At 45.4% G+C, this 57,671-nt stretch carries 48 protein-coding genes and 1 riboswitch (2 of these 49 only partly in view); of the genes, 26 read left to right on the forward strand and 22 right to left on the reverse strand.

Annotated features, from left to right (window positions below; translation table 11 throughout):
• The 12 genes from ACN0W5_RS11620 to ACN0W5_RS11675 all read left to right on the forward strand — a co-directional run.
• Positions 1-210, forward strand: the end of a protein-coding gene (locus ACN0W5_RS11620; protein ID WP_417454269.1) for a flagellar hook protein FlgE. It extends 1,422 nt beyond the left edge of the window; 210 of the gene's 1,632 nt are visible here — the last part of the coding sequence; its start codon lies beyond the left edge, outside the window; the stop codon is at positions 208-210.
• 204 nt (positions 211-414) lie between these two features.
• Complete coding sequence (locus ACN0W5_RS11625; RefSeq protein ID WP_299380030.1) at positions 415-720, forward strand: DUF1153 domain-containing protein; 306 nt, start codon at positions 415-417, stop codon at positions 718-720.
• A gap of 256 nt (positions 721-976) precedes the next feature.
• On the forward strand, positions 977-2,734 hold the full coding sequence (gene fliF / locus ACN0W5_RS11630) for a flagellar basal-body MS-ring/collar protein FliF (protein WP_417454270.1): 1,758 nt from the start codon (positions 977-979) through the stop codon (positions 2,732-2,734).
• A 42-nt stretch (positions 2,735-2,776) separates the two neighbouring features.
• A complete protein-coding gene (gene fliG, locus ACN0W5_RS11635; RefSeq protein ID WP_299380034.1) occupies positions 2,777-3,787 on the forward strand; it encodes a flagellar motor switch protein FliG in 1,011 nt (336 codons plus the stop codon).
• Between the two features lie 12 nt (positions 3,788-3,799).
• Positions 3,800-4,612 (forward strand): hypothetical protein, encoded by an 813-nt coding sequence (locus tag ACN0W5_RS11640; RefSeq protein ID WP_417454271.1) that lies wholly within the window; start codon positions 3,800-3,802, stop codon positions 4,610-4,612.
• A gap of 53 nt (positions 4,613-4,665) precedes the next feature.
• Positions 4,666-4,962 carry a flagellar motor switch protein FliN gene (gene fliN, locus ACN0W5_RS11645; RefSeq protein WP_299380048.1) on the forward strand — a complete coding sequence of 99 codons (297 nt, stop codon included), beginning with the start codon at positions 4,666-4,668 and terminating at the stop codon, positions 4,960-4,962.
• A 24-nt stretch (positions 4,963-4,986) separates the two neighbouring features.
• Entirely contained in the window at positions 4,987-5,826 is an 840-nt protein-coding gene (locus tag ACN0W5_RS11650; RefSeq protein ID WP_417454272.1) for a motility protein A, read from the forward strand.
• 39 nt (positions 5,827-5,865) lie between these two features.
• The gene (locus ACN0W5_RS11655) at positions 5,866-7,314 is read left to right on the forward strand and encodes a sigma-54-dependent transcriptional regulator (protein WP_417454273.1); all 1,449 of its coding nucleotides are present in this window, start codon (positions 5,866-5,868) and stop codon (positions 7,312-7,314) included.
• A 27-nt stretch (positions 7,315-7,341) separates the two neighbouring features.
• The gene (gene flhA, locus ACN0W5_RS11660; RefSeq protein ID WP_417454274.1) at positions 7,342-9,459 is read left to right on the forward strand and encodes a flagellar biosynthesis protein FlhA; all 2,118 of its coding nucleotides are present in this window, start codon (positions 7,342-7,344) and stop codon (positions 9,457-9,459) included.
• Between the two features lie 58 nt (positions 9,460-9,517).
• Complete coding sequence (locus tag ACN0W5_RS11665) at positions 9,518-10,495, forward strand: GTP-binding protein (protein WP_299379387.1); 978 nt, start codon at positions 9,518-9,520, stop codon at positions 10,493-10,495.
• Positions 10,495-11,292: a MinD/ParA family protein gene (locus ACN0W5_RS11670; RefSeq protein ID WP_417454275.1), complete on the forward strand. Its 798-nt coding sequence runs from the start codon at positions 10,495-10,497 to the stop codon at positions 11,290-11,292. The genes ACN0W5_RS11665 and ACN0W5_RS11670 overlap by 1 nt, the downstream gene beginning before the upstream one ends.
• Positions 11,285-12,736, forward strand: coding sequence for a hypothetical protein (locus ACN0W5_RS11675; protein ID WP_417454276.1), 1,452 nt, complete (start codon positions 11,285-11,287; stop codon positions 12,734-12,736). The genes ACN0W5_RS11670 and ACN0W5_RS11675 overlap by 8 nt, the downstream gene beginning before the upstream one ends.
• A gap of 111 nt (positions 12,737-12,847) precedes the next feature.
• Here ACN0W5_RS11675 and ACN0W5_RS11680 read toward each other — a convergent pair whose 3' ends face one another.
• Both ACN0W5_RS11680 and ACN0W5_RS11685 read right to left on the reverse strand, forming a co-directional pair.
• Positions 12,848-15,280: a GcvT family protein gene (locus ACN0W5_RS11680; protein WP_417454277.1), complete on the reverse strand. Its 2,433-nt coding sequence runs from the start codon at positions 15,278-15,280 to the stop codon at positions 12,848-12,850.
• An 86-nt stretch (positions 15,281-15,366) separates the two neighbouring features.
• Entirely contained in the window at positions 15,367-16,929 is a 1,563-nt protein-coding gene (locus tag ACN0W5_RS11685; protein WP_417454278.1) for a trimethylamine methyltransferase family protein, read from the reverse strand.
• A gap of 180 nt (positions 16,930-17,109) precedes the next feature.
• Here ACN0W5_RS11685 and ACN0W5_RS11690 point away from each other — a divergent pair, with 180 nt between their 5' ends.
• The gene (locus ACN0W5_RS11690) at positions 17,110-18,009 is read left to right on the forward strand and encodes a LysR family transcriptional regulator (protein WP_417454279.1); all 900 of its coding nucleotides are present in this window, start codon (positions 17,110-17,112) and stop codon (positions 18,007-18,009) included.
• Between the two features lie 41 nt (positions 18,010-18,050).
• Here ACN0W5_RS11690 and ACN0W5_RS11695 read toward each other — a convergent pair whose 3' ends face one another.
• Together ACN0W5_RS11695 and fliI are read right to left on the reverse strand one after the other, a co-directional pair.
• A complete protein-coding gene (locus ACN0W5_RS11695; RefSeq protein WP_417454280.1) occupies positions 18,051-18,482 on the reverse strand; it encodes a hypothetical protein in 432 nt (143 codons plus the stop codon).
• Positions 18,479-19,921 (reverse strand): flagellar protein export ATPase FliI, encoded by a 1,443-nt coding sequence (gene fliI, locus ACN0W5_RS11700; RefSeq protein ID WP_299379407.1) that lies wholly within the window; start codon positions 19,919-19,921, stop codon positions 18,479-18,481. The genes ACN0W5_RS11695 and fliI overlap by 4 nt, the downstream gene beginning before the upstream one ends.
• Before the next feature lie 312 nt (positions 19,922-20,233).
• Between fliI and ctrA the strand changes: the two genes are divergently transcribed.
• Positions 20,234-20,947 carry a response regulator transcription factor CtrA gene (ctrA, locus tag ACN0W5_RS11705; RefSeq protein ID WP_417454281.1) on the forward strand — a complete coding sequence of 238 codons (714 nt, stop codon included), beginning with the start codon at positions 20,234-20,236 and terminating at the stop codon, positions 20,945-20,947.
• 120 nt (positions 20,948-21,067) lie between these two features.
• Here ctrA and ACN0W5_RS11710 read toward each other — a convergent pair whose 3' ends face one another.
• From ACN0W5_RS11710 to ACN0W5_RS11730, 5 genes are all read right to left on the reverse strand, one after another.
• Positions 21,068-21,910 (reverse strand): CheR family methyltransferase, encoded by an 843-nt coding sequence (locus tag ACN0W5_RS11710; RefSeq protein WP_417454282.1) that lies wholly within the window; start codon positions 21,908-21,910, stop codon positions 21,068-21,070.
• Positions 21,907-23,079: a protein-glutamate methylesterase/protein-glutamine glutaminase gene (locus ACN0W5_RS11715; protein ID WP_417454383.1), complete on the reverse strand. Its 1,173-nt coding sequence runs from the start codon at positions 23,077-23,079 to the stop codon at positions 21,907-21,909. The genes ACN0W5_RS11710 and ACN0W5_RS11715 overlap by 4 nt, the downstream gene beginning before the upstream one ends.
• An 11-nt stretch (positions 23,080-23,090) precedes the next feature.
• A complete protein-coding gene (locus tag ACN0W5_RS11720; protein ID WP_299379420.1) occupies positions 23,091-23,456 on the reverse strand; it encodes a response regulator in 366 nt (121 codons plus the stop codon).
• 66 nt (positions 23,457-23,522) lie between these two features.
• Positions 23,523-23,978 (reverse strand): chemotaxis protein CheW, encoded by a 456-nt coding sequence (locus ACN0W5_RS11725; protein ID WP_053006163.1) that lies wholly within the window; start codon positions 23,976-23,978, stop codon positions 23,523-23,525.
• A gap of 26 nt (positions 23,979-24,004) precedes the next feature.
• Positions 24,005-26,743: a chemotaxis protein CheW gene (locus tag ACN0W5_RS11730; RefSeq protein ID WP_417454283.1), complete on the reverse strand. Its 2,739-nt coding sequence runs from the start codon at positions 26,741-26,743 to the stop codon at positions 24,005-24,007.
• A 291-nt stretch (positions 26,744-27,034) separates the two neighbouring features.
• On the opposite strand from ACN0W5_RS11730, the gene ACN0W5_RS11735 reads away from it, so the two are divergent.
• Positions 27,035-28,723, forward strand: a complete 1,689-nt coding sequence (locus tag ACN0W5_RS11735; protein WP_417454284.1) for an ABC transporter permease — start codon at positions 27,035-27,037, stop codon at positions 28,721-28,723.
• A gap of 118 nt (positions 28,724-28,841) precedes the next feature.
• On the opposite strand, the gene ACN0W5_RS11740 is transcribed toward ACN0W5_RS11735, so the two are convergent.
• Complete coding sequence (locus ACN0W5_RS11740) at positions 28,842-29,867, reverse strand: Fe(3+) ABC transporter substrate-binding protein (protein ID WP_417454285.1); 1,026 nt, start codon at positions 29,865-29,867, stop codon at positions 28,842-28,844.
• A gap of 272 nt (positions 29,868-30,139) precedes the next feature.
• On the reverse strand, positions 30,140-30,775 hold the full coding sequence (locus ACN0W5_RS11745) for a histidine phosphotransferase family protein (protein WP_417454286.1): 636 nt from the start codon (positions 30,773-30,775) through the stop codon (positions 30,140-30,142).
• Between the two features lie 410 nt (positions 30,776-31,185).
• On the opposite strand from ACN0W5_RS11745, the gene ACN0W5_RS11750 reads away from it, so the two are divergent.
• The 3 genes from ACN0W5_RS11750 (at position 31,186) to ACN0W5_RS11760 (ending at position 36,506) form a co-directional block, all read left to right on the forward strand.
• A complete protein-coding gene (locus tag ACN0W5_RS11750) occupies positions 31,186-32,916 on the forward strand; it encodes an NAD(P)H-dependent oxidoreductase subunit E (RefSeq protein WP_417454287.1) in 1,731 nt (576 codons plus the stop codon).
• Positions 32,916-35,696, forward strand: a complete 2,781-nt coding sequence (fdhF, locus tag ACN0W5_RS11755) for a formate dehydrogenase subunit alpha (protein WP_417454288.1) — start codon at positions 32,916-32,918, stop codon at positions 35,694-35,696. The genes ACN0W5_RS11750 and fdhF overlap by 1 nt, the downstream gene beginning before the upstream one ends.
• Before the next feature lie 216 nt (positions 35,697-35,912).
• The gene (locus ACN0W5_RS11760; protein WP_417454289.1) at positions 35,913-36,506 is read left to right on the forward strand and encodes a cytochrome P460 family protein; all 594 of its coding nucleotides are present in this window, start codon (positions 35,913-35,915) and stop codon (positions 36,504-36,506) included.
• 45 nt (positions 36,507-36,551) lie between these two features.
• On the opposite strand, the gene ACN0W5_RS11765 is transcribed toward ACN0W5_RS11760, so the two are convergent.
• Together ACN0W5_RS11765 and ACN0W5_RS11770 are read right to left on the reverse strand one after the other, a co-directional pair.
• Positions 36,552-38,186, reverse strand: coding sequence for a PAS domain-containing sensor histidine kinase (locus ACN0W5_RS11765; protein WP_417454290.1), 1,635 nt, complete (start codon positions 38,184-38,186; stop codon positions 36,552-36,554).
• Positions 38,187-38,515: 329 nt separating this feature from the next.
• Positions 38,516-39,973, reverse strand: coding sequence for a catalase (locus tag ACN0W5_RS11770; RefSeq protein ID WP_417454291.1), 1,458 nt, complete (start codon positions 39,971-39,973; stop codon positions 38,516-38,518).
• 183 nt (positions 39,974-40,156) lie between these two features.
• Between ACN0W5_RS11770 and ACN0W5_RS11775 the strand changes: the two genes are divergently transcribed.
• Both ACN0W5_RS11775 and ACN0W5_RS11780 read left to right on the forward strand, forming a co-directional pair.
• Positions 40,157-41,137: a hydrogen peroxide-inducible genes activator gene (locus ACN0W5_RS11775; RefSeq protein WP_417454292.1), complete on the forward strand. Its 981-nt coding sequence runs from the start codon at positions 40,157-40,159 to the stop codon at positions 41,135-41,137.
• A gap of 59 nt (positions 41,138-41,196) precedes the next feature.
• A complete protein-coding gene (locus ACN0W5_RS11780) occupies positions 41,197-42,630 on the forward strand; it encodes an amidase (RefSeq protein ID WP_417454293.1) in 1,434 nt (477 codons plus the stop codon).
• A 65-nt stretch (positions 42,631-42,695) separates the two neighbouring features.
• Here the strand turns inward: ACN0W5_RS11780 and ACN0W5_RS11785 are convergent, their stop codons facing one another.
• The 6 genes from ACN0W5_RS11785 to ACN0W5_RS11810 all read right to left on the reverse strand — a co-directional run bounded on the left by ACN0W5_RS11785 (position 42,696) and on the right by ACN0W5_RS11810 (position 48,872).
• Positions 42,696-43,685, reverse strand: a complete 990-nt coding sequence (locus ACN0W5_RS11785) for an ABC transporter ATP-binding protein (RefSeq protein WP_417454294.1) — start codon at positions 43,683-43,685, stop codon at positions 42,696-42,698.
• On the reverse strand, positions 43,682-44,659 hold the full coding sequence (locus tag ACN0W5_RS11790; RefSeq protein ID WP_417454295.1) for an oligopeptide/dipeptide ABC transporter ATP-binding protein: 978 nt from the start codon (positions 44,657-44,659) through the stop codon (positions 43,682-43,684). Before ACN0W5_RS11790 ends, ACN0W5_RS11785 begins: the two co-directional genes overlap by 4 nt.
• Before the next feature lie 12 nt (positions 44,660-44,671).
• Complete coding sequence (locus tag ACN0W5_RS11795; protein ID WP_417454296.1) at positions 44,672-45,571, reverse strand: ABC transporter permease subunit; 900 nt, start codon at positions 45,569-45,571, stop codon at positions 44,672-44,674.
• The gene (gene oppB, locus ACN0W5_RS11800; RefSeq protein ID WP_417454297.1) at positions 45,571-46,491 is read right to left on the reverse strand and encodes an oligopeptide ABC transporter permease OppB; all 921 of its coding nucleotides are present in this window, start codon (positions 46,489-46,491) and stop codon (positions 45,571-45,573) included. Before oppB ends, ACN0W5_RS11795 begins: the two co-directional genes overlap by 1 nt.
• A gap of 81 nt (positions 46,492-46,572) precedes the next feature.
• A complete protein-coding gene (locus ACN0W5_RS11805) occupies positions 46,573-48,219 on the reverse strand; it encodes a peptide ABC transporter substrate-binding protein (protein WP_417454298.1) in 1,647 nt (548 codons plus the stop codon).
• Positions 48,220-48,524: 305 nt separating this feature from the next.
• Positions 48,525-48,872, reverse strand: a complete 348-nt coding sequence (locus ACN0W5_RS11810; RefSeq protein ID WP_299373143.1) for a RidA family protein — start codon at positions 48,870-48,872, stop codon at positions 48,525-48,527.
• Between the two features lie 155 nt (positions 48,873-49,027).
• Positions 49,028-49,141, forward strand: a riboswitch (TPP riboswitch).
• Between the two features lie 74 nt (positions 49,142-49,215).
• Here ACN0W5_RS11810 and thiD point away from each other — a divergent pair.
• The 4 genes from thiD to ACN0W5_RS11830 are packed head-to-tail and all read left to right on the forward strand — an operon-like array spanning position 49,216 to position 52,550.
• Positions 49,216-50,022, forward strand: coding sequence for a bifunctional hydroxymethylpyrimidine kinase/phosphomethylpyrimidine kinase (gene thiD / locus ACN0W5_RS11815; protein ID WP_417454299.1), 807 nt, complete (start codon positions 49,216-49,218; stop codon positions 50,020-50,022).
• A gap of 39 nt (positions 50,023-50,061) precedes the next feature.
• Positions 50,062-50,823: an ABC transporter ATP-binding protein gene (locus ACN0W5_RS11820; RefSeq protein ID WP_417454300.1), complete on the forward strand. Its 762-nt coding sequence runs from the start codon at positions 50,062-50,064 to the stop codon at positions 50,821-50,823.
• Positions 50,820-51,578: an ABC transporter permease gene (locus tag ACN0W5_RS11825; RefSeq protein WP_417454301.1), complete on the forward strand. Its 759-nt coding sequence runs from the start codon at positions 50,820-50,822 to the stop codon at positions 51,576-51,578. The genes ACN0W5_RS11820 and ACN0W5_RS11825 overlap by 4 nt, the downstream gene beginning before the upstream one ends.
• A 24-nt stretch (positions 51,579-51,602) precedes the next feature.
• A complete protein-coding gene (locus tag ACN0W5_RS11830) occupies positions 51,603-52,550 on the forward strand; it encodes an ABC transporter substrate-binding protein (protein ID WP_417454302.1) in 948 nt (315 codons plus the stop codon).
• A 64-nt stretch (positions 52,551-52,614) separates the two neighbouring features.
• On the opposite strand, the gene ACN0W5_RS11835 is transcribed toward ACN0W5_RS11830, so the two are convergent.
• The 3 genes from ACN0W5_RS11835 to fdhD all read right to left on the reverse strand — a co-directional run bounded on the left by ACN0W5_RS11835 (position 52,615) and on the right by fdhD (position 55,816).
• The gene (locus ACN0W5_RS11835; RefSeq protein ID WP_417454303.1) at positions 52,615-53,925 is read right to left on the reverse strand and encodes an MFS transporter; all 1,311 of its coding nucleotides are present in this window, start codon (positions 53,923-53,925) and stop codon (positions 52,615-52,617) included.
• A 330-nt stretch (positions 53,926-54,255) separates the two neighbouring features.
• Positions 54,256-54,879, reverse strand: coding sequence for a molybdenum cofactor guanylyltransferase MobA (mobA, locus tag ACN0W5_RS11840; RefSeq protein WP_417454304.1), 624 nt, complete (start codon positions 54,877-54,879; stop codon positions 54,256-54,258).
• Positions 54,872-55,816, reverse strand: coding sequence for a formate dehydrogenase accessory sulfurtransferase FdhD (gene fdhD, locus ACN0W5_RS11845; protein WP_417454384.1), 945 nt, complete (start codon positions 55,814-55,816; stop codon positions 54,872-54,874). The genes mobA and fdhD overlap by 8 nt, the downstream gene beginning before the upstream one ends.
• Before the next feature lie 370 nt (positions 55,817-56,186).
• Between fdhD and ACN0W5_RS11850 the strand changes: the two genes are divergently transcribed.
• Together ACN0W5_RS11850 and ACN0W5_RS11855 are read left to right on the forward strand one after the other, a co-directional pair.
• A complete protein-coding gene (locus ACN0W5_RS11850) occupies positions 56,187-57,161 on the forward strand; it encodes an ABC transporter substrate-binding protein (RefSeq protein WP_417454305.1) in 975 nt (324 codons plus the stop codon).
• 161 nt (positions 57,162-57,322) lie between these two features.
• Positions 57,323-57,671: the 5' portion of an ABC transporter permease gene (locus ACN0W5_RS11855; RefSeq protein WP_417454306.1), read on the forward strand. It continues 548 nt past the right edge of the window; only the first 349 of its 897 coding nucleotides appear in the window; its start codon is at positions 57,323-57,325; its stop codon lies beyond the right edge, outside the window.

Here is a 57,671-nt window from a genome sequence, read left to right on the forward strand (position 1 = left end):
GCGACAGCAGAATCAGGAAACTTCTTGCTCAACCGCCCGAAGGTGGGTGGTGCAGGTCTGATTGCCTCTTCTTCACTAGAAGCTTCCAACGTTGATCTTGCCGAAGAGTTCACAAAAATGATTGTGACCCAACAGGCTTATTCCGCAAGCTCGAAAATCATTACGACAGCGGATGAAATGCTTGATGAGCTCATAAGAATCGCTCGATAAGCAATATTAACGAAAACAAAAAATTATTTTTACAGCCATTCATGTTTGAATGGCTGTTTTTTTATCCCTAAAAGACTGTTTAAAAAGACAAATTAAATAATACATAAAATTTAAGATAAATTGTCTAAATTATTGATATTAATAGTTTTTCAATAACCTCCCCCTATAAAAGCAATTCTTATTTAAATTGCTGGAGTAGAAACCATGCCGTCTCGCAATTTAGGCCGACGGACGAGTGATGCGGATATAAATGCACATCCTCTTTCTCTTGACGATCTACCGCCACCGGAAACGAAAAGGTGGGTCATACGACGTAAAGCACAAGTTGTTGCCGGTGTTAGAAATGGCGTCATAAGCCTCGATGATGCCTGCAAGCGATATAAGTTATCATTAGAAGAGTTTCTTTCTTGGCAGCGCTTGATTGATAACCATGGATTACGCGGGCTAAGAACCACTCATCTACAAAAATACCGTATAGATACTGAACATAAAGAGGCATCAAAACACTAGAAAAAATATATATTTCTTTCTGATACCGCCTCTAATTTTCACAAAAAAATAGCCTTTATTATTGAGCTTATTGTTATTTACACAATAAGCTCTTGACTTATATAGATAAAATTTGATTCAATCCGCTGGGCAATTTTTTCCCACTACTAGGCAATTTTTTCCTTTGTTAACCTCCTATTTACCGAATAGCTATAGGTTGGTGTTAGCAGATTTTAAGTGTCTGTAAGTGAATAGCAATAATTCGGATCGTGCGGTAGTGAATACATTCGTAGATACATTGAAGAACCTCGGGCCTGTTCGCCTTGGCATAATGGCTGGCGTAGCAGCAGCTATTATTGCATTTTTCATATACCTGACCGGACGTGTTGCCACACCGGAAATGGCATTGTTATACGCCGATCTCGATACGCAGGATGGTGGGCAGATTGTTAGTGAGCTTGAACAACTACAGGTCCCTTACAAACTTTCCCCTGCTGGCGATGCTGTTTATGTCCCCAGTAACAAAGTAGGCGCAATGCGTGTCGCTATGGCAGAAAAAGGACTGCCATCCGGCGGTTCAATCGGATATGAGATCTTTGATCAATCCGAAGCCCTGGGAACAACAAGCTTTGTACAGAATATAAATCACTTACGTGCACTAGAAGGAGAACTGTCCCGGACGGTTAAATCTATAAACCGAATTAAACAGGCCCGGGTCCATCTTGTATTACCACAAAGAGAGCTTTTTAGCAGAGACAAACAATCCCCCTCTGCATCAGTTGTTGTCACAACACAGGGCAACAATACTCTGGACCGCCAGCAAATTTTATCTATCCAGCATCTGATTTCTGCGGCTGTACCGGGTATGAAGCCCTTAAACGTATCCATTATTGATGACAAAGGAAACCTTCTGGCCCGCGGCGGAGAAGAAGGTGATCTCAATCAACTGACAAGTACTGCTGACGAACGCCGTGTTGCTTATGAAACGCGATTGATGCGTACTGTAGAAGAATTATTGGAACGGTATGTTGGGCGTGGCAATGCTCAGGTTCAGATTTCTGCAGAAATGGACTTTGACAGAGTAACAGAAAACTCAGAAACATATGATCCTGATGGTCAGGTTGTCCTGTCTACGCAAACAGTTGAAGAAAGCGCGAATGAAGCTGATAATGCCGGGAACGAAGGCATTACTGTTGGTAACAATCTACCTGATGCCAATTTAGGTCAGCTCGGTGGTGCTTCAGGAAGCCAGAGCAACAGCTCTCGCCTGGAAGAGACAGTCAACTTTGAAAACTCAAAAATCATTAAAACACGTGTTCGCGAAACCGGTGCTGTAAGACGCCTATCTGTGGCCGTTATTATCAATGACATCACAGAAGTTAATGAAGAGGGCGTAAGAACCTTTACAAGCCGAAGCGAAGAAGACCTTGCACAGCTTGGCGCAATTGTTAGATCGGCCGTAGGGTTTGATGAAAACCGTGGCGACACAGTTGAAGTTGCCAATTTCCGTTTTGCAGAACTTGACCCCCTACTCCTTCCTGAAGAAGGAGTTCTTGGGATGGATAAAGAAGATATGATGCGGTTTGCTGAACTCTTTATACTTGGAGTTGTTGCAATTCTAATCCTTCTCCTTGTTGTGCGCCCTCTTGTTACACGCGTCATTGACGGTGATTTTGCACCTGTCGGCGATGGTGAAGGCGGCGGCACCATCACGATTCCCGGTCCAGATGGACGTCCAATGGTTATGGCCGTTCCAGCTGGGGCCCCAGGGGCAACTATGATACCCGGTATGCCCGCTCAGATAGGCGCTGATGGAACACCTCTTCTAACCTCAACAGCGGGGGGAACAGATGAAGCTGGCCTTCCGACCGAGGCAGGTGGGGTTAACAACGAAATCGAACAGATGATCGATATGAATAAGGTAGAGGGGCGTGTCCGCGCCTCATCCCTGAACAAGATTGGGGAAATCGTCGAAAAACATCCTGAAGAAGCTGTCCAGATTATACGCGGATGGCTTTATCAAGAAGGCAAATAACATCTACAAGTCCGAATATGATCACAGGTAAGAGCAACGAGTATGCGTGACGACTATAGAACAATGACCGGCCCAGAGAAGGCAGCACTTCTTGTGATGGCACTGGGCGAAGCGCAAACAGCTCAACTTTTTGCGCTCATGGAAGATGACGAAATCCGCGAGATTTCACAAATAATGGCAACACTTGGTACTGTGAGTGCCCAGTTGATTGAACGTTTACTCGTTGAGTTTGCGGACCAGATTTCTACGACAGGCACCATTGTCGGAAGCTATGACAGTACAGAACGTCTGTTGATGAAAGTTCTCGACAAGGACCGTGTTGACACCATCATGGAAGAAATTCGTGGCCCCGCAGGCAGAACAATGTGGGAAAAGCTTGCGAATGTTAACGAAAACGTGCTCGCGAATTATCTTAAGAATGAGTACCCACAAACCGTTGCAGTTATTTTATCCAAAGTTAAACCAGAACATGCTTCACGCGTTCTTGGACTTCTTCCTGAACCCTTCGCCATGGAAGTTGTTATGCGTATGCTCCGCATGGAAGCCGTTCAAAAAGACGTTCTGGATGATGTTGAAAGGACACTGCGTAACGAGTTTATGTCTAATCTGGCACGAACAAATAGGCGTGATTCACACGAAATGATGGCTGACATTTTTAACTTCCTTGATCGGAACGTTGAAAGCCGCTTTATGAATGCCCTGGAAGAGCGAAACAAAGATTCAGCAGAACGCATCAAAGCCTTGATGTTTACTTTTGAAGACCTAGGCAACCTCGACCCGGGTGGGGTTCAAACTCTATTGAGTGCTGCTGAAAAAGACAAACTGGCAATTGCACTCAAAGGTTCCTCTGAAACACTCAGAGAACTCTTCTTTACAAATATGTCTGAGCGTGCAGCCAAAATCATGAAAGAAGATATGCAGGCAATGGGACCAATTCGCCTCAAAGATGTGGACGAAGCCCAAATGTATATGGTTACCATTGCCAAAGACCTTGCCGAAAAAGGCGAAATCGTTATGGCCGACTCAAAAGGCGAAGACGAGTTGGTGTATTAGGAGCGATAGGTGGTGGCGAATTCTACACAAAAGTTCCTTTTTGATACCTCGTTTGAAGGCAGGGAAGAGCCGAACAAAAATAAACCCCAGAATAGCTCTACAAATAATTTTTCAGACTTTATGGGCAACTCCGCACCCCCGCCCCCCGATGTTGAAGAGAATATAGAGCCAGAAGAAGTCCCCTTACCGGAAGGCGCCGTCTCTGTAGAAAATCTGGAATTGGAAAAACAGGCTGCCTATGCCGAGGGTTTTGCCGCCGGGCAAATAGATGCACAAAATCATGCCGATGAGACAGCTAACGCATTAATCGCACAATCAATTAATTTGATCACAGAACAATTACAAGGACTTCAAACCGTTCAACAATCTCAAGTTCAGGAACTTCAAAGTGTTTCGATGGAAGTTGTACTTACAGCGCTCAAGAAACTTTTCCCAAGCTTAGTGAACAATACATCACTGGACGAAATTATTCTTGTTTTCCGAGAATGTCTCGATCGTCTTCCACAAGAACCAAGATTGGTTATTCGTGTTTCGGATACAACACTGGATGACGTACAAGACAAACTGGAACAGGTCGCCCAGCAAAGTGGTTTTAATGGCAATTTAGTATTTTTGTCAGAGCCCGGCATGATGGCAGGCGATGTTCGGGTGGAATGGGCCGAGGGTGGCGCAGAAAGAACTGTGACAGAGCTTTTACAAGAAATTGAAACAATTATTAGTCGAGCAATTACAAATTTCTCACTGCCCGGAGCTGCCGGGAAAACCAGTGCAACGCCAGCATCAGTCAGCCCGGCAGTTGTACCAACCGATGAGACAACGCAATGAACGATGATGACACACAAGCCCCAGCTGAAGACACTTTTCCTGACATGCCAGAGATGGAAGACGACTCAGCAATGCCAGAGCCTGGCGGACGCCCGCCGACCAACGCAAAGGAACTGGAAGCCGTCTACGACATTCCGGTACAGGTTTCAGCCATTTTGGGTAAAGCCAATATGCAAGTCAGCCAGCTTCTCAAACTGGGCCGCGGTGCTGTCATTGAACTGGACCGTAAGGTTGGTGAAGCCATTGATATCTATGTAAACAATAGATTAGTCGCACGTGGTGAAGTCGTTGTTGTTGAAAACCGCCTAGGCGTGACAATGACAGAGATCATCAAAATGGACCGAAACTAGGACTATTTGGGATAACAGCTAAAAATGGCAAATACATCTCAAACGCGCGCTACAGAAGGGACAGAAGTCCCCAGTCGCCCGCAATCCAATGCAACGGTTGATTATGCAACGCTAGGCGGTGTTGCAGGTGCGTTTTTGATCATTATTGTCGCAATGATTGTTGGGGGCTCTCCAGGATCATTCTTTAATTTGCCTGCTATTCTGATTGTCATCGGCGGAACATTTTTGGTGACAACGATCTCCTTTACCTTTGATGAGGTAAGTAGATCGCAAAAAACAATGATGCGTGCAGCATTCTACCAGGCTGAAACCCCGAAGAATGCAGCTCTTCAGGTTCTTTTTTTGGCAGACAACGCCCGACGGAACAGTATTCTGTCTCTACAAAAACACCTAAAAGACATTCAAAACAGTGTCTTTTTACACCGTGCAACAGAAATGCTTGTGGATGGTATAGCGCCAGAACAACTGGAAGCAGTCCTAGAGCAGCAGTTAATTGCCACGCAAACCCGACATCAACGTTCTGCTAATATCCTCAGGAGAGCAGGCGAAGTTGCCCCTGCCATGGGTTTGATAGGAACGCTCGTTGGGTTGGTCCAAATGCTTAGTAATCTTGAAGACCCCAGTACAATTGGTCCCAGCATGGCTGTTGCTCTTCTAACGACATTTTATGGAGCCATTTTATCAAACATGGTTTTTCATCCACTTGCTGCCAAGTTGGAACGAATTTCTCAAACTGAAGCGATCGTGAATCAAATCTATACCATTGGTATCTGTTCTGTATGTAAGCAAGAAAATCCAAGACGTTTGGAGATAATGTTGAACACTATTCTCTCTCCGGACCAGAGAGTGAATTATTTTGATTAAGACGGTCATATACGTAACCGTCGACCAGGAGAGTAAGTTATGCGCCTACTAATTGTTGGTTCGCTAGAAGGTCATATGATCACTGCCGGCAAAATCGCCTTTGAAAAAGGTGCAAAAGTGGCAACTGTAGATGACGTTGATCAGGCGATGGCCTCTTTACGCACAGGAAATGGTGCTGATTTGTTGATGGTCGATATCGGTTTGGATATTGATAAACTTTGTAAACACCTAGATGCAGAACGCTTTTCCGTTCCTGTCATTGCCTGTGGCATTGGCACCCAACCGTCAAAAGCTGGCGACGCCATAAGATCCGGCGCAAAAGAATACATTCCGCTTCCTCCCGATGCTGAACTTATTGCAGCAGTCTTGGCCGCAGTGACAGAAGAAACCACGTCACTGATCTACAAAGACCCCGCGACCGCAGCAGTCTTGAAACTGGCTGAACAAATTGCCCCATCAGATGCCTCGGTACTGGTGACGGGTGAAAGTGGTACGGGTAAAGAAGTGATGTCACGGTTCCTGCATACAAAATCAAAACGTGCAAAAAAGAACTTCATTTCAGTCAACTGTGCAGCTATTCCAGAAAACCTTTTGGAATCAGAGCTTTTCGGTCATGAAAAAGGGGCATTTACAGGCGCGATCTCACGACGTATAGGGAAATTCGAAGAAGCAAACGGGGGAACCCTTTTGCTCGACGAAATTTCAGAAATGCATCCCCGTCTACAAGCAAAATTATTAAGGGCCGTGCAGGAACGTGAAATTGATCGTGTCGGGGGTAACCAACCCATTAAGGTTGATATCCGTCTGCTCGCGACCTCGAACAGAGACTTGGAAGAAGAAGTCAAAAAAGGGAACTTCAGAGAAGATCTTTATTTCCGCCTTAACGTCGTAACAATCGAAATGCCTTCCCTCCGGGATCGCCCTTTGGATATAGAAATTCTAGCTGATCATTTTCTCGGAAAGTATGCTGAATCAAACGGTGTCCCTAAGCCTGCCATCACGCCAGAAGCGATGACACAGCTTATGCAACATCACTGGCGCGGGAACGTTCGGGAACTAGAAAACACAATGCACAGAGCTGTGCTGTTATCTCGCGATAATCTTGTCAGCCCCGAGGCCATCATGTTGACCGGGTCCAGCTTTGCACCAGCTGCAGCGGCCCGAACTGCTGTTTCACAAGCACCAGCGAGTACCGCAGCGGCGAATGCCTATGGCGGGGCGCGAACACCAACCCAACCGACATCACCAAATGTCGGCACTTCAGAAGCACCGATTGACGAAAAACTTGTCGGAAGAACCGTCGCAGATGTTGAGAAAGATTTAATTCTAAACACCTTGGAACATTGTTTGGGCAACCGAACCCATGCAGCCAATATTCTGGGTATTTCCATTAGAACTCTTCGCAACAAGTTAAAAATTTATAGCGAAGACGGTACTGAAATCACTAGTCCAGGGAATATCAGTGAACACTTAAGCCCGTCGGTTTGAGTCACATAAACAGTATCAGAGTACAGTATGTCTGACAGTAGCCCACAACAAGATGGCAATAAACTAGGCCTGCCAGCTACCATTTCTTCAGCTATTGAAGCAATGAAGCGTGGCGATATCGCCTTAGCCCTTGGTGTTATCGCAATTTTGATTGTTTTGATTTTGCCGATGCCAAGCTGGTTGCTGGACATTTCTCTGGCGCTATCTATCACGCTTTCAGTTTTGATCCTTATGACCGCCCTTTTTATTCAAGGACCATTGGAATTTGGATCATTCCCAACCGTATTGCTGATTGCGACTATGCTACGATTATCGCTTAACTTGGCATCAACACGATTAATTCTTGCTGAAGGGCACCAAGGTACAGCCGCTGCAGGACAGGTTATTCAATCATTCGGTAACTTTGTCATGGGCGGCAACTTTGTCATTGGGATTATTGTTTTTGGCATCCTTGTCATCGTGAATTTTATTGTTATTACAAAGGGTGCAGGACGTATTGCGGAAGTATCAGCACGTTTTAGCTTGGATGCTATGCCCGGTAAGCAAATGGCTATTGATGCTGATTTATCAAGTGGTCTTATAGATGAAGGCGACGCCAGAGAACGTCGCAAGACACTGGAAGATGAAAGTAACTTCTTTGGGGCCATGGATGGTGCTTCAAAGTTTGTTCGGGGTGACGCCATTGCGGGCCTTCTTATAACTTTCATCAATGTGATCGGCGGCATTATCATTGGTGTTGCGCAACGAGACATGGCTGTCGGAGATGCCGCAACATCATACACTTTGTTAACTGTTGGCGATGGCCTCGTTTCACAAATTCCTGCGATTGTCGTCTCTACAGCGGCGGGTATTCTTGTTTCCAAAACCACCACAACAGGCTCTGCAGACAAAGCAATTTTTGCACAGCTTGGTGGATACCCTCGTGCTCTTGGGCTGTCGTCAGCCCTTATGGTCGCGCTCGCTGTCGTGCCCGGCACACCTGCTTTTCCGTTTCTTCTTCTCGCCGCAGCAACAGGAGGACTGGCTTGGTATAGTGACAAGAAAGATACACAAAAAACCGACCTCGCAGATAAAAAAGAACTGGAAGCCGCAGCACCCGCCCCTGTTGCGGAAGAACCAATCTCAGCATCCTTGCAAATTGATAACCTTCGGCTTGAACTGGGTTATGCACTGCTCCCCATGATCAATGGACAGGGTGGGGAAAGGCTCACAGATCAAATTAAAGGCTTACGTAGACAACTGGCTCAAGAACTCGGGTTTGTGTTACCGTCCGTACGTATTCAGGATAACCTTCAGCTCGGCGCGAACAGCTATGTTATTCGCGTTAAAGAGATAGCCGCCGGCGAAGGAGAACTTCGTCCCAATATGTTCCTGATCATGGACCCCCGCGGCGATAAGATCCAACTCGTCGGCGAAGAAACTGTCGAGCCAACATTCGGCTTACCCGCGATGTGGGTTGATGAAGGTCAGAAAGAAGAAGCCCTATTCCGCGGCTATACTGTTGTTGATGCCTCAACAGTGATCACGACCCATATCACTGAAGTTGTGAAAGACAATATTTCCGAATTACTTTCCTATGCTGAAACACAGAAATTGCTCGACGAACTCGGTGAAGAACACCAGAAGCTTATTGGCGATCTTATTCCCAATCAAATTTCAGTTGGTGCCTTGCAACGTGTGCTGCAAAACCTACTTGGCGAACGTATTTCCATTCGTGATTTGCCGACAATTCTCGAAGGTATTTCAGAAGCCTGTGCCTATACACGAAACGCTACCTTTATTACTGAACATGTACGTTCGCGCCTTGCCAGACAGATTTCCAATGATAATCAGAATGAACAGGGCTTTATTCCAATGATCACACTGTCACCTCAGTGGGAGCAAGCTTTTGCTCAGGCATTGGTGGGGGAAGGTGAAGAAAAACAGCTTTCTATGCCTCCTACCCAGCTTCAAGAATTTATAACTGCTGTTCGCCAAACATTTGAACGACATGCCATGATGGGCGAAGCACCTGTCATGTTGAGCAGCCCGGTTATTCGTCCCTATGTACGTTCTATTGTAGAGCGCTTTCGGCCCACGACGGTCGTTATGTCGCAAAATGAAGTGCATCCAAAAGCAAAAATTAAGACTTTGGGAGTTATTTAGCTCCTATGATCACAAGACAAGAACGAGTTAAACTTTATTGGGCTGGAGCGATCGTGGTATGCGATTAAAGCACTATATCGCTGAAAATCTACCTGATGCCATGAATCAGGTCCGTCTTGATTTGGGTGAGGATGCGATTATTCTCTCCACGGATGAATTAGGTCCCGGTCAAGGCGTCCGTGTCACAGCAGGACTTGATGATGAGCCCGAGAATGATTTCTCTATTTCCGATCCTCAAGACGATGTAGATATTGTCGACGAAATAACCGAAGTACTTGATTTTCATCGCCTTCCCCATGAAATGATCGATATGCTTGTCGGACATGCTATGGGGGTTCCTGCATCAGAATGGCATATTTCTCTTGCTGGGGCATTGGACAACAATTTCCACTTTGGGCAAATCCCTAGCCGGGCATTATCCAAACCATTAATGCTCGTTGGCTCCCCTGGCGATGGTAAAACCTCGACCATTGCCAAGCTTTGCGCCAAGGCCAGATTATCAGACATACCAACAACAGTTATAACAATTGATGCAGAAAAAACAGGTGGTGTCGAACAGATCGCCGCCTTCTGTCATCGTCTGCAAATAAATCTAGATATCGCCGAGACACCAGAAAAACTTGCAGAATCTATTCACAGACCTCCATCTGATCACCTGCTATTAATTGATACAATGGGCGTGAACCCTTTTGATGATGATTCCCTGAATTATCTGGCAGAATTTGCCCAGGCCGCAAATGCCGTATCGACACTCATCATTCCTGCCGGGGGCGATGTTTATGAAACAGCAGATAAAGCCGCTGCGTTCAAATCACTGAATACAAAATACATTATTCCAACAAAACTAGACATGACACGGCGCTTTGGTGGCTTATTAACGGCAGCCCACAGTGCTGAACTCACCTTTATGGCTGCGGGCATATCCCCGCATATCGCAGACGGATTATCCCCAATAAATCCAGTATCTCTGGCACGGCTATTGCTTCCTACCAGACTAGAATCCCAACAGCACTCTCTTGCAACAGGCACACGCTGATGAACCAAGCTAAAAACCATAATGTTCAATCTTTGCATAATAAATTACTCTGCAAGAACATGATTGCCATAGCATCAGGCAAGGGTGGTGTCGGTAAGACATGGCTGTCAATTACTCTGTCACATGCGCTATCAAGCTTGGGGTGCAGAACGCTGTTGTTTGATGGCGATCTTGGTCTGGCGAACGTTGACATTCAACTGGGTCTCGCCCCGAATAAAGATATGGGGGGCGTCTTAAACGGCAGGTACTCTCTCGAAGAAGCGGCCGTGCGTTATCCAGACGGTGGCTTTGACGTTGTAGCGGGACGATCAGGCTCTGGTAATTTAGCGAACCTTCCTGCGCCTCGTTTGAACAGTCTGACAACGGATCTAGCAAATCTGTCCCAATCTTATGATCGGATTATTTTGGACCTTGGTGCAGGAATTGACAGAACCGTACGTCAACTTGCATCACAAGCTCAAGTCTGCTTGGTCATCACAACAGATGAGCCAACTTCACTCACAGATGCATATGCTTTTATTAAGCTGACAAAAATGCAACGCCCTGATGCAGACCTACGTGTTATCGTGAACATGGCAGAAACAGAACATGACGGGCACAAGACCTACAATACCATTCGCAAGGCTTGTGAATCCTTCTTGAAGATTACACCGCCACTTGCAGGTATTATTGTTCGAGACAATAAGGTAAAGGAAGCAATTCGCAATCAAACACCTCTGCTGGTAAGATATCCATCATCAACCGCTGCAGAACGCGTAGAACAGATTGCCCGGAATTTGCTAAAGGGACATGAATAAGGTCCGATTACCCCTTGCAACGACACCAACCACTCAATCCGGAGCAACTCAAACAGCTCAGGCCAGTACGCTTGCAAATTATCCCCCAACCCTTACAAACCAAAAGATACAAGAGCAACTAAGCGGAACAATCAAAGGACAGACACCACAAGGACAATTACTTGTCCAAACTTTACTCGGCGAGTTATCTGTTAACACCAATGTTAAGCTCCCTGCCGGAACAGAAGTCATTGTCCAATTTAGGACCCATAAGCCTCCCTTTGAAGTCCTCATCCTGCCGCAAGGTGACAAAGCAAAAAACCAGTCGGGGCAAATCCAGCAAAATCCAACTGATAAGCTAAGCCTAAGCCACCAAATTCAAGCAACTCTTATCAGTAAACCAACAAGCAGTGCTGCTGTTCCTCTCCCCAAGACACTTCAAAACTTACAAATCGCCACGCAAATTTCCGTTAGAATGGAAGTATTGGGCCCTCCCCCCAAAAGCGCCGCACCGCAAGTTACACCTGGCTTCTCTCAAACTTCAACGCAACAACCAAGTTCAACAGCATCTCTACCAAATACGTCCGTAACATCACAGCCCGCAACCATATTGAAAGCCACGGTAACAGGAAATACTCAAGGCAATCCTGTGGTTCAAACTGCCATTGGCACAATTCAACTTGCGATCAAGGCTTCCTTGCCCGTAGGAACACAGATATCCCTCACTCTGCTTTCGTTGGATGATTCAGAGGGAATAAAAATAGGCGACGGTTCTCGTATAGCATCAACACCAACCCAACTGGGACAGGACTTGCGCCAAGTTCTTCAAAGTGCATTGACCACTTTGGGGCAACAGGGGCAATTTAATGCACTCGCAAGCCATCTTCCTCAAAAAGGTTCTGCATTAACATCTGGAATTTTATTATTCCTGAATGCCCTTAAATCCGGCGCACCAAAAGGTTGGGCTGGCGAAGATACTCTCTCCTTACTCCGTGCTGCGGGCCGTCCTGAACTGGCACAGCAATTAACCTCCGAAAGCTCTCTCATCACAAGACCCGTCGAGACAGGACAGGGAGAATGGCGTATGACTCAACTGCCTATTCTTCACGATAGCCAATTACATCAGGCAAACCTGTTTGTTCGAGACCGTGAGCATGACAAGCAAGGACGCGGCAACTTGGAACGAGAAGAAGTAACACGCTTTAAGTTAGAAGTAGAAATGAGCCGTGATGGCGAGATGCAATTCGATGGCCTCGTAAAAAAAGGACGTTTTGATCTCGTTATCAGAAGTAGAAACAGTCTTCCCAAAACAATGGAAGTTAAAATATCTGACCTGTTTTACGGCGCAAACGAGGCCACTGGATTTGCCGGGAAACTTTCATTTGAAGTTTCGGAAAATTGGGAAAAACTAACTCAAAGCTCTCAAAAATTAATTGCAGGCTCTCATAACAGCACCATGGCTTAACCCGCTCCGCTCCAATACCGCGATCAAGACACCTTCGGCATGAAGAGTGATGAATATCTCACTTCATGCCGAAGTGCTTAATCTCTGAGTATTTTATCTATGTAATTAAAGTTACTCTAGATCACGAAGCTTTCTATTCTTCGGATCATATAGTGGTTCACTAGACACAACCGCTGGATAGCGTTTCCCAAGAATGCTAACTTCAAGTTCAGTCCCTTCCACGGCCAAATCAGTTCTCACAAAACTCAGGGCAATATTCTTTTTAATTGTATGCCCATATCCGCCAGAAGAAGATATCCCAACGATTTCATCGCCTTTGTAAATTGGGGAACAATAAGGTGCTTCAGCAATAGTTGTATCAATAATCAAAGGAACAAACCTTTCTTTGATACCATTCTCAAGATGTTGTTTTAGAGCCTCACGTCCCAAGAATGGACCTTTATCCAAATCAACAAACCGATCCAATGACAATTCGAAAGGCGTATATTCATGAATGATATCAACTTTCCACGACCGATAACACTTCTCTAGACGCAATGAATCCATAGCATAGAGACCAAAGTCAGAAACGCCATATTCTTCCCCCGCCTCCATTACGTCATCATATACCTGCCCCAAAAACTCCATTGGAACATGTAACTCCCATCCGAGTTCACCAACATAGTTCACCCGCATCGCCAGCACATCGGGGCAGTATCCAATTTCCATGCCTTGTGTCGTAAGCCACGGGAAAGCCTTGTTAGACAGTTCAGTTTTGGTGATCTTGCTGAGCAAATCCCTAGAACGTGGCCCCGCCACCACCAAAGTTCCATAGCGATCCGTCAGGTTTTCAAATTCGACAGAACCATCGCCCGGCATGTTTGAAAGAAGCCAATCTTCATCGTGCCATTCACCGGCACCAGCAGAAATAAGCCAATAATGATCTTCCGCCAATCTCGTGATGGTCATTTCTGTCATTACATGCCCTTTACGGGAAAGGAAATATGACAAGGACATGCCACCAATCTTAGGCATTTTTCCCGCAATCATATAATCAAGCCATGCAGTTGCCCCCGGACCGGTAACTTCATATTTCGTGAACCCGCCAAGATCCAATACTCCGACGCGTTCTCGCACAGCCTTACATTCAAACTTGACCGCGTCATTCCAATTTCTGCGCTCATCCAAAAACGAAACAGTTTGCGCGTCCGGCCGGTCTGTTTGCGGGAACCATACAGCACGTTCCCAGCCACCTCTTGCACCAAAGAAAGCCCCCTTTTGCTTTAGCTTTTCATAAACGGGGGTCATCTTTGCGGGGCGCCCTGCAGGACGTTCTTCATGCGGGAAAGGAATAGCATATTCGTTCTGGTAAACTTCAATCGCCTTTTCAACCACATATTTTTGCGTGGCATAGTCCGTATATCGACGCGGATCCAGCATCCACATATCCCATTCGGACTCACCTTCCAGAACTTGCTCTGCAATAATTTTACCTGCTCCACCAGATTGGGTAATACCAAAACTAAAACCACAACAATGGTAAAAGTTATCCAGTCCATAGGCTGGTCCAATATAAGGTAATCCATCCGGAGTATAAGGAATTGGCCCGTTTATAACGCGGGAAACGCCACCCTTCTCAAGGATAGGAACACGCGCCATAGCCTGCCCAATGTACCATTCAATTCGATCGAGATCGTCACTCCACAATTGTGAGGCAAAATTTTCAGGCAAACCATCTAGCCAATAAGGCGTCGCTTTCCATTCATACGGGCCAAGAATAAGTCCGGCGCGCTCCTGACGGAGGTAGTAACTATCATCAGGATCCCTGAAGAGTGGTAATTTCTTATCCAGCGCTTCCAGCTCAGGGATCGCATCCGTTACAAGGTATTGGTGAGACAAGGTAACAATGGGGATATATTGACCAACCATGGCAGCGATTTCTCCACCACGATATCCGCCTGCATTAATCACCTTCTCACACGTAACAGATCCCTTTTCACAATCTACACGCCACTCACCATTTGGCGTCTGTGAAATAGCTGTCACGCGATTAAATCGATGGATTTTGACGCCCAGGTCACGTGCACCTTTTGCATAGGCTTGCGTTAACTGGCTTGGATCAATATCCCCGTCCAAAGGATCCCATAATCCCCCGACACAATCATGTGTTTCCAGATAGGGATAATAATCCTTCATCTCATCAGGCGTCAGAATATCATATTCCAAACCCTGAGCCTTTGCCATGGCTTGAACATGCTTGAATTCAAACATGCGTTCATCACTCTGCGCCAAGCGAACAGAACCTGTACGGGTATAATTAATTGGGTAATCGACCTCTTCTGCTAATCGATTATAAAGCTCAACGCCATAGTGCTGCATCTTCATAATGTTGACACTGCCAGAATATGTTGGGCAATTTCCTGCTGCATGCCATGTAGAACCCGATGTCAGCTCATCCATTTCTAAAATAACAACATCTTTACATCCCATCTTTGCCAGATGATACGCAGCGCTACAGCCGACAGCTCCGCCACCTATAATGACAACTCTTGCATGGCTTTTCATAATTCACTTCCTGTTTTTCTTATCATTTATTTTTGATCGAACTTGGATTAGTTTAATTCAGATCGCTAAAACTAGATTATAAGTCTTTATTTTGCGCTCATCAGATCTCGGGGCAACTTGATGTCAAATTCTGCCCTGATTTTTTGATCCATTTCATCATTGATATGGCGAGGAAAATGACTGTTCATTGTTTTCTGAACAATTTTTGTCGCCTTGGATAGAGATGTTGGTCGCTCTTTTTCAACCCATTCATTGGGGCTACTGCGATCAGATGTTTCGGGATAAAAATACTCTGTTTCCATAACCGATAGAGTTTGATCCGACCCAAGATAATGTCCGGGACCTTCTTCGCAAACTTGGCGGATCGCTTCAATTGACAGAGTGTCTTCATTGACATCAATCCCCCTAACTGTCCGTAGAACAGATCCAATAGTATCGTTATCGAGTACAAGGCTTTCCATACACATGCCCAGAAGACTGGCATGCATGCCCGCCGCTTCATAAACCAGATTAGTTCCTGAATTTCCAGTTACGGCATGATTGTACCCTTTTTCAGCCCCGGCCTGATAATCAGGAACTTTCGAATCACACATTCCACTGGGAACACCCGTCGGTAAATCATAGAAACGTCCCATCTGGGCGCAAGCTGCCACCAACAGAGCTTGTTCTCCGCTACCACCGCTCATTGCACCCGTTCTTAAATCAGAAACAAAAGGCCAAGTACCAAAAATTGCTGGTGCGCCGGGCTGAATCGCATTCACATAAACAAGGCCGGCAAGAACTTCGGCAACTTCCTGTACAACCGACCCTGCTAATGAAGCTGGGGATGTTGCTCCCGCCTGCCCAGCCGATAACATAAGCACGGGCATGCCACCCCGTACTGCGACTTCCATACATTTACATGCATCTTCTGCAAACTTAAGGGGCGGCACAACAAAGCAATTCGACATACTAACAAAGGGACGTTCCCGCCAATTGTCTTCCCCACCAGCAACTATGTGCAGCATTTCCAAAGACTTTTCGATATGGCTTGGTTCAACCCAACTTGACCCGACATGTTTGGTCGTCCCCGAAATGGCCGCATAACATGTGTTAAAATCCATATCAAAGGGATCTGCCAGATCCCGGCAAACCACTGAACGTTGAAAGAAATGAATGTTGTCCAGCTTATCCACCATACGCGCGATATCATAAAGATCTTGCGTGGTGGACTCGCGATAATCCCCAGTATTGGCGTCGACCATATGAACCGCTGCGCCCGCTGTGCCAAAATAGGTTTTACTACCCGACAGATCCATATCGTGCTTTGGATCCTGTCCATGCAAGACGACATTACGGTTAACTTTCACCAGCATATCTTCGACAAGAGCCCGTGGAAAAGTCAAACGACCATTGTCTTTCAGCACCCCACCAGCGGCAGTAACAACATCGATGCAGCTTGGAATTGCATCAGCTAAACCAATATTTTCTAACACATCCAAAACCGCAGTATGAATACGCTTTATCTGTAAATCATTGAGAGCTTTATAATTACCACTTTCCAAGCCGGGCTGGATAGCGCGTTTATCTTCGGCTAGTGGTGCAGCACGCAAGGCTTGACGGGCTTGACGACCTCCCCTACGACGGGATGAAACAGCAACTTCACTCATGAGTGTCTCCGGAGCAGATATTTGTGTCCATTGTTAGCTTCAGTTTTAAATCGGACAAATGATCCTTTTTCACCAAATGGTCACTTTTACTCACCATTTAAAATTGACTTTGTGCCATAATCGTAAAAGATTTGGATAGTTACCCAGATTATTCACACTCTATACTTGAAGGTTTTGATATTGCTGAAGAAAAGATACCTGCCAAATTTAAACGCACTTCGCGCTTTTGAATCTGCTGCCAGACATTTGAATTTTCGTCTTGCATCCGAAGAGCTCAACATCACGCATTCAGCAATCAGTCATCACATCAAAAATCTAGAAGATCAACTCGGTGTAAGCTTATTTGCCCGTGCCGGACGGAATGTCGTTCTCACAGAAGCAGGTAAACTCTATTTACCAATACTAATCGACAGCTTTGACCGGATCGCGGACGGCGCGCGTTTGGTGCAATCACTCGAACGCCCAAAAACCCTACTTGTACAGGTATACATAACTGTTGCTATGTTTTGGTTACTTCCCAGAATTCACGAATTTTATAAAGTAAGTAAAGGCATTCAGGCACAGATAAACACAGCGTATCTTGATTGGACTTTTGATCGAACAGGGACAGATGTTGGCATTATATGGGCTGCGAAAAAAGATAAGGACCTTGTCTATTATCACTTGGCAGAAGCACATCTATCCCCCATGTGCCACAAAGATTTGATAACAGGCGAACACCCAATTCACGAGCCAAAAGATCTCCTTCACCACGACATTCTACAACTCTTTAACCATAACCATGATTGGGCGATGTGGTTTCAGCAAGAAGGGATCTCAGACTGGGCTCCGGATCAGGCTATTACCTTTGACAACTATCTTCTTGCTCTAGAAGCTGCAAACAAGGGCCGTGGAATTGCGATGACAAACAGTCCCTTTGCGACCCCCCGAGATATTAATAGCCCCCTCGTAAAACCCTTTGGGGATAAAACCTGTCATAGCGGTGATTGGTATCTCGTATGCAAACCTGAACTTGCCGAAAGCAATAAGGTTAAAACATTTCATAAGTGGCTCGTTGAAGAGCTCAAAATCAACAGTTGATAAACTGACCTTCAATTAGACATTCATCAGATTGAAGGGCATTAATTATTTTCTGATGCTTTGCGTCGCCTATATTGTTGTATACCCATTTCATCAAAGGCGGCTTGTTCTTTTTTCTTTAGAACATCCTGCTGCCGTTTAATGTCATTTGCCTGCGCTTCTTCGTATTTCTTCAGATCCTGATAGATTTCATGTAACTCTTGTTGCGCAATCGCCTTCAAGGTTATGACTTCTTCAATGGATGTCTCCAAACGCTTACGCCGTTCGCGTGCAGCTTCAGCATAGGCAGGATAAGTCTGCGCCATATCAGGGTGTTGTGACGCGAAGTCCTGCTCTCTAGCAACTTCAGCATCCAATTTTTCAATATCTTGTTCTAACTTGATCCCCAAGCTTTCCAGATCAGCGAGCTTTTGCTGGGCTTCATCCAACTTCCAGCTATGCACCCTTACAATACTGTCAATTGGGGTCTTCATGATTCAATCCCCGTTCCATCTATATTCTGTTGTCCTTGGGGTGGCATCTGGCCAGTTTCCTGCCCGAGCACCTCAGCATTCGGATTAAATTCAACTGCCGGATCGCCTCCTTGTCCCCAAGGCAGACCAACTGCGGCCGCGAGCTGTTCATACCCGATTGCAAGGTTACTTTCTTCATACTTACCTTGTGTCAAAAAGGCTTCCAATCCACCATGGTGCGCAATAGCTTCATCAATTACAGGGTCAGATCCTTCGGTATAAGCACCGATGCGAATAAGCTCTGCCATATTGTCATAAGTAGAAAGCAATTGGCGCCCACGGGTTACCAACTCGTTCTCTGCGTCTGTATTACACCCGGGCATTGTACGCGAAACACTACGCAATAGATTAATTGCTGGGAACCTGTTTCGTTCAGCAATCGCACGATCAAGAATAATATGACCGTCAAGAATACCGCGAACAGCATCGGCAATCGGCTCGTTGTGATCATCGCCTTCAACCAAAACGGTGAAAAGCCCTGTGATTGATCCCTGCGCTTTAACTCCTGGTCCTGCGCGTTCCAAAAGCTGTGGAAGCTCTGCAAAAACCGATGGTGTATAGCCTTTACTCGCAGGGGGTTCACCAGCAGAAAGACCAATTTCACGCATAGACATGGCAAAACGAGTGACAGAGTCCATAAGACACAGTACATCCCGGCCATTATCCCTAAAGTACTCTGATAGCGCCATTGTCATGTAAGCAGCCTGGCGCCGCATCAACGGTGGCTCGTCTGAAGTAGCGACAACGACCACTGAGCGGGCAAGTCCTTCTGGCCCTAAATCGTCCTCAAGCCATTCCTGAACTTCTCGGCCGCGTTCACCAATCAAACCGATAACGTTGACATCCAAGGATGTATAGCGTGCCAGCATAGACAACAATACAGATTTTCCGACCCCCGATCCTGCAAAGATCCCCATGCGCTGTCCCTGACAACAAGACAGGAAGGTATTGATCGCCCTGACACCCAGATCAATTTTACCGCCAACACGTTGCCGCCCGTGGGCTGGGGGTGGAGAGCTTCGAACTTTGTATGGATCTGGTCCCATTGGCAAAGGACCCTTACCGTCAATCGGTTCGCCCAAGGCATTAACAACTCTTCCAAGCCATGCTTCAGATGGATGGATAGATGGCTCGCTCGAAGCAAGAATTGCTTTACACCCCAATCCAATACCGTCCAAAGAACCAAAAGGTAGTAATAACGCGTGGCCTTGTCTGAAACCGATAACCTCGCAAGGGACACGTCTTTCATCTTTTGCAATCAAGATACAACGTGAACCGATCACCAACAGTCGATCAAGACCTGACAATTCAACCAGCATCCCCAGAACACCGGACACTCTTCCATATACCTGATAATCCGAGAGGTCTGATATCTCTCTGGTTAAACTTTTGAGAGGCATTCTGAATTCTATACCCTGTAAAAAATATTAATTATGTAGCAACCAGATATTCTCTTTCTAAATATCTATGGCTGAGTTCTATAAATATCGACACTATTTTTACACATTTGTTTTAATAGCAGCTTAACCGGAAATTCTTTCCAAAAAATCAATTTTGGCAGAAAAATAGTCCTATTGTGTAAAATTTGTTCTAAATTTTCGGGTATTTTTAACTTTTAAACAACCTTGGTAAGATTTTGTTAATATTCATTACCGAAAATGGTTAACAATATTGATATTGGTTTAACAAACATTAACAACCGGAATTTGAACATGCGAGTCTTGCTAGTAGAAGATGATGCCCCAACAGCCCAAGGCATCGAAATGATGCTCAAGTCAGAAGGCTATGTCTGCGACACGACAGACATGGGCGAAGACGGGCTCGAAATAGGTAAAATTTACGATTACGACATTATCATTCTTGATCTGATGTTACCTGATATGGATGGCTATGAAGTCATTCGTCGTCTTCGGGCATCTAGAGTTGAAACTCCAATTCTGATTCTGTCCGGCCTGAACGGTCTGGATGACAAAATCAAAGGTCTCGGTTTTGGTGCTGATGATTATCTGACAAAACCCTTTGATAAACGAGAACTTATCGCGCGTATCCAAGCGATTGTACGCCGCTCAAAAGGGCACGCTGCTTCTGTTATCAACACTGGAAAACTCAAGGTAAACTTGGACACAAGAACAGTCGAAGTTGAAAACAAGCTGCTTCACCTAACGGGTAAAGAGTACGGAATTCTAGAGCTCCTTTCTCTCCGTAAAGGCACAACCCTTACAAAAGAGATGTTCCTCAACCACCTGTATGGTGGCATGGATGAGCCTGAGTTAAAAATCATTGACGTTTTTGTCTGCAAACTACGTAAAAAACTGTCAAATGCCACAGGCGGTGAGAACTATATCGAAACTGTATGGGGACGCGGATATGTTCTGCGTGATCCTGTTGAAAGCAGTGCGGATACACCGCAACTTGCTTCAGCCTAAATTTTTCTTTTAAGAAAATTTTAGGCTGAATTTATTAAAAAAAATCAGCCTATCAAAAAGGACCTCTGAATTAAATTCAGAGGTCCTTTTACTTTTTACTTTCCAGCTTTTAGCAATCGCTTAAACAGCAGCCTTGTTCACCAACTCACCATTGCGAACCAGACCATATATTCCTCTTTTCCCAGGAATAAGCTGAAATTCGTCAGAAATACCAAGAACTGTTTCTGCACCGCCCAGATATAAGAAACCATCATCTGGCATTTGCTTCGCAATGTTTTTCAAAACAACCGATTTAGTTGGTTGATCGAAATAAATAAGCACATTACGACAAAAAACGATATCAAACTTACCGAGCATTGCCGGGCTTTCAAGAAGGTTAAAAGGCTTGAAAGTCACCATATTGCGGATAGAACTGTCTATCTGCCAGCGATCCCCATTTTGTTGGAAATACTTTACAAGAAGATTGATCGGCAATCCTCTTTGTACTTCAAACTGCGTGTAAACACCCTCTTTGGCCTTGTTCAGAATTTCATTAGAGAGATCCGTCGCAATGATCTCTATCTTCCATCCTGCAAGGGCTGGCCCTGCTTCTTTCAAAAGCATCGCCAAGGTATAAGGCTCTTGCCCACTGGAACACGCTGCCGACCAAATTCGTATTGTTTTACTCGAAGCTCTTTTCTCCAGCATATGCGGAAGCACCAGATCTTTAAACTGATCAAAAGGTTTTTGATCACGGAAGAAAAACGATTCATTTGTCGTCATTGCTTCCGTGATGTCATTAAGAATACGTTCGTCATTCGTCGCACGAACCTTTTGAACAAGTTCGTCAAAACCGCTCATGCTCCATTTGCGAGCAACAGGGTTCAAGCGACTTTCCAACAGATAGGCTTTATCCTGACTCAGGACCAAACCAGAACGTTTCTTTAAAAATTGCGAAATAAAATCAAAATCACTCACGTTCATGCCGCCGACCTCATAACAAGTTGTCGTACATTTGACGCCATCTCCTTGATTGGAAGAACCGCGGAACAGAGTCCTGCAGTTGCTACCGCACCTGGCATCCCCCACACCACACTTGTTTGTTCGTCCTGAGCAATAACGGAACCACCGGCCGCCGTTACTACTTCTGAACCTCGTAAACCATCACTTCCCATCCCGGTAAGAATTAGAACCAAAAGACGGGAGCCATAAATTTTAGATAAACTTCTGAGCATAGGATCGACCGCAGGCCGACAGAAGTTTTCGGGTGGTTCTTGGTTCAGGCGAATCACCGTATTCACCCCTTGTTTTTCAAAAACCATATGATACCCGCCTGGAGCAAGATAGATGTGTCCACCTTTAATGACCTCGCCATCTTCACCTTCTTTACTTGGCATACTTGAAACCCTTGCAATATGTTCCGCAAGCAAAGCTGTAAAAGTGGCTGGCATGTGCTGTGTAATAACCACCGGCTGGGTAATTGTTCCCAAATTACCAAGCACATCAAACAGGGCTTGGGGCCCTCCTGTTGAGCTTCCAATAGCAAGAACATCCGGCTTTGTAATAGTGTCTTTACGAAGTGTAATTGTTTTACTGGGATACAAACTCGACGGAGCAGCCGCTGTTTCTCTTGGCTTTAGGGCTGATGAACTTACTGCCCCTTGCTGTGATTTAGCCGCAGATGGTAAGGGCGCTTTTTGGCTAGCTCTTGCTACCTGCCCCAGTGCCTTAACCTTTTCTACAAGTTCGTGTTTAAAATCACTGGCCTTGGTCAGTTCACCAGAACTGGTTGGCTTCGGGATATAATCGGCAGCGCCCAAGCGCATCGCCTTCAAGCTTATTTCCGCGTTTTTTCGTGTCAGTGTCGATGCCATGATGACTTGAACATCAGGTTTAACCTGAAGCAGCTTTGGTAAAGCCGTCAGACCGTCCATAACCGGCATCTCGATGTCCAAAACAACAACATCGATATTTTGATTTTCTAAACGTTTAACTGCGATTTCACCATTAGATACAGATTCAACTACAGAAACTTGTGGATCGCTCTCTAGAATTCTGGTGAGGAGTCCCCGAATAACTGCAGAATCATCAACTACCATAATCCGATACGCATTATCGGACTTACCGCCTTGATCAGTAGTGGATGTATTCATCGACAAGGGCATTAAATAAGGCCCACCTGTATAAATTTAGACTCAATAATATCGCTATCAAAAGGCTTCATGATATATTCATTGGCCCCCGCAGCTATAGCTTGTTGTATGTGCTGCATGTCATTCTCTGTCGTACAGAAAACAACAATTGGCTGTTCAACATTTTGAATCGCCCTCAGATCCTTGAGGAACTCCAACCCATCTTTTACAGGCATGTTCCAGTCGAGTAAAACAGCGTCAGGCATGGATGCGTTACATGCGTCTAAGGCTTTTTGACCGTCCTCTGCTTCTTCGATGTTAAAGTTTAATCCTTCAAGAATTTTCCGCGCAACCATTCGCACGACCTTGGAGTCATCGACAACCAAACAGGTCTTCATATTTTTGCTCCAACTTGTTTTTGAATACCCAAAATAACCGAACTCTACTGAACTAATAAAAAATTATTATGCTGCGTCCGCATTTCGTCCATAATCTAAGAATCTGTTTACATCCAGAATGACAAGAAGCTTACCATCCAGACGATAAATTCCTTGCGAGTAATCCCGAAAGCGCTGGTCAAGTGTAGGTGGATTTCGTTCAAACGAACTTTCGTCCACCCCAAGAACTTCACCGACACTATCCACCATCAAGCTGTAAAGGTCATGACCATTCTCAACAACGATGCTCATCGACTCTTTTTCTTTGCGTGCAGGTAACCCCAACCGTTTCCTAACATCAATTGCAGTTACAATACGTCCGCGCAAATTCAAAGACCCCGCAATCTCGGGCGGTGCTAAAGGAATCGGCGTAATACGCTGAGGATTAATGATATCCTGTACACTTAAAACCGGAACACCAAAAAGCTGGCCAGCGATATAGAAAGTAACAAAATCTTCGTTTTCCAAATAAGTATCACTCACAGTTTCACTCTTTCTATGGTTTTATCTCACGCAGCGCCTTTAAGTTCTGCAATTGTATCTTGAAGGGTCAGCAACAAAGCTTCGCGATCAGTTTTTGAAACGTAATCCTTGAAGCCAGCAGCCCGGCCACGCATCAAATCAGCGGGTGATGCAAAGGCCGACAGCGCGACCATTGGTGTTTTTGCCCAACGGTGATCTTCACGAACTGCTTCTGCGAATTCGAAACCGTTCATTCCCGGCATTTCAATATCGGAAACGATAACATCAAATACTTCCCCGTTTTCACACAAGGTCAAGGCTTCACTGGCTGATTCAACCGCTTTCACATCGTAACCCGCAACTGAAAGCATTGGCATCAAGAGATTACGGAAAAATGGACTATCATCTACAACCAAGATCTTAGATCGATCACTTTCAAAGTTTTCTTTGCCAGCTTCAGATCCAAACCAATCTGGATAAGCCTGCGTCAAGTAGTAACCTGCATCGACAACATCCGTCGCCTTCTCGGCAATGATCGCACTACCGATATAACCTTCTTTCTCAGCACTCAGTTCAACGTTCATCCGATCTTCGACAATGTCGATAATTTCATCAACGACAAGTCCCATAGATCGTTCTCTATCCGAGAACACAAGGACAGGCTGACGACCTTCTTTCTCCAATTCCATACCAGGTTGCATTGGAATAAGAGGCATTAGCTGACCACGATATTGAACCACATGTTGCCCACCTGACGTTTCCACTTTGGTCAGATCGATTTCTTCCAATCGGGCAATAAGGGCAAGCGGAACCGCTTTGGGTGCATCGTCGCCGGAACGGAAGACAAGCATAGCAACTTTTTCATCATTGCCAGTCAGATGACGATCTTCGTGAGCACCCAAATCACTATCCGCTACGGCAATTTCACCTGTTGCAGCAGCTATACCATTAGGGTCAAGGATCATTACAACCGCGCCATCCCCAAGAATAGTATTTCCAGAGAAGAGTTGAATATCTCGCAAGATTGGTGCGACTGGTTTGACAACAATTTCCTCGGTATCAAAGACACGATCGACAATGATACCAAACGTGTACGTTCCAACCTGAGAAACAACAATAAAGTTGTCTTCTCTCAATTCCTTTTCATCACCTTCTGGCTCATCATCATCTGTAAGCTTGAGCAGGTCACGCAATGTAACCAGTGGTAACAAACGATTTCTCAACCGCAAGACAGGCGTTTCGTTGATGTGTTCGATTGTATGTTCAGAATGCGCCGATGTACGTACCAGCTCGACAACAGACAGCTGTGGGATGGCAAAGCGTTCTTTACAACATTCAACAATCAACGCGGACACAATCGCCAGTGTCAGCGGAATTTTAATAGTAAAGATTGTACCTTTGCCCTCGGTTGAGCTTAGTTCAATCGTCCCGCCAATTTTTTCAATGTTGGTACGAACAACGTCCATGCCAACACCTCGACCAGATACCGCCGTAACTTCTGCTGCCGTCGAGAACCCAGGTTTGAAGATGAACTGCTGAATCTGCTGGTCATTCATACCATCTAGATCAGTCTCTGAAGCGAGATTATTTTCAACACATTTTTCTTTAATACGATCTGTATTAAGTCCCTTACCATCATCAGAAATCTGAATGATAATATGTCCACCCTCGTGGTATGCGTTGAGAATAACTTGACCTGTTTCAGGTTTACCCGCTGCTATACGATCACTCGGCATTTCAAGGCCGTGATCAGCAGAGTTCCGAACCATGTGGGTCAATGGATCTTTAATCAGCTCCAGAACCTGACGATCAAGTTCTGTTTCCGCACCTTTCATCACCAGATCAATTTTCTTGTCCAGTTCATGAGAAAGATCGCGGATAATACGAGGAAGTTTGGCCCACGCATTTCCAATTGGTTGCATTCGTGTCTTCATAACACCTTCTTGCAGGTCAGAAACCACATGGTTCAAACGCTGTAAGGGTGTCGCAAAATCACTTTCTTTATGGGCCCGCAAAATTTGCAGGGTCTGGTTTCGAGTCAAGACGAGCTCAGAAACCATTGTCATTAAATTCTCAAGAACATCAACGCTAACCCGAATAGATTGATTTGCGACTGAAGACCCACCATCTGCGGCTGGTGCTGCAGGAGGTGGCGCTGGTTTCTTTGCCGCAGGTTTTGGTGCTGGCGCTGCAGGTGGAGTAGGTTCCGCCTTCAGCTCAACCACTTCAACAGCAGGTGCTGCATCTGGAACCGCAGACGCTTCGGCTGCGGCTTGTGCAGCCAACTCTTCTGGGCCGAGAGCTTCTCTAAAAGCGCGTTCAAGCTCATCTTCTTCATCATCGTCAGCTGCATCTTCAACTGGGGCACCCGCAGGTTCTGGGGCCGCAGCAGCTGGTTCGGCAGCATCTCCGCCTTCAGCATGGGCATTCAAACGGCTAATCAAGTCTGAATCATCACCTTCAGGTTCTTGTTCAGTAGCTTCTAACGTTGTGAGAATTTCACGAATTTGGTCCAAACACTCAAGGATAAGAGACACACCAGCTGGAGTTACTGAGAGCTCTCCATCCCTAAACTTGTTCATGATGTTTTCACCAGCATGAGCAACAGATTCAAGTCTCGGCAGGCCTAAAAATCCACAGGTACCTTTAATCGTATGCATTAATCTAAAAATGCTACTCAGCAACTCTGCGTCGTTTGGGTTCTGTTCGAGTTTGACAAGTTCCATATCGAGTGTCGTGAGACCTTCGTTTGTCTCAGTCAGAAACTCACTCAAAAGATCATCCATAACCGCGCTTCCATTCCATCTCTAATCAACCAAATCGGATGCAACAAACGTGCAATCCGCTATTAATTCAGTGACAAGCTTGTCAAAGGAAGATTAATAACCTCTTACCCAAACCCTATCCTTTATTAACTTTAATTAGAAAGGGCCTCATTTTATCATTTTTTTTGGTTTAAAGGCCTCATTTAATTACAACAAATCCTTGATAAACCCTAGTCGCAGAGCTTTTGCCATGCTAGCAGATGGGAGTCGAAAAAAATTTACGACAATGATTAGTTTGACGGATTCGAGATTATGGCTCCAAACCCGATAGCAGCTGAATCGAAAGTTTCACTCCTGCGCTTTAAAAATAAATTTGGTTTAATGACTTGGTTGGCATTGTTCATTGCAGCATTGTTTACTTTGCCAATTTTTAACGTTATCGGGTCTGCCTTAATAACTAAGAGTGACATATGGAATCACTTGGTTGATACCGTTCTCACCGACTATCTAATCAATACATTATTACTCGCAACCGGCGTCGCAATCCTGGTTGCCATTATCGGTACAGGCACCGCATGGCTCGTGACAATGTGTCGCTTTCCCGGACACAAAATATTCGAATGGGCGCTGATACTACCCCTCGCTGTTCCGGCTTATGTCATGGCCTACACCTATACTGATTTCTTGCAAGTAAGCGGCCCATTACAGGGGATGATCCGAGATATTTTCGATGTTCAGTACCGTGAATACTGGTTCCCCGAAATACGATCTCTGCCCGGCGCAATCGTCATGTTATCCCTCGTTTTGTATCCATACGTCTATATGCTTTCCCGTGCTGCATTTCTGGAACAATCCATCTGTGCACTTGAAGTCAGTAGAACTCTTGGTTGCGGCCCATGGGGTAGTTTTTTCCGTGTCGCCTTGCCACTTGCACGGCCAACCATTATCGCGGGAACCTCTCTTGCTTTAATGGAAACGCTTGCAGACTTTGGAACAGTTTCATTTTTTGGGGTTCAAACCTTTACAACGGGTATAATGAACGCCTGGACAAATATGGGTGATTTACCAGCAGCACGCCAGCTATCCACCTATCTTCTGGTTTTTATCCTAACCGTTTTTATTTTGGAAAAAGTCAGTCGAGGTAATGCGCGCTATCACCATTCAACAAATCGATATCAAACTCTTCCCGGGTACCAACTAAAAGGTCTCAGCAAATTTTTGGCAATTATTGCCTGTATAACGCCGTTATTTTTAGGCTTTGTTCTTCCCGCCATTTTATTACTGGACATGTCGATCACACTTGGTGACCAGCAATTTGGTGCCAAGTTCGTTAAGCTTGCATTCAACAGCTTCACAATCTCACTTATAACTGCTGTTATCGCGGTAATGATCGCAATTCTTTTGGCCTATACCAATCGATTACAATCAAACATCCTGTCAAAAGCAGCGACGAGAATTGCTTCCATGGGCTATGCTGTTCCAGGTACTGTTGTTGCTATTGGCACACTCTTCCCTCTCGCAACGCTTGATAATACAGTTGATGCATGGATGCGGGAAAACTTTGACATCTCCACAGGCCTTTTACTAACCGGATCAATTACAGCTCTGGTTTTCGCCTATCTAGTGCGCTTCCTTGCTGTTTCCCTTAACGCGGTTGAGACCGGTTTGGGTAAAATACGCCCTAGCATGGAAGATGCATCACGAACATTGGGACACGGTCCATTTAAAACCCTTAAACACGTTCATGTCCCCATAATGAGTGGCAGTATTCTGACCGCAGGTTTGGTTGTTTTTGTCGACGTTATGAAAGAGCTACCAGCAACCCTTGTAATGCGCCCGTTTAACTTCGACACTCTGGCCACTCAGGCTTACAATCTTGCGTCAGATGAACGCCTGTCAGAATCCTCGACGGCATCCCTAACCATTGTCCTTGTCGGAATTCTTCCATTAATAGTACTAACCAGAGCAATATCAAAAAGCCGGGCAGGCTCCTCAGCCTAGAAACAGTAAGTTGCCCGATTAAAGCTCACGTTTTTTAGAGCAAGCAAAGACATAAAAGCCCTGTAACTTTATCTTAGCTACAGGGCTTTTAATTTTTCAGGCACTTATATCCTAGACTTTATTTCCAGCCAACGCGGTCGAAAATTTTCTGAGCCGTAACCTGGTTTTTACCATAGACAGAAACATTAACTGTATCGACTTTGAAATCACCCAAGCCTTTTACAGCTGAATTTGGTGCAATCCCGGAAACAACAGGGAATTCGTTGTTACCATCAGCAAAGTAGCTTTGAGCTTGCTCACTTGTTAGATATTCAAGGAACTTAACCGCAGCTTCTTTATGAGGGGCAGATTTCACGACACCTGCACCAGACACATTCACATGGGTGCCGCGATCAGATTGGTTCGGGAATACATAACCAAGCTTCTCCGCTAAGCCTTTGTCTTTATCGCTTGGTTTGGTTAGCAAACGAACAAAGTAATATGAGTTGGCAACAGCGATCTCACATTCACCAGAGCCAATACCACGCAGCTGGTTTGTGTCGCCTTTTACAGGTTGACGTGCAAAATTGGCAACGACACCAGCTGCCCATTTTTCAGCAGCTTCTTCACCTTTGGCTTCTACGATAGAAGCGAGCAAAGACTGATTGTAAATATTTGAGCTTTTGCGAATACAAACTTTGCCCTTCCATTTTGGATCGGCCAAATCTTCGTAGCTTGTGATCTCCCCATCTTTGATTTTAGCTTTATCAAAGAAAATCATCCGGGCACGTGTAGATAGACCATACCATTTATTTTCAGGGTGACGTAGATTTTCTGGAATGTTTGCATCCAGCTCATCTGAAGAAACAGATTGGAAAATTTCTTTCTGTTCAGCACGCCACAAATTTCCAGCGTCTACAGTAATCAGAACATCAGCAGGGCTATTCGCGCCTTCACTTTTAATACGTTCGATAAGTGCAGCACCTTTACCCTCGATCAGGTTAATTTTGATACCTGTTTCTTTTGTAAAGTTGTCATATAGCGCATCGTCCGTTTGATAGTGTCGGGATGAGTATACATTAACGACATCTTCAGCATAAGTTGCTGTGCTGCCCATCGCAGCAGCAGTGAGCATAGCAGTTGTAGCTAACCAAGCAGCCTTCATTGTGACTGTCTCCTATTTTAATCGCCCCAATTTAGTATCGGACGACATGAGGACAAATTGAGAGAATATTCTCTGTGAAACCGCTAGGAATATTGCAAATCATTCTCAATTGATCAATCAAAATAATGCGAATAATTCGCATTATCCAAATGAAGTCACTAATAAATAAACAGCTTCCCCTCAAAGGGGCTGCTTATTTATGGTTCCAATAAAAATTAATTTTATGACGCTGATTGTTTTCTTTCAGCGTTTCAAAGATCTTGTACTACTTATTAGAACGATACAATAAGTTGGACATGCCCCTCGACAGAGCTATTGATCAACAAATCTGTGCCACTTTGTCGCGCAAGAAAACGGGTAAAATATGCGTGAACATTACGCGGTGTCAGCTCCTCGGTCTCAACATCATCGGTCAAAGCTTCCTTAACCTCTTCACGAATCGAAACGGACTCTCCCGTCACCGTTACTGCGACAAAAGTCCCCGTATCAGCATTCCCACTCAGAGCTGTTATAACACCACCTCTCGGTAGCATCTCGACACCAAGGGCAATAAGGTTAAGAAGAACCTTGCCCCCGTTATCCGGTAAACCTTCTGGTGCCGTCAAATCCGGCCACTTAAAATCAACTTTGGTATGAGACAGGTAATTAACAGCCAGCTGATTCAATGTCGCGTAATCACTCCCCATACGACTACCCGCCAATCCATAGGCCAATCTGTAGAACTGTAAAGTGGCCGCAGCCTGGGATGCAGAAGAAGTAGCCAACTTAAGTGCATCATCTGCCATGCCAAAGGAATCATCGGCCATAAGTTCAAGGCCATTGTTAACAGCCCCCACAGGACCGACAAGATCGTGGCATAGACGCGAGGAAAGAAGCTCGAGCACACGGAAATCAATTTGATTATTCATTTGTTACAAAATCTCTTTTGACAATTTAGCTATATTCTAAACGACCCCGAAAGATCTCATTTGTTGCATATAAAATACCTGCAGGCAGTTAACCATAGATAAACAGAATAAATAAAGCTGATACAGTCTATTATTATCACCATGCACTGATACACGACTTGATGCCTTTTATTGATAAGCAAACCCTATCAAAGCATAGGACTTTGCGAATGTCCGGTTACTATCGTTCCTTGGTAAAGAGCTATAAAATGTAACAGAAAGCTTCGGGAATACGACAGAATCGTAGCGCAGTCATGGGCTACAAGACATCGTTACCAAGTGAATGGTTACCTAAAAAACAGAATTTGACCGGGACAAACCGGAACAACATGCCCCCTATAAGGGCAGATTGTCGTGGAGAAGCATGAATAATGTCAGATAGCAGCGTCTTGGATGCCCCCTCTAAGAAGGACAGTCCCCCAGTTAAGCGCCAAATTCACCCTGGATCCGGTCGTCGTAAGCCACCTGTTTTTTCCAAGGGTCGCCAACTTGAAACTGAAGCTCACGAAGAAATCGTTGCTCTTCTAGGAAACAAGTCACGCCAAAGAGATCTCTTGATTGAGCACTTGCATCTTGTTCAGGACAAGTACGGCAGCCTGTCAGCCGGTCATTTACAAGCTTTGGCAGATGAAATGAAGCTTCCCATGGCCGAAGTTTACGAAGTCGCGTCCTTTTACGCACACTTTGATATCGTGCTTGACGGTGAAGAAGCCCCGGCTGAGATAACCGTCCGCGTTTGCGAAAGTCTGAGCTGCGAAATGGCTGGCGCAAAAGATCTGCTAAAGAATCTTCCCAATTCAGTTGCCAAAAACGTTCGTGTTATCGCCGCCCCTTGTATGGGACGGTGTGATTGTGCACCTGTTGCCGAAGTCGGCCACAATCACGTTGATAATGCGACAGTTGAAAATATTACCGCGGCAACGGAAAACAAAGACATTCATCCCGCAGCTGTCGATTACAGAGACTACGATGCCTATGTCGCTGATGGCGGCTACAAAGTGTTGCGCGAGTGTTACGAGGGCAAATATGATCGCGACGAGATCGTTGAAATTCTAAAAAACACTGGTTTAAGAGGGCTTGGCGGTGCTGGCTTCCCAACCGGTCTGAAATGGAGCATCATTCGCCAACAGCCAAAACCTCGATTGATGGCCATTAATGGCGATGAAGGCGAACCCGGAACATTCAAGGACCGTCACTATCTGGAAACTGATCCGCACCGCTTCCTCGAAGGCATGTTGATTGGTGCTTGGGTCGGTGAAGTAGAAGCAAGCTACATCTATATACGTGACGAGTATCCCGCTATTATTAAGCTTCTGAAAAAAGAGATTGAACGTGTTTATGCCGAGGGCCTCAACAACGGTATTAAAATAGATCTTCGGCGTGGTGCAGGTGCTTATATCTGTGGTGAAGAATCAGCGATGATTGAATCCATCGAGGGGAAAAAAGGTTATCCACGTCACAAACCTCCTTTCCCATCACAAGTTGGCTTGTTCGGTCTACCGACACTTACAAACAATGTAGAAACAGTCTACTGGGTACGTGATCTTATCGAAAAAGGTCCAGAGTGGTTCACAAGCCACGGCAGAAATGGTCGCAAAGGCTTGCGGTCTTTCTCTGTCTCTGGACGTGTAAAAAATCCGGGCGTCAAGTTTGCCCCGGCAGGTATCACAATCAAAGAGCTTATTGCTGAATACTGTGATGGCATGGCCGATGGACATGAATTCAAGGCTTATCTACCGGGTGGCGCCTCTGGCGGTATTCTGCCCGCAAGCCTTGGCGATGTTCCGCTGGACTTTGATACTCTTCACGAACATGGCTGCTTTATCGGTTCTGCTGCAGTAATCGTTCTTTCCGATCAGGATAATATGCGCGATGTTGCTATGAACCTGATGCGCTTCTTCGAAGATGAAAGCTGTGGTCAATGCACACCATGTCGGACAGGAACAGAAAAAGCGGTTAGTCTTATGGAACAAGATACATGGGACCAAGATCTTCTGAAAGAGCTTTCCACAGTGATGATGGATGCCTCGATTTGCGGCTTGGGTCAGGCAGCACCTAATCCTTTACTCACAGTGATGAAACATTTTCCGGAGGAACTGTAATGTCTGTTACTGCAAACACAAAACCGGTCAGCTTTACACTTAACGGAAATGAAGTCACAGCACAGCCAGGTGAATCCATCTGGCAGGTTGCTGATCGTCTCGGTACAGAAATCCCTCACCTTTGTTACCAGCCTGAACCTGGCTACAGAGCCGATGGAAATTGTCGTGCCTGTATGGTGGAGATTGAAGGCGAGCGTACGCTGGCGGCATCCTGTATACGCCAGCCTGCGGAGGGCATGGTTGTTAACACAGCAAATGAACGGGCGAAAAAAGCACGGGAAATGGTGTTTGAATTGCTTGTGGCTGATCAGCCAGCACGCGAAGAAGCACACGAACCAGATTCAAAATTCTGGAACTGGGCATCAGATATAGGTGTCACATCCAGTCGCTTCCCCGCACATGAAAGAGTAGTTGCTGACTTAAGCCACACAGCAATCGCCGTAAATCTGGACGCTTGTATTAACTGTAACCTCTGTGTCCGTGCCTGTCGCGAAGTACAGGTAAACGACGTCATCGGCATGGCTTTCCGCGGATCAAAATCCAGCGTCGTCTTCGATTTTAATGCCGATATGGGTGACAGTACCTGTGTTGCCTGTGGTGAGTGTGTTCAAGCCTGTCCAACAGGCGCACTCATGGAAAGCTCTCTTCTAAATGACGCGGGTGTCAGAGAAGATTACGCCGATGAAATCGTAAATTCAGTTTGTCCTTTCTGCGGTGTTGGCTGCCAGACAGAAGTACATGTCAAAGATGATAAAATCATCAAGATTGACGGTGCAGAAGGCCCCGCAAATGAAAAACGCCTTTGTGTAAAAGGCCGCTTTGGATTTGACTACATTCACAATCCAAACCGCCTGACCAAGCCACTTGTCCGCCGCGATGATGCGCCACGTGGCTGGGATATTGGTGTTCCCGATAACGATTTCTCTGCTTATTTCCGCGAAGCGACATGGGAAGAAGCACTTGAACGTGCAGCATCCGGTCTCAACAAGATACGTGATGAGAAAGGCCCCAAAGCACTTGCTGGTTTTGGTTCTGCAAAAGGCTCGAACGAAGAAGCTTATCTGTTCCAGAAACTGGTTCGGACAGGCTTTGGCAGCAACAATGTTGATCACTGTACACGTCTTTGCCACGCCTCATCCGTTGCTGCACTAATGGAAGGTGTTGGATCTGGTGCGGTATCAGCTCCTTTCACTTCGGTTGCTGATGCAGAATGCATCATCATCATTGGCTGTCGCCCTGGCTGGAACCATCCGGTTGCCGCGACCTACATCAAACAGGCAGCAAAAGATCCAAACAAACATATGATTGTCATGGATCCACGTGGGCAAAACCTTGTGCGCTATGCTGATAATCACCTGCAATTCAAACCCGGTCGTGATGTAGCAATGCTGAACGCGATGATCTACACAATCATCGAAGAAAAGCTTTACGACCTCCAGTACGTTCAGGCCAACACCGAAGGCTTTGAAGAGCTGAAAGAAAATATCAAAGATTTTGCGCCTGAAGATATGGCCGAAATCTGTGGTATTGATGCCCAAACCTTGCGTGAAACCGCCCGTCTCTATGCGACTTCAGAAGCATCCCTGATCCTTTGGGGAATGGGCGTATCCCAACATACACATGGTACAGACAATGTACGTTGTCTGATAGCTATGTCTTTGATCACAGGTCAAATTGGTCGCCCGGGTACAGGTCTGCACCCGTTACGTGGTCAAAACAACGTGCAGGGCGCATCTGACGCTGGTCTTATCCCAATGCTTTACCCAGATTATCAATCCGTCGAAAACGAAGAAATTCGTAGCCGCATGGAAGATTTCTGGGGCATGGAACTCGACAAGGAAAAAGGCCTGACCGTTGTTGAGATCATGGACGCAATCCATGACGGGAATATTACCGGCATGTTCATTCAGGGCGAAAACCCTGCAATGTCTGATCCCGACCAGCAACATGCTCGTGAAGCTCTGTCGAAGCTAGATCACTTAGTGGTTCAGGATATCTTCATGACAGAAACTGCATGGCATGCTGATGTCATCCTACCCTCTTCTGCCCATGCTGAAAAAGATGGTACCTTTACCAATACCAACCGCCAGGTTCAGATGGGACGCGCAGCTGTATCCCCACCAGGTGACGCACGGCAGGACTGGGAACTCATTCAGGAACTTGCACAGCGCATGGGACTGGATTGGACCTATACGCACCCTCGGGACGTTTTCAATGAAATGGCACAGGTTATGCCATCGCTGAACAACATTACTTGGGAAAGACTATCCCGTGAAAACGTGGTGACTTATCCTTGCGCAAGCGAAGATGGACCGGGCACAGAAATCCTCTTTGCTCAAGGCTTCCCGACAACATCTGGACGGGGCAAGCTTGTTTCCACAGCTCTCATTGATCCGGCAGAACTACCAGACAAAGAGTTCCCACTTGTTCTGACAACAGGACGCCTTTTGGAGCATTGGCACACAGGCGCCATGACACGTCGTTCAGAGGTTCTGGATAATCTAGAACCAGAAGCTGTTGTTTTCATCAACCGTCTGGATATGAAAAAACTCGGCTTGGATGCTGGTGACTGGGTGTCCGTCTCCACAAGGCGTGGAACTGTTAGTCTGAAAGTTCGTCAGGATCGCGAAGTTCCTGAAGGCATGATATTCATGCCATTCTGTTTCTCTGAAGCTGCGGCCAATATGCTGACAAACCCACAACTTGATCCATTCGGAAAAATTCCTGAATTCAAATACAGCGCGGCAAAAATTGAACCTCTTGCGGTTGCCGCGGAATAGTTCTCATACGTATATATTTACCAGAAAGGGTCGCATTTCATGCGGCCCTTTTCTTATGAGCTGACTTTCCTTTAAGCACTTGATCTCACTTGATCGTGAAGAGGCTTTACTCCCACTTTCTTACAAGAATGTTATCTAGAAAGGAGAACAAAAAAAGCACCGAAACGCGGGTAAGACGATAATTCGGTGTCAGTCAGGATAATTGGAGATACCCAAATGAAGATAACGTTCAGCTCATCTGTCAAAAACTTGCTTCTCTCAACATTGTTTGTACCAACACTATTTATGGTCCCCGTTGCTGTGAATGCTGAAGACGTTACCCCTGAGAAAGCTGCCGAACATTATGAAGCTCTCTCGCCAAAAATGAGAGCTGGCTATGCAAAATCGGGCCACCCAGTTTCAACTGAGTACTTCAACTGGGACCGCTATACAAAAGCGCCTCATAAATCCAGTACACACGGTGGTCGATTGGTACACAACTACGCAAATGATCTGGCAAAGGCCTACGGCAAATACGAAGACATCGGCACACTACCTGTCGGCGCAATTGTCGCCAAGGACAGCTTCAAGGTTGGAAAGAAGGGTGTAAAACCCGGCCCTCTCTTTCTCATGGAGAAAATGGAGGCTGGCTTTGCACCTGAAAACGGTAATTGGAAATATACGCTTGTAACCCCAAGCGGCAAGATTTTTGGCGAAACCAACGGGGTAAACTCTAAGAAAGTGAAATTCTGTGCTGATTGTCACAATGCAGTTGGCGAGGATCAAGACTATATGTTCTTCCCCGAAGAAGACTACCGAGTTGTAAATTAGTCGTCAGTTACTCACATTTAACTTTCAAGGCTGAGTGTTACGCACTCAGCCCTTTTCTTTTACATAATTAGAAAAAGACTTAGTCGATAGTTTGCGTACAGACGTTTTTGCCTGCAACCCTGTAAGAGCCGATTCTTTTGTTACCACGCGATCGACCGGGAACCTAAGAACAACTGAAGTTCCGTGACCAACTTCACTTTCAATAGATAAATCCCCACCATGTAAGTTCATAAGAGACCCGGCCAAAGATAGCCCCAACCCAGTCCCTTCTATGGTTTTTGAATAGCTCGATTCACACTGTTCAAATGGCTTAATAACACGTTCAAGATCATCCTTAGAAATACCAATTCCTGTATCTGAAATAATAATAGAAAGGCCATTTTCGCTATCGGGATACCTGACTTCGGCTTTAATAGATCCACCATCAGGTGTGAATTTAACGGCATTCGTCGCCAAATTAATCAGAACCTGTTTTATCAAACGTTCATCAGCAAACAGATAGGGCAAATCGTCGTGTAGATTTGCGTCAAGAGAGATATTTTTTACCTTTGCCTGACGCTTAACAAAACGATAGGCCGACAAGATCGACTGACGCACACACACGACAGTTTCATTTAACTGGATCTCACCTGCTTCAACACGGGACAGATCAAGGATGTCGTTTACGATTGTTAAAAGATGTCTTCCGCTATCCAGAATATCCCCGATATATTCACGGTACTTTGGATGTGCAATAGGTCCGAGGTGTTCCTCGGTAATGAATTCAGAAAAACCAATAATAGCATTCAAAGGAGTTCGAAGTTCATGGCTCATATTTGCAAGGAATGAAGACTTCATCTGGCTGGCGATTTCAGCCATTTCCTTGGCTTCTTGTAGCTGCGTCTGGACTTTAATGCGTTCCGATACGTCCCTGACAACCGCGGCAAAGGTTTGTTGTTCTCCCTCACCAATCTTTATGATCGTTGCTTCTGCTGGAAATGTCTCACCGCCTTGACGTAACCCGGAAATAGCACCACGGGTTCCCATGCCACGTGTATCAATCGCCCCGGCATCAAAATCCAACATATAACTGCTATGCTCACCACGATGTTCTTCGGGAATCAATATATCGAGATGTTTTCCTATAATTTCTTCAGAGCTATACCCAAAAGTATCTTCCGCACCTCGATTAAAAAGTGTCAGAAAACCATCTTTATCTGTCGCAATAATTGCATCACCGACCCCTGCAACAATACTGCTCATCAATTGTTGCGAAGAGGCAAGCTCACGGCTAATCGAGACCCGGGTACTAATATCACGCACCAGAAAAGTAAGCTGCCGTTGTTTAGAATTTTCCGTTACAAAAGATCGAAGCTGTACATCTATTTTCACACCGTCTTTAGATTTGATAAGACCAGGTAGTATAAATTCACCCTCAAGTAAGCTGTCATTGTCACAGATTTTGAGAAGCTTGCTCTGGTTATCTAGGCTAACGGTAAAGACATCAAAAATCGATTGCGAAAAAAGATCTTCTATCACATATCCAAAGTTTTTCCGGACCGCAGGATTAGTGTATTGAATTTGCCCTTTGTTATCAGTAACAAGAACAGCTTCGAAACTATTTTCGAGTAAGATATTGCTTGCATTACTTCGTGCTTCCGAAGTAAGAGCATGTTCATTACGATAATGCTCGCTGGTCATATACACAGCCCATTTCAACTTGAATTACCGGGCTCACATAGTCTTCAAACCAGTACAAAAGCGCCGTCTCTCACATGAGAAAGCAAATAGAACATAAAAGATCAATTCAATTCTGATCATTAACCATAATATTTTCGTAATATTTCCAAAAAAAGAATTTTTACCTAAAAACCAACAACAATAGAATGAAACAATGCTTCTTCTATACACGCATTAATTACTTATAATTTTATCCAGTTTTCAGCTCCAAGAATTTAACCTCACCACCAGATACAAAAAAGGGAAGGCCCGGCGCGACCTTCCCTTTCGTACTGCCTTTGAATAATTTCTTATTCTTCAGCAGCTATCTCTTCAACATTCAGACCCAGTGCCTTGGCAACACCTGCGCCATAGGCTGGATCGGCTTTATAACAGTTCCGAATATGACGATGCTGAATATCCAGCCTTGCACCACCAACAGCTCTTGCTGTGTTTTCAAACAACACTTGCTGTTGCTTTGCAGTCATGAGTTGGAACAGAGCTCGAGGTTGAGAATAGTAATCGTCATCCTCCCGGTGGTTCCAGTGATCCGCAGCACCTTCGATCGACAAAGGGGGTTCTGCAAAATCAGGCTGCTCGTTCCACTCATCCTTTGTATTAGGTTCATACCCGATACGACTACCGCCATTACCATCAACACGCATTGCGCCATCGCGATGATAAGAATGGAACGGACAACGGGGCGCATTAACAGGGATTTGGCTATGATTAACCCCTAGACGATAACGCTGAGTGTCACCGTACGAGAACAGGCGTCCCTGAAGCATTTTGTCTGGCGAGAAGCTAATACCAGGAACCACATTCCCCGGATTAAAAGCAGATTGCTCAACTTCGGCGAAATAGTTTTCAGGATTGCGGTTCAGTTCAAATTCACCAACTTCAATAAGCGGGTAGTCTGCCTTTGGCCATACCTTGGTCAGATCAAATGGGTTTACATGATAAGAGCCCGCTTCTTTTTCAGGCATCACCTGAACAAAAAGTGTCCACTTGGGGAAATCTCCATTTTCAATTGAATCAAATAAATCTTTCTGGTGGCTTTCCCGGTCTTCCCCAACCAGCTCGGCTGATTCTTCATCCGTTAGGTTTTTAATACCTTGCTGGGTTTTAAAGTGGAACTTCACCCAATAGCGTTCGTTATTAGCACTGATAAAGCTAAAGGTGTGACTACCAAAGCCATGCATATGACGGTAAGTTGCTGGGATACCCCGATCACTCATGACAATTGTTACCTGATGCAGAGCTTCTGGTAAGCTTGTCCAAAAATCCCAGTTATTATCGGCACTGCGCATATTAGTTTTTGGATCGCGTTTTACGGCGTGATTAAGATCCGGGAACTTCATAGGGTCCCGAAGAAAAAATACAGGAGTGTTATTTCCGACAAGGTCCCAGTTTCCTTCTTCTGTATAGAACTTCATTGCAAAACCGCGAATATCACGTTCCGCATCTGCCGCACCACGTTCACCCGCTACTGTCGAAAACCGGAGGAACATTTCCGTCTTTTTACCGATTTCAGAAAAGATTTTCGCTTTTGTGTACTTTGTAATGTCGTGTGTAACTGTGAATGTACCGTAAGCAGCAGACCCTTTGGCATGCATACGTCTTTCAGGAATGACTTCTCGGTCAAAATGGGCCATCTTTTCCAAGAACCAAACATCCTGTAATAGTGCCGGGCCACGTGGACCTGCAGTCTGGATATTCTGGTTATCGACAACGGGAGCACCGAATGCGGTTGTAAGTTTATTTTTCATGCTGCTTACCTTCTCTCCTTAACCCAGCCTTAAATAAAGCTGGCAATTGATTAAATTGACTTCATTCGGCCTATTGTGAAGTTTGAAATTGTTTTGTTGATATCGTTAGAATTGCGCCGGCCGATAAAAGAACAATACTCCCTTGATTAAAATCGATCTAACAAGTTATTATGATCACAATAATTGAAAAAATCGATTAATATGCATATACCAACATTAAAACAGCTAAAATATCTTGTTGAATTGGAACGTCATGGGCACTTCGGTCGAGCGGCAGAAGCCTGTTTTGTAACTCAATCGACCCTAAGCGCAGGTATACAAGAGCTTGAAAATTTGCTTGGTTGCAAACTTGTAGAACGGACCAAGCGAAAGGTTTTCTTTACGGAACTCGGCAATGAAATTGTTCTTCGTGCAACTGAACTTATCCGAGGAGCTGAAGATATTACAACAATGGCAAGGCATAGCACAGCAACACTTAGTGGCGACCTAAAGCTTGGTGCCATCCCAACAATTGCACCTTATCTCCTGCCACAAACCCTCCCCCGATTACGCGAAGAGTACAGAGACTTGAAGCTCTATCTTGTCGAAGACGAAACATCCCGTCTCATTGATCGTTTAAGGACAGGAACCATTGATGCAGCCTTAATGGCTTTCCCTTATAATGAAGCAAGTCTTGAGTGGGTTGAACTTGCCGAAGATCCCTTCCTTCTTGCCCACCCCATTGATCATCCAATTGCCATGATGGACGCTGCGCAACGCAATCATTTATTACAAAGCCAAGCCTTACAAAGCCAACTTATCCTTCTGGAAGAAGGCCATTGCTTACGTGACCATGCCTTGGCTGTTTGTCATATGACAAAGCTAAAGCCAGGACAGACATTACAGGCATCCAGCCTTCTGACACTGGTGCATATGGTTGCTAACGGTCTGGGCGTCACTCTTTTACCTGCGCTTTCCTGCCAATCGTCACTTCTCTCGGGCACCAACGTTGCCTTAACCCCACTTGACGGAAATTCAGGTCACAGAAAGCTTGGTTTGGCATGGCGGAAAAGCTCGGTCAGAAAAAAGGATCTCAAACTCCTTGCCGATCAGCTTGCACAGACCGCACAAAAGCAAATCAATTCATTTCTGACGAAAATGCTATCGACCAACGAAACCGGATAGGTATAAGCTAGCATTATCTTTGTTAATCCTCTCTTTCATCACGTATCACCGAGCCCCAAATGTCCGCACAAAACGCTAACGAAATCATCAATGCCACGGCCTGTGAGGTCAGAGATCGTCTTCTAAAAAAAGATATCAAACCAACAGAACTACTCGATATACTTGAAGATCGCATTCAAACTGTAGACGATCAGGTTAACGCCTTACCGACCCTTTGTTTTGACCGTGCACGTAGTTTTGCAAAAAAACTTGAAGCCAAACCCATGGAAGATCGTGGGATGCTGGCTGGTATTCCTGTGCCAATTAAAGACTTAACCGCCGTAAACGGCGTGCGAACAACCTCTGGCAGTCCAATTTTTGCAGATCGTATTCCTGATTGGTCCGATGTTTTGGTTGAAACAATGGAAACAAACGGTGCCATTGTTTATGGCAAATCGAATACACCAGAGTTTGGCGCTGGTGCACATACATTCAACCCTGTTTTGGGCACGACAAGAAATCCATGGGATCTATCCAAATCAGCCGCGGGCTCTTCTGGCGGTGCCGCTGCGGCTCTCGCCACAGGCTGTGCCTGGCTGGCTCATGGATCCGATATGGGCGGATCGCTCCGTAATCCAGCAAGTTTTTGTGGGGTCGTCGGCTTGCGCCCTTCTATGCATCGCTTATCCGATGGACCAGGAACATCGCCGTTCCAAACTCTATCCATGCAGGGTCCCATGGCACGGAATGTAGCAGACACCGCTTTGTTATTAGATGCGATGGTGGGCTTCAAGAACATGAACCCACTGGCCCGACCAAGCCCCGCGACAAGCTTTTTATCAATTGCCAACAAAAAAATAAAACCAATCAAAGTCGCGTATAGCCCTGACCTCGGTGTCAGTCCGGTAGACCCAGAGATCGCAGAAATATGCAAAAATGCAGCACTACAATTCGAAGCGGCAGGTGTCTGTGTAGAAGAAATAACACCCGATCTTTTGGATGCTCCTGAAGTATTTAAACGTTTGCGCGGTTTAGATTTTGTTGTCGGGCTGGGTCCTCTTTTAGATCAGCATCGTGATAAGCTAAAAGAGGATATCATCTGGAACATTGAATACGGGCGTTCTTTAAGCGCAGAAGACATTGCATGGGCAGAGCGGAAAAGAGGCAAAATCTACTATTCCATGCGACAGTTTTTTACCGAATACGATCTGCTGATTTGCCCCACAACCATTGTGCCCCCTTTTCCTGTCGAACAAAGATACGTGACTGAATGCGCTGGTCAGAAGTTGGAAACTTACATTGATTGGCTAGCAATCGTCTCTACGATAACGCTTACGGCATCCCCCGCGATTTCAATCCCCTGTGGGTTCACCAAAACAGGATTACCTGTCGGATTACAACTTGTTGGTAAACCACAAGGTGACGGACCTTTGCTTTCGGCGGCAAATTTACTAGAAGAAATACTTCCTAAAATGCAAACGCCTATAGACCCAAGACCTAAGGTCGGATCGTAGAGCTAGATTACAAAAAAGCCCCGCAAATGCGGGGCTTTCTCGATTATTTCATCAGATATGACATCCTATTCTTCAATAAAGTGGCACGCTGCCTCTCTACCTTCTCCATAAGATTTCAAAGCCGGAACTTCTGCTGCGCAAATGTCCTTGGCAAACGGACAGCGTGTTCTAAAAACACAGCCTGATGGCGGATTTAAAGGGCTCGGCAAATCCCCTTTCAAAGCGACATGTTCTTTATTACGCTCAATCTCTGGATCAGGGATTGGCACCGCAGAAATCAAAGCTTTGGTGTAGGGATGTAGAGGCTTCGCATAAATCGCATCCCTGTCCGCAACTTCCATCATCCGACCAAGGTATAACACCATGATACGATGGCTGATGTGGCGAACAATACTCAAGTTATGCGAAATAAAGATCAGACTAAGTCCGAATTCTTTTTGCAGTCCCATGAGCAGATTAACGATCTGCGCTTGAATGGAAACATCCAGAGCACTCACAGCTTCATCACAGACGATAAGCTTTGGCTCTAAAATCATTGCCCGCGCAATACCAATTCTCTGGCATTGTCCGCCAGAAAACTCATGCGGATAGCGATTAACCTGATCAGGGAGAAGACCAACCTTGGCCATCATTGCTTTGACTTTTTCCTTCACCTCGGTTTTTGACAACTTCGGATAGTGGGTAATCAAAGGCTCACTAATAATCTGGCCAATCGTCATCCGGGGATCTAGTGACGCCAAAGGATCTTGAAAAATCACCTGAAGATCAGAGCGCACATTACGCAATTCTTCAGCCTTCATGCCACCCATTTCTTGACCAAACCAAGCAACTTGTCCGTCGGTTGGTTTTAGAAGGCGCAAAACAGCACGCCCAAGTGTCGATTTACCACAACCGGACTCACCCACAACGCCCAGTGTTTCACCCGCTTTAACCTGGAAGGAAACACCATCGACAGCTTTGAGCAATCCTGGCTTTTTGAACAACTTACCGCTTGGGATCGAGAAATGAACCTTGAGATCCTTTACATCAAGAAGGACTTCCTGGGACGTACTCATGCGACATCCTCCTCTCTATAACAGGCATTATGACTTCCGCTTGGTGTCTCAAACAGCGGCGGACGTTCACAAAGGCATCGATCCTGCACATGGATACAGCGCGGCGCAAACGCACAGCCTTGTGGTAACCGTTGCAGGTTTGGCGGCTGTCCGGGAATGGTTACCAGTTCGTTGTTATGCGTTTTTTCATCAAGTCTTGGCGTAGAAGCCAAAAGCCCCTGACTGTAAGGATGGCGAGGCGCAGAGAAAACTTCACGAACGGAAGAGCGTTCGACAATGCGCCCGGCATACATGACATTCAAGGTATCACATAGTCCGGCCACAACGCCTAAGTCATGGGTAATCATAACAATCGCCGTATTGAACTCACTTTTCAGTTTCCGCATCAAATCCAGAATCTGCGCCTGAATAGTCACATCCAATGCCGTCGTGGGTTCATCCGCAATCAACAAAGCTGGCTCACACAACAGTGCCATTGCAATCATCACACGTTGACGCATACCACCAGAAAATTCATGCGGGTACATATCAAAGCGTTTTTCAGCCTCGGGAATTCCCACTTTGTCGAGCATATTAAGTGCTTCTGACCTTGCGGCTTGCTCGCTCATACCTTTGTGGAGAACCAAAACTTCTGTTAGCTGTTTTGATACTTTAAGGTAAGGATTCAGTGACGTCATGGGATCCTGAAAGATCATGGACATTGATTGCCCACGGATCTTGTTCAACTCATCCGCACTTAGGCCAATCAGCTCTCGTCCCAAAAGCTTAGCACTACCCGTTGTTTTACCGTTAGAAGCCAACAACCCCATGACAGCGAGGAAGGTTTGACTTTTACCCGAGCCAGACTCACCAACAACCCCCAATGCTTCGCCAGCTTTAATCGTAAAATTCATGTTATTGACGGCATTCACAGGACCTTCTGGCGTAGAGAAGGTCACAGAGAGGTCTTTCACCTCAAGAATAATATCACTCATTTTCAGACCTCCCTAGCGATCACGCGGATCTAACGCATCACGCAGACCATCGCCAATAAAGTTAAAGCAAAAAAGGATAATCGCCAGAGCGCTCGCCGGGAACAATAGTGTCCAAGGCGCAGATTCCATCTGTTGGGCACCTTCGGAAATCAACACCCCCAGACTTGTCATCGGTTCCTGCACACCAAGACCAAGGAAAGAAAGAAAACTTTCGATCAGAATAACTTGTGGGATTGTAAGTGTTACATAAACAATCACAGGCCCCAGAGCATTGGGAATAATGTGCCGGCGAATAATGTTAAAGTTACTCACACCTGATGCACGGGCCGCTTCGACAAACTCTCTGTTTTTAATCGAAAGTGCCTGACCGCGAACAATACGGGCCATGGTCAACCATTCAACCGCGCCCAAAGCAGCAAAGATCAGGAAGATGTTTCGTCCAAAAATCACCATCAACAAAATCACGAAAAACATGAAGGGCATGGAATACATAATATCCACAAATCGCATCATGATGTGATCTGTACGTCCACCAACGTAACCGGAAATTGCGCCATAGGTAACACCAATGATCAACGACACACCTGTTGCCACCAAACCAACAAGCATTGATACCCGAATTCCATATAATGTTCGGACAAAAAGATCCCGACCATTGGTATCTGTACCAAAGTAAAACCCAGCGTCCATATCCGGTGCAGCCTGAATGTAATCCCAATAGACTTCATCAAAAGGATTAGGGTGTATCCAAGGCCCAATAACCGCAATAAGTACAATACTCAACAGCACAACACAGCTGACCACAGAAGCCTTGTTTATCAGCAATCGCCTAAATGCATCCTGCCAAAGGCTACGGCCCTGAATTTCCTTTTCATCAGAACCTGTACTTTTCATTTCCATATCAACTGCCATTATCCCATCCTCACTTTTGGATCGAGGAAGCCATAGATAATATCAACGATTAGATTGAACGAGATAATCAGCGACCCGTAAAAAATCACAACACCCATCACGAGAGTATAATCCCGGTTTAATGCTCCTTGAACAAAGTAACGCCCGATACCAGGAATACCGAAGATCTGTTCAATCACAACAGAGCCTGTAATCACAGCAGCAGAGGCTGGTCCTAAATAGGATACAACAGGCAACATCGCTGCCTTCAAGGCATGACGGCTAAGCATAAGCCGTTCGGGCAATCCTTTTGCCCGCGCCGTACGGACAAAGTTAGATCGTAAAACCTCAATCATCGACCCACGAGTCAATCGTGCGATATAAGCAATTTGCGGCAAAGCCAATGCAATAATTGGCAATACGGCCTGAGACATACCATCACCCCATCCTCCGACAGGTAGCATGTGTAGATAAACTCCAAAAATCAGCGTCAACAAAGGCGCCATAACAAAATTTGGAATAGTAATTCCAGTCATTGCCGTCGCCATAACAGCATAATCAAGAACAGAGTTTTGTTTTAATGCCGCAAGTGCACCCATTGTCATGCCAATTGTTATAGCAAGGAAAATCGCGGACAAACCAATAGTTAGAGATACAGGAAAACCTGCACCTATCAATTCGGTAACAGAGAAATCACGATACTGAAAAGAGGGGCCAAAATCACCCTGGAGAATGTTACCAAGGTAATAGAGATATTGCTGCCACATAGGCTCATCAAGATGATAAACAGCATTTAAATTTGCCTCAACTTCCGCAGGCACAGAGCGCTCTTTATCAAACGGGCCACCAGGAGCAGCGCGAATTAAGAAAAACGCAAGGGTAATGATAATAAGTAGCGTCGGAATCGCCCCGGCCAGACGCTTTAAGATAAACGACCACATTTTATTATGTCCTGACATAAAAGTTCGGCGCACCACCCACATGACAGCGCGCCGAAACATTATTGGGAAACCGGGGGTTTCCTATTGCTCAATGGTAATGTACTGCGAACGGATGTGATCCATCACGTTATTCTCCCAACCTTTAACATAAGGCTTTACCATACGTTTGGTAACGTAGTGGTAGATCGGAGCAACAGCATTAGCTTCCAGGAAAATCGTCTCAGCTTGCATTAACAAATTTTTGCGTTTTTCAGCGTCTTGCTCAAGTTTAGCTTGATTCATAAGACTATCAAATTCAGGACTATCAAAACCAGTGTCATTTAGACCAGAATCAGACAACCAAAGTTCGAGAAATGTATTTGGATCGTTATAATCGCCAATCCATCCAGCTCTGAAGGCTTGAGTTGCCTGTTTAAGTTTACGAGTTTCTAGATAAACTTTCCACTCTTCGTTAACTAGATTGACCTTTGCGCCTAAAGTTTTCTTCCACATATTTTGGACCGCAATAGCGATCTTTTTGTGGTTATCGCTGGTGTTGTAACGAAGCTCAATTTCAATCGGATTATCCTTGGAATAACCAGCTTCTTCATACAACTTTAAAGCTTCAGCATTACGCGCAGCCTGATCTTTTGCTTTAAAATCTGCATATACGGGATCATAGGCAGTCACACCAGGAACGACAAAAGCATACGCAGGGACTTCACCAGCACCAACAATTTTCGACGTTAGAATCTCACGATCAATAGCCATCGAGAATGCTTTACGCAATTTCGGGTCATTGAACGGCGGCTTCGTCATGTTAAAGCCGTAATAATATGTTCCAAGATAGTTAGACACATGGAACTCATCGGCCATGTTTTCTTTGATCCACTTAATCTGATCATTTGGAACTTCGTATGTCCAATCAAGCTCGCCCGCACGATAACGCTTAAGGGCGGTTGTTTGACTTTCAGTAGGATAGTAAACAACCTTATCCAGCTTAACCGTATCTTTATTCCAGTAAGTATCAGATTTAACAGCAACGATACGAGATTGGGGTGTCCATTCCTGAAGTTTAAAGGCGCCGTTTGAAACCATGTTCTCTGGGCGTGTCCAACTTGCACCCTTAGCTTCAACTGTTCCTTTGTGTACTGGGTAAGCTACGGAATGAGTAATCATACCAAGAAAATATGGAGCTGGACCAGAAAGTTTTACTTCCAAAGTTCTATCGTCAGTGGCCTTCACCCCCAATTTAGATAGATCTTTTTCTTCACCACTAGAAATAGCTTGTGCATTTTCGAGAGGATATAGCAAGAAAGAGTATGCAGTACCTGTTGCCGGAGCGACAGCTCGTTGCCAAGCGTAAACAAAATCATGCGCGGTTACAGGATCGCCATTACTCCATTTAGCATTATCGCGAATTTTGAAAACAAATGTCTTACCGTCTTCACTAATAGTCCAGCTCTCTGCTTGGCCTGGGATAATAGAACCATCCGTATGTTCAGCAGTTAGCCCCTCAAATAAATCACGAAGAATATGCGCTGATGGCACCCCTTCAGAGATTTGTGGATCCAATGTTCCTGGCTCTGATCCGTTACCACGATTAAAAACCATTTCAGCAGATGCAACGGAAGGTGCAACAAGTGCACTTGTACCTGCCAGAAGAGAAACGCCAAGTGCGACTGCACGTGTTGTTTTTACAAATGTTCCATCAGTAAGGAACCGTTTTATACCTGATTTGAACTCCATAACTCTATCCCTGTTGTTATTGTTCGTTGTGCCCGCCAAATTTTTTTACATCCTTGCGTGCATCACACACAAGGTGACCTTGTTTTCTCTTAATGACAAGAGGAGGTCTTTGTTTTAGGTCAACTAGGTAATAAACGTAGCAAAACAGCCATTTTATTTTACTAATTGATCAAAACTGGTGAGCATTTCAGTATTATACTTTATACAAAGAAGAGAATCCAGCCTAAGTCGCTTAGGTCACAAAAAAAGCCGCCCGATATCAACAATCGAGCAGCTTTATAACCATGGTTTTCTTGGATTTTAACTTACTTTGCAGCAGTAATAATAATTTCTACACTCAATTCTGCACGTGCAAGTTTAGCTTCACCACAAGCACGAGCCGGAGCATAACCTTCTGGCACCCAAGCATTCCAAACTTCATTGAGTTCAGCGAAATATTTCATATCGCTTAGCCAGATCACAGCCTGTAGGATTTTGGTTTTATCACTTCCAACAGACTCCAAACATGTATCAATTTTTTTCAAAATCTCTTTTGTCTGTTCAGTGACAGAATCGCCCGCTGTACCCACTTGGCCAGAGAGGTAAACAGTATTACCATGTTCAACAATTTTACTGGATCGCGCCGTCGTGTCGTGACGAATAATTTCACTCATGAAGATAACTCCCTAATAAAAAACACACCCCTTTGGATGAGATGCTCTATATGCGTCAAAACATATCCCTAGGTCCAGATTTGAGTAAAATATAAACCAGAAAATCAAAAATAACTTTCTCTCTTGCCTATTTTTAAAAGCACCGCATAATTCAGGAAATCTCGTCGGGGTGCTCAATCAATCAACATTGATAGAGCTGAGAGGCAACCGCCAACCCGCAGAACCTGATCCGGTTAATACCGGCGGAGGAAATTGAGATGCTGGGATTGGCAAGCGCCATCTAACCCTTTCCCAAAAGGAACCAGCATTAACAACTTCCTCTGGAAATAAAACGGAGGAAAGTATGTCTGCACCAATAGCCCTAACAATCGCCGGATCAGATAGCGGTGGTGGCGCAGGTATTCAAGCGGACATCAAAACAATGTCTGCTCTAGGTGTATATGCCGCATCGGTTATCACGGCTCTTACCGCGCAAAACACCTGCAAAGTACACTCAATCTTTCCCGTATCCACTGACTTTATCCAAGATCAGCTATATACCGTTTTTGAAGATCTGAACGTCAAGGCGATCAAGATTGGTATGCTGGGCACGCCAGATATCATCAAATCTGTTGCAGGTGTTTTAAAAAATTACCCGCAAATCCCCATCGTTCTTGACCCCGTTATGGTGGCAAAAAGCGGTGATAAACTTCTACAAGATGATGCTGTTGCAAGTCTGAAAGAAAACCTGCTTCCCCTTGCCGAAATTATTACCCCCAACCTTCCGGAAGCAGCCGTCTTGACTGGTAAAAAAGAACCAGCTTCCATTGAAGAAATGAAGAGCATGCTCGCGGCACTTCAGGCCATCAGCCCCAAAGCCATTCTTTTGAAAGGGGGACACCTTGGCGGTGACAAAAGCGATGACTTGCTCTTTGACGGACAAAACGAAATTTGTTTGAGCTCGCAGCGTATAGACACCAAAAACAGCCATGGAACCGGCTGTACGCTCTCAGCAGCTATTGCTTCTGGCATAGCAAAGGGACTTACACTTTTAGAAGCTGTCAATGCGGCCAAAGAATACCTTACAGAAGCGCTTCGTCACGCTGACACCCTCGAAGTAGGCAAAGGACATGGCCCAGTTCATCACTTTCATAACAGTTGGAAAGTTTGACCACGAGGTTACTTACAACAAATTAGGCGAATTGCGTTAATGACATCCCAGACAGCAAGCAGCATTCATATTCAGAATTTTTACCTTTCCTATCAAGACAGGCAGATTTTCAAAAACTTTTCCCTTAGCATGAAAGGCGGAAAGTGGAATGTTCTGTTGGGACGTAGCGGTGTTGGAAAATCATCCTTTCTAAAAGCAATCGCAGGCCTTCTTCCACCATCCACTTACCAAGGCACAATCAAAGCAGACAATGGTTCTCTTTTATCCGAACAAATAAGCTGGATGACACAGGATGCCTTGCTGCTCCCCTGGCTCAGCGTTTTACAAAATGTCCTGATAGGCAACAAGCTAAGACAGCTTTCCGGGGCAATCGCGATCAGTGAAACAAAAGCAAAATCGCTATTGGTAGATCTAGGACTCGGATCCTTTCTGGATATGAAACCAGACAGTTTGTCCGGCGGTATGCGTCAAAGGACAGCTTTGGCTAGAACACTATTGGAAGATCGCCCAATTGTTCTTTTGGACGAACCCTTCTCGGCACTGGATGCCATAACACGCGCAGAAATGCACGACCTCACCTTTCGATATTTGACGAACAAAACCGTTGTCATGATCACCCACGACCCGCTTGAGGCCTTAAAACTCGCAAACATAGTTTACGTGTTAAAAGGGCCGACAATTTCCAGTGTAGAGACATTAACGCCTTCTAACTGCCCACCACGAAATATCAAGAACGAACTTGTGCTGAAAGAGCACGAAACTTTGATGAAACAGCTTTCTAATAACGAAGGTCTGTCATGATAAAGTGCGCGCGCCCGTTCACAATTATTATCGGGCTTCTTCTGGCTTGGCAGTTGCTGGTTTATACGACGGAAGTTCCGCCCTATATCCTTCCTGATCCCCTCTCTGTTTTCCAAGCTCTGTTCCAACGATTTGATACACTGATCAACCACGCAGGCATAACTCTACTTGAAATCATTCTCGGCTTTCTTATCGGCAGCTTGCTGGGATGTTGTTCGGCCTTGGTCCTTGCCACGGTTAAATCCGCACGTGACTGGTTAACACCTTTGCTTGTCATCACTCAATCTTTGCCTGTTTTCGCCCTCGCTCCTATTCTGGTTTTGTGGCTAGGTTATGGCCTAGCGTCAAAAGTAGCTATGGCTGTCCTGATTATATACTTCCCAGTAACTGCGGCGTTCTATGACGGGCTTCGGCGCACACCAAGAGACTGGCAAGCACTGGCCCAGGTTATGGGGGCAAAGCCACTGGCTTTTCTGATCCACGTTCGTATCCCTCTTGCCTTGCCCGCACTGTCATCAGGCTTGCGCGTCGCTATGGCCACAGCACCAATTGGGGCAATCGTTGGTGAATGGGTCGGTTCGTCAGAGGGATTGGGTTACCTGATGCTTCATGCAAACGGACGTATGCAAATTGACCTGCTGTTTGCCGCCCTCCTCATACTCTCCATCATGGCTGTTTCTCTCTATCTGACAACAGACCATCTCTTACACAAACTTCTTCGACACCTTTCACTTGATGACCATAAAACACGATAAATAACCTTACATAAGGACCATATAATGTTACGAAAATTTATACCTGCAGCTCTTGCGTTGGCCAGCTTGTTAAGCCTTTCCACACAAGCTGTTGCCAATGAAAAACTAACCGTCTTATTAGACTGGTTCGTGAACCCTGATCACGCCACATTGGTTGTCGCGAAAGAAAAGGGGTTCTTTAGCGAACAGGGGTTAGACGTAGATCTGATCGCCCCGGCAGATCCGAACGATCCGCCCAAACTTGTTGCAGCAGGAAAGGCCGCGCTTGCGGTTTCTTACCAGCCCCAACTTCATTTACAAGTCGCCGAAGGGCTTCCGCTAACCCGTGTGGGAACACTGGTGGCAACGCCATTGAATTCTCTTGTTGTCCTTAAAGACAGCCCAATTAAATCCATTGCTGACTTGAAAGGTCGTAAAGTCGGTTATTCCGTTGGCGGCTTCGAAGATGTTATTCTGGATGCAATGCTGGAAAAACATGGCCTCGGCGTAAAAGACGTCGAACTGATCAATGTAAATTTCACGCTCTCCCCCTCGCTTATTTCAGGTCAGGTCGACGCCGTCATCGGGGCTTTCCGTAACTTTGAATTGAACCAGATGGATATTGTTGGAAAGCCAGGTCGAGCATTCTACGTCGAAGAGGAAGGCGTACCTTCATATGACGAACTTATACTGGTAGCGAACAACCAGAATGTCGACGATCCGCGCTTTCCCCGTTTTCTCAAAGCTTTAGAGCAGGCCACCACTTATCTTATCAATCACCCACAAGAAAGCTGGACCCTTTTCATCAAAGCCTATCCAGATCTTGACGACGAACTGAACCGAAGAGCTTGGAAGGATACTCTACCACGCTTTGCTCTACGTCCAGCGGCTTTGGATGAAGGACGTTACAGCGATTTTGCAGACTTCCTGAAAGCAAAAGACCTGATTAAAGAAGTTGGTGATGTATCTAATTATGCAGTGACCATTAAATAACATCACCCATCATATAAAAAGACAAGGGCTACCCAACCAAAGGTGGCCCTTATTGATTCCCGTATTATTTAAAGGGACTTTGTTTTTCTTGAGCAAACAATACCAAAACAGATGCAACAACCAACCAGATTATCATCGGGATAAACCCGGCTTCAAAAGCAGAAACATCATATACACGCTGCCCCGCTTCTGTTGCACCACTCCAGTTTAGGTCGATCAAAATACCTGTCAGAGGTTGCAGAACCATTGGGCCAATCATAACACCTGTATTACACCAACCTAGCGATGTTCCTTGCAGTCGAGCAGGAACAGCTTCTTTGGCCCAGGACAGGCCAACAATCATAATACAACTTCCTGCGGCAGCAGAAAATAATGCCAGACCAAGAACAGTCAGAGGAAGATCAGGTATCTGCGTAGCAACAAACCAACCCAACGCAGCCACAAGTGCCAGCACAAAAAAAGGAATTTTTCGTTTCCCTGATGCATCGGACCAATGTCCAAGCAATACGCCGCTTCCAGCCCACACAAGCAATGTAACAGTGGTAATTAATGCAGCTTCTGATGTGGTAAAGCCATAGGCAACTTTAAGAAAAGGTACTCCCCAAAGGCCACCAAAAGTAAGCATTGATCCAGCAGATGCCCCGCATGCCAACGTCAAAAGAAAAACCGTACGATAAGTAATGGCTTCTTTTAAATCAGCCCAAATGGACTGTTTCGGTTGGGTTTCATCGTGCTCATGGCCATAGCTTTTATAGCCAAGATCCGTCGGATCATCCCGCAACCAGATACCTGTGGCCAAAGCCAGTACACCTGTAATCCCTGCAAAGCCAAGCATGACATAACGCCAGCCAATCAACTCTATCATTTGCTGTAGTGGCGCTCCCGCAACAACAGCCCCCAGATTACCCGATAGAAGCCCAAGGCCAACCAGAAGAGCAAACCGCTTAAGGTCAAACCAATGCAGAGCTATCTTCATCATTGTGACAAAAGCCACAGCCACTGAGCCACCGATCAACAAGCGACCAAAACTGATAATCCAGTAATTAGGGGCAAGTGCAAAAATCGCAGTTCCGATTGCCGCAATAATCGCCCCTGTTGTTAAAAGCTTTCGGGGGCCAAAACGGTCTGCCATTACACCAACGGGCACCTGCATAACCACATAACTGTAATAGTAAAAACTCGCCAACGTACCCAAGGTTGTTGCCGTTAACCCAAACTCGATGGTCAAGGGCTCTGCCATTACCCCAAATGCAATGCGATGAAAGAACCCAATCAAAAAGAGCATCGCGCCCAATAACCACATCAACCAAGACAAGCTGGCTGGCGGCTTTTGTAATAAAACAGGTTTATCGGGCATAACAGCAGACTGCGACAAATGAATTTTCCCTATGAAGAGATCATGTGAAGAAAGAATAGCTCAATAGCAAATTTTTCTGCAGCTATCCACAGACAGGATAATTTTGACGTAACCAATCAGTAACCGATACCAACCCGTTAAGCAAAGATTCAGGCTGATTTGATCTCGATGCTGATATCGAGATAAATTGTACGAAGATAGAGTTATATCAGAGTATGAAAGCACTATATAATAGTTGCCATCACACCCCGATATAAAGACTGGCGAACGTTTAATAAGCATTAAACCGGAAAGATTGGCAAAGCCTAATCTTACACATTCACTTTCGCAAAAATGCCACCCACTTTTTCATTCCCTCAACAAACTCTCGACCTTTAACAAATCATCCGGTTTGTTGGCGTTAAAAAAGGGATCAACCGTTTCATTGCCGATGACAACATCATCAAATGAAACGTGACAAATTCCATGACGTTCAGTCCAGCGATCAACCTTGCGCATTTCTTCGTGCACGATTGCTTGGCGTAAATCATCACGTAGAGCAACAGACCACAAACCAACAACAGGATGTGTTCGCCCATGCGACATGGCGCAAGCCAAAGGTAAGTCTTGTTTGCTTGCCTCTGATACTAGTCTTTCAACGAGATCCACAGGAATAAAAGGCGCATCACAAGGAACAGATATCATCCATTTCGCATCAGGCGAATGTGTTGCAACCCACTCTAGCCCCGTGAGCACCCCAGCCAAAGGACCCGGATTATCATCAACGACGTCTGCTGTTACAGGTAACGAAAAAGCCTTAAACCGATCACTATCACCATTAGCGTTTAACACCAACGGTCCGACTTGTGGCTTTATTCGCTTGATAATGCGGGTAAGCAAGCTCTCCCCGGCCAATGATTTCATGCCCTTATCACCCCCACCCATGCGGCGGGCCAGCCCACCGGCCAGTATCACACCCGCAACATCAGTCATCGGCTTGGCTTTCTTTAGTTTCAGTTCCTTGGGTTATATTATCTGTCCCACGGGCCGCCGCTCTTTGATGGCGCGGGTTTTCATCTTCCAAATCTGCGTCCTGATGGTCGAAGACTATTCGGTCCTGTCCTGCAAGGGCTGTGAAACGTTTGCCTTTGGCACGACCAATTAAGGTAAGACCCGCTTCTTTTGCCAAATCAACACCCCATGCCGTGAAACCGGAACGGGAAACCAGTACAGGAATACCCATCTGTACTGTTTTGATCACCATCTCTGATGTCAAACGACCCGTTGTGTAGAAGATCTTGTCTGAAGCTGTAATGTTATTCAAAAACATATAACCCGCAATTTTATCAACGGCGTTATGACGCCCGACATCTTCGATATAAATTAAAGGCCGATCGCTCTGGCATAAAACACACCCATGTATCGCACCAGCTTCCAAGTATAAACTCGGCACCATGTTGATTTTACGGCTGAGTGCGTAGATCCATGATGTGTGAATTTTGGCATCCGAAGGTAGCTTTATATCTTCGAACTTTTCCATCAAATCCCCAAAGACAGTCCCTTGAGCACATCCAGATGTACGTGTTTTCTTTTTCAATTTTTCTTCGTAGTTAGTTTCACGTTCAGTGCGAACCACAACCAGATCCAGCTCTTCATCCACATCAATGGCTGTGATCACATCATCACGGCGTAGCATATTTTGATTTAAAAGATAGCCAACTGCCAAATAATCAGGGTAATCACCGATGGTCATCATCGTTACAATTTCCTGCCCATTCAGGAAAAGAGTTAAAGGTTTTTCGACCACAACAGGAATTTCAATTACATTTCCATCCTGATCCGTTCCTTTTACCGCTTCAGTTAATCCTTCTTTCGACGGATCGGGGCGCAAGACAAATTCTTCCAACGTTTCCAAAGAGGCTTTTGCCATACGTCTGGATGTCGTACTTGCCTGATTTTTATCTTTCATAAAACGGTCCGCATTAAATCTCTACAGGTCTGCTGATATCATTCAAACACTAAATCCCATGCACTATGTCGGGTTTTCTCATTATGAACAAGAAAAGGCCTAATCGTGATTTACGATCTTATATTCGGCTTGGGCTGGGGCATTTATTTAGAGTTTAAATCCATAAAAAAACATCTAATCACTTCAACATATCTTCTTGCTTTCATGGCAGTGACAAGGATTAATACATCACAATAAATTGGACAGACTCCTAATACCCTATTTCTCTGCGGGTATCATGGGGTTCTGAACCATACAAACGAATATATAATTGCTATCTCGGAGGCACATCATGATTTCAAAAAATTTGGGATCCAAATTTATTGCAGCTACTTTAGCACTTGGCCTATCGCTTCCATTTGCAGCGCAAGCTGAAGATGTTGTTGTTGCCACAACTGCTATTGTCGAACACCCCGCTCTTGATGCGGTACGTGACGGCGTACGCGACGAACTAAAATCTCAGGGTTATGAAGAAGGTAAAAACCTGACCTTCCTTTATAAAAGTGCACAGGGCAATCCCGCAACCGCAGCTCAAATTGCCAGAGAATACATTGGGAATGGCCCTGATGTTATCGTCCCAATTGCAACGCCTTCTGCACAAGCTGTTGTCGCAGCGACAAAAGATATTCCCGTTGTTTTCTCTGCCGTTACTGACCCTGTCGCAGCCAAGCTTGTTGCCAATGAAGGTCCATCAGGTACAAATGTTACAGGTGTGAGCGATCTTTCACCTATTGATCAGCACATTGCCCTGATAAAGGAACTGACACCAAATGCGAAAAGCATCGGTGTTCCCTATAACCCGGGCGAAGCAAACTCCGTTGTTCTATTGGACCTTGTGAAAAAGCACGGTGCAGCCCAGGGCTTTGACGTTATTGCGTCCCCGGCAACAAAAACCGGTGAAGTTCTAGCCGCAGCACAAAACCTGATCGGTAAAGCTGATGTTATTTATGTTGCAACGGACAATACAATCATCTCAGCTTTCGAAGCTGTGGTGAAAGTTGGTATCGATCACCAGATCCCTGTTTATGCGGGGGATACAGATTCTGTAAAACGTGGCGCAATGGCCGCGCTGGGTTTTGATTACTACGATGTCGGTCGCCAGACAGGTAAAGTTGTTGTTGAAATCCTAAAGGGTAAAGCAGCAGGTGACATTGCATTTCAGGGCGTGAGCAAAACCAATCTTTTTGTGAACCCGGCAATGGCAGAGAAAATGGGTGTTACTCTTTCTCCAGAAGTCATCGCGCGCGCAACAGAAGTGATCAAATAAGATCCCTTGCTCTATCGCTGTCAAAAACAACAGTGATATAAAAGCTTTCAGGGAAGGCGAAATTCGTTTTGCGGATTTCGCCTTCTTGCGTTATGGAACTATCCAAGCAGCGTGATCTACGTAAAAACACAACAGTTAGAGAGCCGCAAGGCTTCGGATAAATGAACCTTATTTCCTTTATGGGTGCCATCGAATTAGGTCTGATCTACGGTCTAATTGCTTTAGCCGTCTTCTTGTCGTTCAGAATTCTCGACTTTCCCGATCTAACAATTGACGGATCGTTTCCCTTGGGGGCTGCCGTCTGCGCAACGATGATCGTCTCAGGATGTAACCCGGTATTGGCAACGGTTATTGCCTTCTTTGCTGGCGGCATGGCCGGACTGGTCACTGCATTTTTGAACTTACGCTTCAAGATCCTCAATCTACTCGCATCTATCTTGACCATGATTGCCCTCTATTCAATCAATCTTCGGATTATGGGGCGCCCGAATGTACCAATAATCACAGAAG

Source organism: Kiloniella sp., from assembly GCF_048270245.1.
Classification (GTDB): Bacteria; Pseudomonadota; Alphaproteobacteria; order Kiloniellales; family Kiloniellaceae; genus Kiloniella.

What these genes read in the sequence shown, in the direction of transcription:
- fdhD (WP_417454384.1), bottom strand. Translation starts at nt 55,816, where the DNA reads ATGGCAAAAGCCTCTTTGGAAACGTTGGAAGAATTTGTCTTGCGCCCC.
- ACN0W5_RS11715 (WP_417454383.1), bottom strand. Translation starts at nt 23,079, where the DNA reads ATGAATACATCCACTACTGATCAAGGCGGTAAGTCCGATAATGCGTAT.
- oppB (WP_417454297.1), bottom strand. Translation starts at nt 46,491, where the DNA reads ATGTGGTCGTTTATCTTAAAGCGTCTGGCCGGGGCGATTCCGACGCTA.
- ACN0W5_RS11735 (WP_417454284.1), top strand. Translation starts at nt 27,035, where the DNA reads ATGGCTCCAAACCCGATAGCAGCTGAATCGAAAGTTTCACTCCTGCGC.
- ACN0W5_RS11820 (WP_417454300.1), top strand. Translation starts at nt 50,062, where the DNA reads ATGACATCCCAGACAGCAAGCAGCATTCATATTCAGAATTTTTACCTT.
- ACN0W5_RS11670 (WP_417454275.1), top strand. Translation starts at nt 10,495, where the DNA reads ATGAACCAAGCTAAAAACCATAATGTTCAATCTTTGCATAATAAATTA.
- fliN (WP_299380048.1), top strand. Translation starts at nt 4,666, where the DNA reads ATGGAAGACGACTCAGCAATGCCAGAGCCTGGCGGACGCCCGCCGACC.
- ACN0W5_RS11805 (WP_417454298.1), bottom strand. Translation starts at nt 48,219, where the DNA reads ATGGAGTTCAAATCAGGTATAAAACGGTTCCTTACTGATGGAACATTT.
- ACN0W5_RS11665 (WP_299379387.1), top strand. Translation starts at nt 9,518, where the DNA reads ATGCGATTAAAGCACTATATCGCTGAAAATCTACCTGATGCCATGAAT.
- fliI (WP_299379407.1), bottom strand. Translation starts at nt 19,921, where the DNA reads ATGCCTCTCAAAAGTTTAACCAGAGAGATATCAGACCTCTCGGATTAT.
- ACN0W5_RS11720 (WP_299379420.1), bottom strand. Translation starts at nt 23,456, where the DNA reads ATGAAGACCTGTTTGGTTGTCGATGACTCCAAGGTCGTGCGAATGGTT.
- fliG (WP_299380034.1), top strand. Translation starts at nt 2,777, where the DNA reads ATGCGTGACGACTATAGAACAATGACCGGCCCAGAGAAGGCAGCACTT.
- ACN0W5_RS11655 (WP_417454273.1), top strand. Translation starts at nt 5,866, where the DNA reads ATGCGCCTACTAATTGTTGGTTCGCTAGAAGGTCATATGATCACTGCC.
- ACN0W5_RS11780 (WP_417454293.1), top strand. Translation starts at nt 41,197, where the DNA reads ATGTCCGCACAAAACGCTAACGAAATCATCAATGCCACGGCCTGTGAG.
- ACN0W5_RS11740 (WP_417454285.1), bottom strand. Translation starts at nt 29,867, where the DNA reads ATGAAGGCTGCTTGGTTAGCTACAACTGCTATGCTCACTGCTGCTGCG.
- ACN0W5_RS11790 (WP_417454295.1), bottom strand. Translation starts at nt 44,659, where the DNA reads ATGAGTGATATTATTCTTGAGGTGAAAGACCTCTCTGTGACCTTCTCT.
- ACN0W5_RS11770 (WP_417454291.1), bottom strand. Translation starts at nt 39,973, where the DNA reads ATGAAAAATAAACTTACAACCGCATTCGGTGCTCCCGTTGTCGATAAC.
- ACN0W5_RS11750 (WP_417454287.1), top strand. Translation starts at nt 31,186, where the DNA reads ATGTCAGATAGCAGCGTCTTGGATGCCCCCTCTAAGAAGGACAGTCCC.
- ctrA (WP_417454281.1), top strand. Translation starts at nt 20,234, where the DNA reads ATGCGAGTCTTGCTAGTAGAAGATGATGCCCCAACAGCCCAAGGCATC.
- ACN0W5_RS11825 (WP_417454301.1), top strand. Translation starts at nt 50,820, where the DNA reads ATGATAAAGTGCGCGCGCCCGTTCACAATTATTATCGGGCTTCTTCTG.
- thiD (WP_417454299.1), top strand. Translation starts at nt 49,216, where the DNA reads ATGTCTGCACCAATAGCCCTAACAATCGCCGGATCAGATAGCGGTGGT.
- ACN0W5_RS11810 (WP_299373143.1), bottom strand. Translation starts at nt 48,872, where the DNA reads ATGAGTGAAATTATTCGTCACGACACGACGGCGCGATCCAGTAAAATT.
- ACN0W5_RS11730 (WP_417454283.1), bottom strand. Translation starts at nt 26,743, where the DNA reads ATGGATGATCTTTTGAGTGAGTTTCTGACTGAGACAAACGAAGGTCTC.
- fdhF (WP_417454288.1), top strand. Translation starts at nt 32,916, where the DNA reads ATGTCTGTTACTGCAAACACAAAACCGGTCAGCTTTACACTTAACGGA.
- ACN0W5_RS11745 (WP_417454286.1), bottom strand. Translation starts at nt 30,775, where the DNA reads ATGAATAATCAAATTGATTTCCGTGTGCTCGAGCTTCTTTCCTCGCGT.
- ACN0W5_RS11675 (WP_417454276.1), top strand. Translation starts at nt 11,285, where the DNA reads ATGAATAAGGTCCGATTACCCCTTGCAACGACACCAACCACTCAATCC.
- ACN0W5_RS11650 (WP_417454272.1), top strand. Translation starts at nt 4,987, where the DNA reads ATGGCAAATACATCTCAAACGCGCGCTACAGAAGGGACAGAAGTCCCC.
- ACN0W5_RS11850 (WP_417454305.1), top strand. Translation starts at nt 56,187, where the DNA reads ATGATTTCAAAAAATTTGGGATCCAAATTTATTGCAGCTACTTTAGCA.
- ACN0W5_RS11685 (WP_417454278.1), bottom strand. Translation starts at nt 16,929, where the DNA reads ATGAGTGAAGTTGCTGTTTCATCCCGTCGTAGGGGAGGTCGTCAAGCC.
- ACN0W5_RS11830 (WP_417454302.1), top strand. Translation starts at nt 51,603, where the DNA reads ATGTTACGAAAATTTATACCTGCAGCTCTTGCGTTGGCCAGCTTGTTA.
- ACN0W5_RS11785 (WP_417454294.1), bottom strand. Translation starts at nt 43,685, where the DNA reads ATGAGTACGTCCCAGGAAGTCCTTCTTGATGTAAAGGATCTCAAGGTT.
- ACN0W5_RS11765 (WP_417454290.1), bottom strand. Translation starts at nt 38,186, where the DNA reads ATGACCAGCGAGCATTATCGTAATGAACATGCTCTTACTTCGGAAGCA.
- ACN0W5_RS11795 (WP_417454296.1), bottom strand. Translation starts at nt 45,571, where the DNA reads ATGGCAGTTGATATGGAAATGAAAAGTACAGGTTCTGATGAAAAGGAA.
- ACN0W5_RS11680 (WP_417454277.1), bottom strand. Translation starts at nt 15,280, where the DNA reads ATGAAAAGCCATGCAAGAGTTGTCATTATAGGTGGCGGAGCTGTCGGC.
- ACN0W5_RS11625 (WP_299380030.1), top strand. Translation starts at nt 415, where the DNA reads ATGCCGTCTCGCAATTTAGGCCGACGGACGAGTGATGCGGATATAAAT.
- ACN0W5_RS11760 (WP_417454289.1), top strand. Translation starts at nt 35,913, where the DNA reads ATGAAGATAACGTTCAGCTCATCTGTCAAAAACTTGCTTCTCTCAACA.
- mobA (WP_417454304.1), bottom strand. Translation starts at nt 54,879, where the DNA reads ATGACTGATGTTGCGGGTGTGATACTGGCCGGTGGGCTGGCCCGCCGC.
- ACN0W5_RS11695 (WP_417454280.1), bottom strand. Translation starts at nt 18,482, where the DNA reads ATGAAGACCCCAATTGACAGTATTGTAAGGGTGCATAGCTGGAAGTTG.
- ACN0W5_RS11710 (WP_417454282.1), bottom strand. Translation starts at nt 21,910, where the DNA reads ATGAACGTGAGTGATTTTGATTTTATTTCGCAATTTTTAAAGAAACGT.
- flhA (WP_417454274.1), top strand. Translation starts at nt 7,342, where the DNA reads ATGTCTGACAGTAGCCCACAACAAGATGGCAATAAACTAGGCCTGCCA.